Below are 56,600 nucleotides of genomic sequence, written 5' to 3'. Positions count from 1 at the left end.
CCACCTGGAGGCGCTCCACGGGGCGGGCGTGCCCGCTGTGGTCATGGCCCCCATCGGCTTCGTCTCGGACCACATGGAGGTCCTGTACGACCTCGACACCGAGGCCACCGCGAAGGCCGCCGAGCTCGGTCTGCCGGTGCGGCGGTCCGCGACGGTCGGTGCGGACCCGCGGTTCGCCGCGGCCGTGCGCGAGCTGGTCCTCGAGCGCGCCGCCACCGAGCGGGGACGCACGGTGGAGCGGTGCGCGCTCGGGGCGCTCGGTCCGAGCCATGATCTCTGCCCCGTCGGCTGCTGCCCGGCCCGTGCCCTCAAGCCCGCCGCGGCGGGCGCCGACAGTCCCTACGCCTAGGAGCGCTGTACCTCTGTGACCCCTGTGAGCCCTGTGCCCTCTGTGGCCGATCCCGTCCTGTCCGAACTGCTCGGCCTCGCCCTGGAGGCCGCCCGGCGCGCCGGTGCGCTGCTCCGCGACAGCCGCCCCGCCGATCTCGGGGTGGCCGCGACCAAGTCCAGCCCCATCGACGTCGTCACCGAGATGGATATCGCCGCCGAGAAGCTGATCACCGGCTTCCTCGCCGAGCGCCGCCCCCAGGACGGCTTCCTCGGCGAGGAGGGTGCCAGCTCCGCGGGCAGCAGCGGCATCCGCTGGGTCATCGATCCGCTCGACGGCACGGTGAACTACCTCTACGGTCAGCCGACCTGGGCCGTCTCCATCGCAGCGGAACGGGACGGCGAGCGTGTCGTGGGCGTGGTGGAGGCCCCGATGCGCCGTGAGACGTACCACGCGGTCCTCGGCGGCGGCGCGTACGCCAAGGGCGGCGCGTACGGCGACGGCACCGCGCTGCGCACCCGGCCCGCACCGCCGCTCGACCAGGCGCTGGTCTCGACCGGCTTCAACTACGTCACCGACGTCCGTGCGCACCAGGCTGACGTCGCCCAGCAGCTGATCCCGAAACTCCGCGACATCCGGCGCAGCGGCTCGGCCGCCGTCGATCTCTGCGATGTCGCCGCGGGCCGGCTGGACGGCTACTACGAGCGCGGGCTCCACCCCTGGGACCTCGCCGCCGGTGACCTGATCGCCCGGGAGGCCGGCGCCCGCACCGGCGGCCGGCCCGGACTGCCCGCCGACGGCGACCTGACCGTGGCGGCGTCACCGGGCGTCTTCGAGCCCCTGCAGATCCTGCTGGAGGATCTGGGCGCTTGGCACGACTGACGCACCCGGCCGCAAAGCGCCTGGGGCGCGCTGTCGCGGGCGTTCACGACAGCACAGGGCCCCCGGCGTCATGGAGGATGCCGGGGGCCCTGTGCCGACTGCTCAGACGGCCGTGGCGCCGACTTCGACACCGTGCTCGGCGGCGAGGCGGTGCAGGTCGTCCAGCTCTCCCTGCTCGACATCCGCGAGGAAGTCGTCGCCCGTCTCGCGGGCCCTGGTGAGGTCGGACTCGGTGGTCTTGATCCGCTGCAGCAGACCTGCGGTGAAAGCGTCCATGGTGCGCCCCCTCATCGTGGGTCGGTGGCACGGGGGTGTGCCCGGGTTTCCCTCCGCCAGGGGCGGTAGGGCGGTGATCACGCACTCTCCGGGGACGGAGCGGCCGTGGTGCGCCACATGCATGGCGTGATCGCGGGTGTGAACTCGTCTTCCCCAGGCCCTGGCTCAGAGAAACCTCAACTGGCCCGGAAATCCGTTGAATTCCCCGAAGTCGCAGGTCGTGCCGCGCCGCCTTACCGCCGGTTTATGCGCGTTGCAGGCAGGATGGTGCCGGACAGACAGTGCTGCTGAGCCGGGCCGATCACGGTCCGTGGGCTCATTCGAACGTTCTGAAGTTTCTAAGGAAGGAAAGCGCCGTGCGTGTACTCGTCGTGGAGGACGAGCAACTGCTCGCCGATGCGGTGGCCACCGGATTGCGCCGGGAGGCCATGGCGGTCGACGTCGTGTACGACGGTGCGGCGGCCCTGGAGCGCATCGAGGTCAACGACTACGACGTCGTGGTGCTGGACCGGGACCTCCCCCTGGTGCACGGCGACGACGTCTGCCGCCGGATCGTCGAGCTGGGCATGCCGACCCGAGTGCTCATGCTTACGGCCTCCGGGGACGTAAGCGACCGGGTGGAGGGCCTGGAGCTCGGCGCCGACGACTACCTGCCGAAGCCGTTCGCCTTCAGCGAGCTGACCGCGCGGGTACGGGCCCTGGGGCGCCGTACGACGGTCGCGCTGCCGCCCATCCTGGAGCGCGCCGGCATCAAGCTGGACCCCAACCGCCGCGAGGTCTTCCGCGACGCGCAGGAGATCCAGCTCGCGCCGAAGGAGTTCGCGGTGCTGGAGGTGCTGATGCGCAGCGAGGGCGCGGTCGTCTCCGCGGAGCAGCTGTTGGAGAAGGCCTGGGACGAGAACACCGACCCGTTCACCAATGTGGTCCGGGTGACGGTCATGACCCTGCGCCGCAAACTCGGGGAGCCACCGGTCATCGTCACCGTGCCCGGCTCCGGTTACCGGATCTGAGGCCTGGTGTCCACCATCCCGGCGCCCCCGACAGCGCCCCCGAAACCCACCTGGGACCCCAAACAGCTGGAGCCCCCGTACCCCTGGCTGCGCCCGACCATCCGGATACGGCTCACGCTTCTGTACGGCGGGATGTTCCTGATCGCCGGCATCCTGCTGCTTTCGATCATCTACATGCTGGCCGCACAGGCCCTGCACGTGGGCAGTGAGCTGCCGTTCAAGGTCGTCAGCGGCCAGGTCTCCAGCGATCTGTGCAACCTCTCCGGAGAGGGGTCGTCACCGGCTGCCGTCAACGCGGCCATGAACTCGTGTGTCAACCATCAGCGCCAGCAGGCGCTCGACACCCTCCTGAACCGTTCGCTGCTGGCCCTCGTCGGTCTGAGCGTCATCGCCTTCGCCTTCGGCTATGCCATGGCGGGCCGGGTGCTCTCCCCGCTGGGCCGCATCACCCGCACCGCCCGCCGGGTGGCCGGGACGGACCTGTCCCGGCGGATCGAGCTGGACGGTCCCGACGACGAGCTCAAGGAGCTCGCCGACACCTTCGACGACATGCTCGACCGGCTGGAGCGGGCCTTCACCGCGCAGCAGCGGTTCGTCGGGAACGCGTCGCACGAGCTGCGTACCCCGCTCGCGATCAACCGCACCCTGCTGGAGGTGCACCTCTCCGACCCGCAGGCTCCGCCGGAGCTCCAACAGCTCGGCAAGACCCTGCTGGCCACCAACGAGCGCAGCGAGCAGCTGGTCGAGGGGCTGCTGCTGCTCGCCCGCAGCGACAACCAGATCATCGAGCGCAAGCCGGTCGACCTCGCGGAGGTCGCCACGCGCGCGCTCGACCAGACCCGGGCCGAGGCCGAGCAGAAGGGCGTGGAGATCCGTGAGGAGATCGTGCCCGCCGTCGTCCAGGGCAACGGTGTCCTGCTGGAGCGGATCGCGCTGAACCTCGTGCAGAACGCCGTGCGCTACAACATCCGGGAGGAGGGCTGGGTGGAGGTCACCACCCAGCTGCAGCCCGGCCAGGCGCTGCTGGTGGTCTCGAACACCGGCCCCGTGGTGCCGGCCTACGAGATCGACAATCTCTTCGAGCCCTTCAGACGGCTCCGTACGGAGCGAACGGGCAGCGACAAGGGGGTCGGGCTCGGCCTGTCCATCGCGCGGTCCGTGGCGCGTGCTCACGGCGGCCGTATCATTGCGGAACCCCGTGAGGGTGGTGGTCTCATGATGCGCGTCACCCTGCCGGTCTGAGAGGCTGGTTCGAGCGATACGCACAGGGATCGCTTCGTTCGCTTTGAGCGGAATTTTCGGGACCCGCGCCCGAGGGATCCGTGTGTGATCGATCACAGGAGCGAATCTCGGGTGTTCCACGCTCCGTGACCAGGCCTCCCACCCAAAATCCGGCAAAAGTCGGGGTTTTCGGGGGTCGATATCACGGGAAGTACACGGGGTGGCGCCCGTGAAGCGCGGCATTCGGACCGTGTACGGTCCCCTTCGCCACCCAAGCCGACCGCTCCAGAGAGGTCCGCTCGGGTGTCGATTGAGTAACAGACCTTGATGTGAGGCAAAATCTCCGCCTCGGGTCGGGCACAAGTCCGGCCTCTCACGCGTTACGTGCGCTGAGACACCGCAGACACCCAGAGGGGGAGAGCGACACATGGCAACGGATTACGACACCCCACGCAAGACCGATGACGACGTCGACCAGGACAGCCTTGAGGAACTCAAGGCCCGTCGGAGCGACAAGACGGCGTCCGCCGTCGACGTCGACGAGTTCGACGCGGCAGAAGGACTGGAGCTCCCCGGAGCGGACCTGTCCAATGAGGAACTCGCCGTCAGGGTCCTGCCCAAGCAGGCCGACGAGTTCACCTGCATGAGCTGCTTCCTCGTGCACCACCGCAGCCAGCTGGCCCGCGAGAAGAACGGCCAGCCGATCTGCCGCGACTGCGACTAGGTCCGGTCGGACGTGGCAGGCGACACACCGTTCCGGAAGCGGCGCTTGCGACGCAAGGAGCCGTCGGAGGCGAATCAGGGCGGTACAGGCCCGGCAGAGGGCGAAGCAGCCCTTGCCGAGCGGTCCGCCCTGCTACCCTCCGCGGGCGTTTCTGACGACGAGCGAGGCCGTTCGGCCTCGCTCGAAGCAGTGGAAGCCGCCATTGCCGCAGAGACGGGCCGAGCAATACCAGCAGCCGGCGCGGCCGATGGGGCCGAGCGGACCGGCAGGACGGAGCCCGTGACCGGGGCAGGCCGTCTGCAATCAGTCAAACGGGGCGTACGCAAGGGCGGGGAGGGCGCCAGGGCAGCGATCGGTCATATCGCCGACCGGATCATTGAGACCGCTCCCCGCGTCCCTGTGCGCGACCTCGCAACCCTGCGCAGGCAGTTCCCGGGCCTCGGCCCCGAGGAACTCGCCGACAAGCTCGTCGCAGGGGCGAGCAAGGGCACTGCCACCGTGGGCGCCGGTATCGGCGCGGCGGCCATGCTGCCCGTACCGCCCGCCATGTTCGCCGAGCTGGCCGCGGAGATCACCGGCGTGGCCGCGATCGAGATGAAGCTCGTGGCCGAACTGCACGAGGTCTACGGCCTGCGCCCGCCGGGCGGCCTCACCCAGCGCAGCACCGCGTACCTCACGTCGTGGACGGAGGAGCGAGGCATCGATGTCACCCATCCGGCGACGATCGATGCGGCGCTCGGCGGCCGGATGAAGCGGGAGCTGCGCCAGCAGATCGTGAAGCGGATGATGCGCGATCTGCCGAACCTGATCCCGTTCCTGGCCGGCGCCGCCATCGGCGCGATGATGAACCGGCGCGACACGAAGAAGCTTGCCGATCGGGTCAGGAAAGACCTGCGCAAGGCCCAGATCCCCTGGGACCGGCTCCCGGAGCTGCCGCCCCTGGGGCGGCCGCGGAAGCCGCACAAGGGCCTCCCGAAGGAGATCGAGGGCTGACGGCCTCCCCCGCGACAGGGAGTGGACTCCCGACGCCCTGCGACTCCGCTGGCCGCGTTGTCGTCGGTCACCGACTCCCCCACAGCCTTAAGGGCGTGGGAGGTGCCCCCTCCGCGTCGACCCCGTCCTCCGCCTTGCCACCGAAGCCGCACGACGCCGCTCGCCGATCCACTCCCTGTCGTGAGGGAGGCCGTAAGAACCGCCCGGCGGCCCCCAGAGGCGCGAAACGGCTATGCGGCCCGTACCGCCGCGAGCGCTGCCACCAGGGCCTGCGGCTCGCGGGTCGACAGATAGACGTACGGAGTCGGGTCCTCCGGGTCGGTGACCTCCACCCGCACCGCCGTCTGGATATAGCTGCGCTGCAGCATGAAGGCCCGGGTGTCCGCCTTGTACGTGCGCCAGGCGCGCGCCTCCTCTCCCTCCAGCACTTCCGCCTCGCCGAGTGCCGTCACCGGGATCCGGGCGTCACCCGCGACCAGGGCGCCCGCCACCACCCGGATCCGGGCGGAGCCGTACGAGCTGACCGTGAGCGAGGCCAGCGCGGTGCCGCCGACCAGGCCGGCCAGCAGCGGCAGGGTGCCCAGCGGCAGCAGCATCAGGGCGCAGGCGATGCCCATCAGGAAGGCAATGAACCACCACGAACGGGGTGCGGTCAGGCGTTCGTCGAAAGGCGGGGTGGAAGGCTGCATGAGCCCTAGCTTGGCACGGCGCGACCTGCGGCTACCCGCGCGGGTAAGGTCTGCGCCTGTGAGTGGAACATCTGCGGCTCTTCAGCCACCGGCCGACGCGGTGAAACCGGTCCGGCATCCCGACGCCCCGGTCCCCGGTGAGCTCCTCGGTGCGCACTACGAACACTGTTTCGGCTGCGGCGAAGGACAGCCGCACGGACTGCACCTCCAGGCGCGGGCCGGCGAGGGTGTCAGCGTCACCGCCGACTTCACGGTGAAGGCCGCCCACCAGGGCGCCCCGGGCCTGGCGCACGGCGGCATCCTGACCACGGCGCTGGACGAGACGCTGGGCTCGCTGAACTGGCTGCTGCGGGTGATCGCGGTGACCGGGCGGCTGGAGACCGACTTCGTCCGCCCCGTGCCGGTCGACACCGTGCTGCACCTGGACGCCGAGGTCACCGCCGTCCACGGCCGGAAGATCTACTCCCGGGCGACCGGCCGGATCGGCGGCCCGGACGGGCCCGTCGCGGTCCGCGCCGAGGCACTCTTCATCGAGGTCAAGGTCGACCACTTCATCGAGAACGGCCGCCCCGCCGAGATCCAGGCGGCGATGGCCGACCCGGACCAGGTCAGGCGCGCCCGTGCCTTTGAGGTGAATCCCTGATGCGCCGTCCCGTCGACGTACTGCTCCGCCGGGTCGATCCGGAAGTGCCGATTCCGGCATACGGACACCCGGGCGACGCCGGGGTCGATCTGGTGACCACCGAGGCCGCCGAGCTCGCCCCGGGCGAACGCGCGATGCTGCCCACCGGCGTGTCGATCGCGCTGCCCGACGGGTATGCCGCGTTCGTGCATCCGCGGTCCGGCCTCGCGGCCCGCTGCGGAGTCGCCCTCGTCAATGCCCCGGGGACGGTTGATGCCGGGTACCGTGGAGAGATCAAGGTCATCGTCATCAATCTCGACCCGCGCGAGACCGTGCGGTTCGAGAGGTTCGACCGGATTGCCCAACTGGTCGTCCAGCAGGTCGAGAAGGTGCGCTTCCACGAAGTGTCGGAACTGCCCGGCTCGGCGAGGGGCGAGGGCGGCTTCGGTTCCACCGGAGGGCATGCCACGGGTGATGTTGACGGCGTCAGGGGCGGGATCACCCAGGGCGGGAACAGCTACGCTTCGGTCGTACCCGACCGGGAAGGACAGTGACGTGTTCGGACGTCGCAAGAAGAGTGGTTCCGCCGAGGACGTGGCGGACGAAGCGCGCGAGGCCGAGCAGGTCGTCGACGAGCTCGACGACACCGACGCCGCCGAGGGCGGAGCGCGCCGGGTGAATCTCCCGCCGGCGCCGCGGCCGGACGGGCCGTGGGACATCGACGAGGTCTCCCAGCCCGGCGAGGGCCGGGTCGACCTGGGCGGCATCTTCGTGCCCGGGGTCGACGGAATGGAGCTGCGCGTCGAGGTCGCCGGTGACGCGATCGTCGCCGCCACCGTCGTGCTGCGCGACAGCGCGATCCAGCTGCAGGCCTTCGCCGCCCCCAAGAAGGAGGGCATCTGGGGCGAGGTCCGCGAGGAGATCGCCACCGGCATCACCCAGCAGGGCGGGATCATCGACGAGGTCGAGGGCCCGCTGGGCTGGGAGCTGCGGGCACAGGTCCCCGTGCAGCTTCCGGACGGGACGAACGGCGTGCAGCTGGTGCGCTTCGTCGGCGTCGACGGGCCGCGCTGGTTCCTGCGCGGAGTGATCTCCGGCCAGGGCGCCGTGCAGCCGCAGGCCGCCGGGCTGCTGGAGACGATCTTCCGGGACACCGTGGTCGTCCGTGGCGAGGGTCCGATGGCCCCGCGTGACCCGATCGTCCTCAAGCTCCCCAGCGATGCCCAGATGGTGCCCGAGGGTGTGCAGCAGGAGGACCAGGAGAGCTCGAAGTTCTCCGGTGGCATGGGCCAGCTCCAGCGCGGGCCCGAGATCACCGAGGTGCGCTGAACCGCCTCCCGGGGCGTGTGACAGCTTCGGCCGGTGGGCCGTACTTCCCTTCGAGGGAGGTGCGGCCCACCGGCTTTTGCATGCCTGCGGAGCGCGCTCAGCGGCGCGTGTATGGGGCGCGTATGGGGCACGTATGGGCGCCGTCAAGGGCGGGCCCTTCCTCGTAAGGAAGCCATCAACGCAGGCCGCGGGGGCTTCGGACCGGGGTTTGCTCAGGAGGTCCGAGAATTCGAACCTCATCTAGGAGCACACGGTGGCCGATCTGGCCTTCGTCGTCACCACGATCGCGGTCTTCGCGCTGGTGGCTCTCGTCGCCAAGGGGGTGGCGAAGCTGTGACTGCCGAGAACATCGTCGGTCTGATCGTGGCCGCCGCCCTGCTGGGTTATCTCGTCCTCGCCCTTCTGTACCCGGAGAGGTTCTGAGCCCGATATGAGCCCCGTCCTCGCTGGTGTGCTCCAGCTGCTCGCGCTCGTCGTGGCGCTGGGCCTGGCCTACCGTCCGCTCGGCGACTACATGGCCGGCGTCTACTCCTCGAAGAAGCACCTCCGGGTCGAGAAGTGGATCTACAAGGTCATCGGCGCCAACCCCGACACGGAGATGCGCTGGCCCGCCTATCTCCGTGGCGTCCTCGCGTTCTCCGCGGTGAGCGTCCTCTTCCTGTACCTGCTGCAGCGGCTCCAGGGCAACCTGCCCGGCTCGCTCGGCTTCTCCTCGATCGACCCCGATCAGGCGTTCAACACGGCGGCCTCCTTCGTTGCGAACACCAACTGGCAGTCGTACTACGGCGAGCAGGCCATGGGCCATGTCGTCCAGACCGGCGGCCTCGCGGTGCAGAACTTCGTCTCGGCCTCCGTCGGCATCGCCGTCGCGGTGGCGCTCGTACGGGGCTTCGCCCGCTCCCGCACCGGTGAGCTCGGCAACTTCTGGTCCGACCTGGTGCGCGGCACGATACGGATCCTGCTGCCGATCGCCGTGATTGCCGCGCTCGTGCTCGTGGCGTGCGGCGCCATCCAGAACTTCGCCGGCATTCACGGGGTCGGCCAGTTCATGGGCGGTTCGCAACAGTGGAACGGCGGTGCGGTCGCCTCGCAGGAGGCCATCAAGGAGCTGGGCACCAACGGCGGCGGTTACTTCAACGCCAATGCGGCGCACCCCTTCGAGAACCCCAACGGGCTCTCCAACCTCCTTGAGATCTTCCTGATCCTGGTCATCCCGTTCTCGCTGACCCGCACCTTCGGGCGGATGGTCGGCTCGCTGAAGCAGGGCTACGCGATCCTCGCGGCGATGGGCATCATCTGGCTCGGCTTCACCGCGCTGATGATGTGGACCGAGTTTGCCCACCACGGACCCGCGTTCGACATCGCGGGCGGGGCGATGGAGGGCAAGGAGACCCGCTTCGGGGTCGGCGGATCGTCGATCTTCGCCGTGGCCACGACGCTCACCTCGACCGGAGCGGTGAACTCCTTCCACTCCTCGTTCACCGGCCTCGGCGGCGGCATCACCATGCTCGGCATGCAGCTCGGCGAGATCGCCCCCGGTGGTACCGGCTCCGGCCTCTACGGCATGCTGATCATGGCGATCATCGCGGTGTTCATCGCGGGCCTGATGGTCGGCCGCACGCCCGAGTACCTCGGCAAGAAGATCGGCACCCGCGAGATCAAGCTCGCGGCCTGCTACATCCTCATCACCCCGGCACTGGTGCTCTGCTTCACCGCGGCGGCGATGGCCCTGCCCACTCCGGTCCACTCGATGACCAACTCCGGTGCGCACGGCTTCTCCGAGATCCTGTACGCCTACACCTCCGGCGCCAACAACAACGGTTCGGCATTCGCCGGGCTCAACGCGGACACCCAGTGGTTCAACACCACGATCGGGCTCGCGATGCTGCTGGGCCGGTTCCTGCCCATGGTCTTCGTCCTGGCCCTGGCCGGCTCGCTCGCCGAGCAGCGGCCCGTACCGGCGACCGTCGGCACGCTCGGCACCCACAAGCCGCTCTTCAGCGGGCTGCTGGTCGGCACGATCATGATCGTCGCCGGTCTGACCTACTTCCCGGCCCTGGCGCTGGGGCCGCTGGCCGAAGGGCTGGCGTCATGACCACCACACCGACGCAACACGACGAATCGATGCATGAGGACGCGATGTCCACTGTCACCAAGGACCTGGCACCGCACCAGGACGCCCCCACCGGTCACCGGACCGAGGGACGCGTCGGCGCGGGGCTGTTCGACCCCAAGCAGCTGCTCAAGTCCTTCCCCGACGCGGTCCGCAAGCTCGATCCGCGGGTGATGGTCAAGTCGCCGGTGATGTTCGTGGTCCTGGTCGGTTCGGTGCTCACCACCGTCCTCGCCGCCCTGGACCCGACCGACTGGTTCGGCTGGACGATCGCCGCGTGGCTCTGGCTCACGACGATCTTCGCCAACCTGGCGGAGGCGGTCGCCGAGGGCCGCGGCAAGGCGCAGGCTGACACGCTGCGCAAGGCCAAGACCGACACGGTCGCGCGCCGGCTCGTCGGGAAGAACGAGGAGCGCGTACCCGGCACCGATCTGCGTGTCGGTGACCTGGTGGTCTGCGAGGCCGGTGACATCGTCCCCGGCGACGGTGATGTCGTCGAGGGCGTCGCCAGCGTCGACGAGTCCGCCATCACGGGGGAGTCGGCACCGGTCATCCGGGAGTCGGGCGGCGACCGCTCGGCCGTCACCGGTGGTACGAAGGTGCTCTCCGACCGCATCGTCATCAAGATCACCACCAAGCCCGGTGAGACCTTCATCGACCGGATGATCAACCTGGTCGAGGGCGCGGCCCGGCAGAAGACGCCCAACGAGATCGCGCTGAACATCCTGCTCGCGTCCCTCACCATCGTCTTCCTGCTGGCCGTCGTCAACCTGCAGCCGTTCGCCGTCTACGCGGGCCGGCGCCAGTCGTTGATCGTGCTGGCCGCGCTGCTGGTCTGCCTCATCCCGACCACCATCGGCGCGCTGCTCTCCGCGATCGGCATCGCCGGCATGGACCGCCTCGTCCAGCGCAATGTCCTCGCCATGTCCGGACGCGCCGTCGAAGCCGCCGGCGATGTGTCGACCCTGCTGCTCGACAAGACCGGCACCATCACGCTCGGCAACCGGCAGGCCGCCGAGTTCGTCCCGGTCACGGGGGTGACGGAGGCCGAACTGGCGGACACCGCCCAGCTCTCCTCGCTGGCCGACGAGACGCCGGAGGGCCGCTCCGTCGTCGTCCTGGCGAAGGAGACGTACGGGCTTCGCGAGCGCCACCAGGGTGAGCTCGTCGGGGCCGAGTGGGTCGGTTTCACCGCACAGACCCGGATGTCCGGTGTGGACGTCGAGGGACGCAGGATCCGCAAGGGTGCGACCGGCTCGGTCGTCGCCTGGGTCGAGGAGCAGGGCGGCACCGTCTCGCCGGACGCCCGCACGCTCACCGACCGGATCTCCCAGGCGGGCGGTACACCGCTGCTGGTCGCCGTCGACGACGAGCGGGGTGCCCGGATCCTCGGGGTGATCCACCTCAAGGACGTCGTCAAGGAAGGGATGCGGGAGCGGTTCGACGAGCTGCGCCGGATGGGTATCCGTACGGTGATGATCACCGGCGACAACCCGCTGACCGCGAAGGCGATCGCCGAGGAGGCGGGCGTCGACGACTTCCTCGCCGAGGCCACGCCCGAGGACAAGATGGCCCTCATCAAGCGTGAGCAGGCCGGCGGCAAGCTCGTCGCGATGACCGGTGACGGCACGAACGACGCGCCGGCGCTCGCCCAGGCCGATGTCGGCGTGGCCATGAACACCGGTACCTCGGCCGCCAAGGAGGCCGGGAACATGGTGGACCTGGACTCCAACCCGACGAAACTTATCGAGATCGTCGAGATCGGCAAGCAGTTGCTGATCACCCGCGGCGCGCTGACCACCTTCTCGATCGCCAACGACGTCGCGAAGTACTTCGCGATCATCCCGGCGATGTTCGCGGTGGTCTACCCGGGCCTGGACAGGCTGAACATCATGCAGCTGTCCTCGCCGGAGTCCGCGATCCTGTCCGCCGTCGTCTTCAACGCACTGATCATCATCGCGCTGGTGCCGCTCGCCCTGAAGGGCGTGCGCTACCGGCCGAGCAGCGCCGACTCGATGCTCCGGCGGAACCTCGGGATCTACGGACTCGGCGGCCTGATCGCCCCGTTCATCGGCATCAAGATCATCGACCTGATCCTCTCCCTCATTCCCGGAATCGGCTGATCGCGCCATGACCTCCATGAACAACTCCGCGGGAAACACCGTTCGACTGCTCTGGGCCGGGCTGCGCGCCCTGCTCGTCCTCACGATCGTCTGCGGCGTGATCTACCCGCTCGCCGTCACCGGCGTCGCCCAGGGCCTCTTCCCGGGGAGGGCGAACGGCTCCGAGATCACGGCGAACGGCAAGGTCGTCGGCTCCGAACTGATCGGTCAGCGCTACGACCTGCCGCTGAAGAAGGGCCAGGAGACCCCGGCCCCGGACCTCAAGTGGTTCCAGCCGCGCCCGTCCAACGGCCTCGGCACCAACAGCGTCAACACGCAGTACAAGCTGATCCTGTCCGGCGCGACCAACCGGTCCGGCGACAACAAGGATCTGATCGACTGGGTCACGGACGCCAAGGCCGCCGTCGTCAAGGACAACTCCGTACCCGGGCATCCTGTCAAGCCCTCGGACGTGCCGGCCGACGCCGTCACCTCCTCCGGGTCCGGTCTCGACCCGGACATCTCCCCGGCGTACGCGCAACTCCAGGTGCGCCGCGTCGCCGAGCGGAACCACCTCGGCGTCGACCAGGTCGAGAAGCTCGTGAAGCAGCACACCGACGGCCGGATTCTCGGCTTCGTGGGCGAGCCGCGAGTCAACGTCCTTCAGCTCAACATCGCGCTCAAGGAGCTGGTGAACGGGGGCTGATCCCTTCGTCGGCGGATGTGCCGGGTCGCCGTGGTCGTACTGGAGGGACCACTGCGGCCCGGCGCCTTACCCGCCCGGGCCCAGGCCATTGCCCAGCCGTGTTCCTCATGCACATACTGGCGGCCGACGAGGACCGACCACGCATGGGGGAGCGCATGACCGACAGCATCGGCGGAAAGAGCACCGGCGGACAGGGCGGCACGGCCCTCGCCGAGGACCCGGCCCGCGGGCCGATGGTCCGCGTCGAGGACCTGCACCGCTCGTACGGAACCGGCGCCGGCGCCGTCCACGCGCTGCGCGGGGTCTCCTTCGACGTGCCGCGTGGCGAGCTCGTCGCACTCAAGGGGCGCTCGGGCTCCGGCAAGACCACCCTGCTGAACCTGGTCGGCGGCCTCGACAGCCCCGACCGCGGCCGGATCACCGTCGACGGCACGGACCTCTCCGAGCTCGGCGAGAACGGCCTGCTGGAGCTGCGCCGGGACCGGGTCGGCTTCATCTTCCAGTCGTTCGGTCTGATCCCGATCCTGACCGCCGCGGAGAACGTCGGCGTACCGATGCGGCTGCGCAAGGCGGATCCGCGCGAGCGGGAGGACCGGGTGGCCCTGCTGCTCTCCCTGGTCGGGCTCGGCGACCACGGTGCGCAGCGGCCCGGAGAACTCTCGGGCGGCCAGCAGCAGCGAGTCGCCATCGCCCGCGCACTCGCCAACCGGCCCGCACTGCTGATCGCGGACGAACCGACGGGCCAGCTCGACGCGGAGACGGGGCTCGCCGTGATGGAGCTGTTGCGCGCGGTGGTACGGAGCGAGGGGGTGACCGCGCTGGTGGCGACACACGATGCGCAGTTGCTGGGACTGGCGGACCGGGTGCTGGAGCTGAGCGACGGGCACATCGCCGAGTACGCGTAGGGGCCGGGGAGACGGGTGCCCGGGTTCGTCCCGGGCACCTTTGTTGCTCGCTTTCGCAATATGCGCAATCTGCCTGGTTCGACGCATCAGAATTCTGTCAATTCGGCCTTCTGTCCGACCCTATGTCTCCTTTGCCGTAAATCTTCGGGGTAACTTCGAGTTCGGCTGCCGCACCGGCCGCAGCCGTTCTGAAAGACAATGGGGCCATGGCACGCGGCAAGCTTCGGATCTACCTGGGTGCGGCACCAGGCGTCGGCAAGACGTACGCGATGCTCTCCGAGGCCCATCGCAGGGTGGAGCGGGGCACCGACTGCGTCGTGGCGTTCGTGGAGCACCACGACCGGCCGCGCACCGAGGTCATGCTGCACGGCCTGGAACAGATCCGGCGCCGCGAGATCGAGTACCGGTCCGCCGTCTTCACCGAGATGGACGTCGACGCGGTCCTGGAACGCGCCCCGGCCGTCGCCCTGGTGGACGAGCTGGCCCACACCAATGTGCCGGGCTCCCGCAACGCCAAGCGCTGGCAGGATGTCGAGGAACTCCTCCAGGCCGGCATCGACGTCATCTCCACCGTCAACATCCAGCACCTGGAGTCGCTCGGCGACGTCGTCGAGTCGATAACGGGCGTACGGCAGCGCGAGACCGTCCCCGACGAGGTCGTCCGCCGCGCCGACCAGCTCGAACTGGTCGACATGTCGCCCCAGGCGCTGCGCCGCCGGATGGCCCACGGCAACATCTACAAGCCGGACCGGATCGACGCGTCCCTGTCCAACTACTTCCGCCCGGGCAACCTCACCGCCCTGCGCGAGCTCGCCCTCCTCTGGGTCGCCGACCGGGTCGACGAGTACCTCCAGGCGTACCGCGGCGAACACAACATCCGCTCCACCTGGCAGGCCCGCGAACGCATCGTCGTCGGACTCACCGGCGGCCCCGAGGGTCGTACGCTCATCCGCCGCGCAGCCCGTATGGCCGCCAAGGGCTCCGGCAGCGAGATCCTCGCCGTCTACATCGCCCGCAGCGACGGACTGACCTCCGCGTCGCCCAAGGAACTCACCGTCCAGCGCACCCTCGTCGAGGACCTCGGCGGTACGTTCCACCACGTCATCGGCGACGACATACCCTCGGCGCTCCTCGAATTCGCCCGTGGTGTCAACGCCACCCAGATCGTGCTCGGCTCCAGCCGCCGCAAGGCCTGGCAGTACATCTACGGACCCGGCGTCGGAGCCACCGTCGCCCGCGAGTCCGGCCCCGACCTCGATGTCCACATCGTCACGCACGAAGAGGTCGCCAAGGGCCGCGGACTGCCGATCGCGCGCGGCGCCCGGCTGGGCCGGGCCCGCATCGTCTGGGGCTGGCTGGTCGGGGTCGGCGGCCCGGCCCTCCTCACGGTGCTGCTGACCGGCATGAAGAACGGCCCGGGGCTCGCCAACGACGTCCTGCTCTTCCTCTTCCTGACCGTCGCAGCAGCCCTGATCGGCGGGCTGCTGCCCGCCCTCGCCTCGGCGGCCGTCGGCTCTCTGCTGCTGAACTACTGGTTCACCCCACCGACCCACACCCTGACGGTCCAGGATCCGAGGAACTTCGTCGCCATCGTGATCTTCTTCGCGGTCGCGGTGGCGGTGGCCTCCGTCGTCGATCTGGCGGCGCGCCGTACCCATCAGGCGGCCCGGCTGCGCGCCGAGTCCGAGATTCTCTCGTTCCTCGCGGGCAGCGTCCTGCGCGGCGAGACGACGCTGGACGCCCTGCTGGAGCGGGTCCGCGAGACTTTCGCGATGGAGTCCGTCGCGCTGCTGGAGCGGAAGAGCGACGTCGACCCATGGACCTGCGCGGGCAGCGTCGGCCCCGGGCCGGTCGCCCGCCCCGAGGACGCCGATGCGGACATGCCTGTCGGCGACCACATGGCGCTCGCGCTGTCCGGCCGGGTGCTGCCCGCCGAGGACCGTCGCGTGCTCGGCGCGTTCGCCGCCCAGGCCGCCGTCGTACTCGACCGGCAGCGACTGATCGGGGAGGCGGAGGAGGCCCGCCGGCTCGCCGAGGGCAACCGGATACGGACCGCGCTGCTGGCAGCCGTCAGCCATGACCTGCGGACCCCGCTGGCCGCCATCAAGGCCGCCGTCAGCTCACTGCGCTCCGACGACGTCTCCTGGTCCGACGAGGACCAGGCGGAGCTCCTGGAAGGCATCGAGGCCGGCGCCGACCGCCTCGACCACCTGGTCGGCAACCTCCTCGACATGTCCCGGCTGCAGACCGGCACCGTCACCCCGCTGATCCGCGAGATCGACCTCGACGAGGTGGTCCCGATGGCGCTCGGAGGCGTACCGGAGGACAGCGTCGACCTGGACATCCCGGAGTCGCTGCCGATGGTCGCCGTCGACCCGGGGCTGCTGGAGCGGGCCGTCGCCAACATCGTCGAGAACGCCGTCAAGTACAGCCCCGACGGGGAACGCGTCACGGTGGCCGCCAGCGCGCTGGGCTCCCGGGTCGAGCTACGGGTGGCCGACCGCGGGCCCGGCGTCCCCGACGAGGGCAAGGAGCGGATCTTCGAGCCGTTCCAGCGTTACGGCGACGCCCCGCGCGGCTCCGGGGTCGGCCTCGGACTCGCCGTCGCCCGCGGCTTCGTGGAGTCCATGGGCGGCACCCTCGGAGCCGAGGACACCCCCGGCGGTGGCATGACCATGGTCCTGACGCTCAAAGCGGTGTCGGGATACGTTCCGGTCGGCCCCGACCTGCAGGCGCAGGTCGCCTCATGAATCTTCGTAACGCCTCAGTCAGCAGTTCCGTACAGCAGAAAGGCAGGTCCCCGATGACCCGGGTGCTTGTGGTCGACGACGAGCCGCAGATCGTACGCGCCCTCGTGATCAACCTGAAGGCGCGCAAGTACGAAGTGGACGCCGCGCCCGACGGTGCGACCGCCCTGCAGCTCGCCGCCGCGCGCCAGCCCGACGTCGTCGTCCTCGACCTCGGGCTGCCGGACATGGACGGCGTCGAGGTGATCAAGGGGCTGCGCGGCTGGACCCGGGTGCCGATCCTGGTGCTCTCCGCCCGCCACACCTCCGACGAGAAGGTCGAGGCGCTGGACGCCGGGGCCGACGACTACGTCACCAAGCCGTTCGGCATGGACGAGCTGCTGGCCCGGCTGCGTGCCTCGGTACGGCGGGCCGAGCCGGTCGGCCAGGACGGTGCCGACGACGTCGTGATGGTCGAGACCGAGGGGTTCACCGTGGATCTGGCGGCGAAGAAGGTCCACCGCGAGGGGCGCGACGTGCGGCTCACCCCGACCGAGTGGCATCTGCTGGAGGTCCTGGTCCGCAACAGCGGCCGGCTGGTCAGCCAGAAGCAGCTGCTGCAGGAGGTGTGGGGGCCCTCGTACGGCACCGAGACCAACTATCTCCGGGTCTACATGGCACAGCTCCGGCGCAAGCTGGAGGCGGATCCCTCGCACCCCCGGCACTTCGTCACCGAGCCGGGCATGGGCTACCGCTTCGAACGCGGCTGACGTCCGAGCGCACCGGATCGACGGGGGCCGACGCGCCGCGCGTACGGGACGGGCATCAAGAACGAGCCTTGCTGGATACCCCGTTCGAGTGAAAGAACGGATATCCGCCCGGACCGCCGTGGCCCGGTACCCTTCGGGTATGAGTGCTGTTCCACGTCCCGAGAAGGCGGAGAGGCCGTCCGGCCGCTTCCGCCGGATGCTCGACCGGCTGTCCAGCTCCCAGCAGGACCTGGAGTCGGAGGAGCTGCAGGAGGACTCGCAGGCATCGGGTTGCACGCGGATCTCCGACTGCACCGACCGCCAGATCGTCAAGGTGACTGGTACGTTGCGGACCGTCACCCTGCGGCCGCGCGCCGGAGTGCCCGCCCTGGAGGCGGAGCTCTTCGACGGCACCGCACCGCTCGACGTGGTCTGGCTGGGCCGGCGCTCCATCGTGGGCATTGAGCCGGGCCGCAAGCTCATCGCCTCGGGCCGGATCGCCATGAGTCACGGGCGCCGGGTGCTGTTCAACCCCAAATACGAACTCCGACCGCTCGGCAAGGAGTAGCCGGTGACGTCTCTCGACAAGCCGACGTCCGACACGGACCGCACCAACCCGACCGCCCAGCAGGAGGCCGACGCCAAGGCGGTCACCGAAGCCGCCCTCTTCGAGGCATTCGGCGGCATCCGAGGGATGGTGGAGACAGTCCTTCCCGGGCTGCTCTTCGTCACGGTCTTCACCATCAACAAGGACCTGCACACCTCGGCCATCGCGGCACTGGCCGTGTCCCTGCTCCTCGTCGCCGTACGGCTGATCCGCAGGGACACCGTCAAGCACGCCTTCAGCGGGGTCTTCGGCGTCGCCTTCGGTGTGGTCTTCGCGATGATGACGGGCAATGCCAAGGACTTCTACCTGCCGGGGATGCTCTACACGCTGGGTCTGGCCCTCGCGTACCTCGTCACGACCCTCGCAGGGGTGCCGCTGATCGGCCTGATGCTGGGCCCGGTCTTCAAGGAGAACCTCTCCTGGCGTACCAGGAACCCCGGCCGCAAGAAGGCGTACGCCAAGGCCAGCTGGGCCTGGGGGCTGATCCTGCTCGCCAAGTGCGCGATCCTCTTCCCGCTCTACTGGTGGGCCGACACCGCGCAGCTCGGCTGGGTCCTGGTCGCCCTGAAGATCCCGCCGTTCCTGCTTGCGGTGTATCTGACCTGGGTCTTCCTCGCGAAGGCGCCGCCGCCGATCGACGTCTTCGCCGAGATGGAGGCGGAGGAGCAGGCCGAGAACGCCCGCAAGGCGGAAGCCGCCGCGGCCGTCCGGCACCACGAGATCTGACCGGTCCGCAACAGCAGAAGGGGCCCGGAACCGTTGCGTACGGTTCCGGGCCCCTTCGGCGTCAAGGAATACGGGACGGCGCCGTCAGTCGCCGCTGACCTCTCGACGCACCGAGAGGAGGTCCTCCAACTGCTCCTCGCGCGCCTGGGCGGCCACGAACAGCAGCTCGTCACCGGCCTCCAGCGTCTCCTCGGAGCTCGGCGTCAGCACCCGCGTACCGCGGATGATGGTGACCAGCGAGGTGTCCTCCGGCCACGCCACATCGCCGACCTGGGTACCGGCCAGCGCCGACTCCGGGGGCAGCGTCAGTTCGACCAGGTTGGCGTCGCCGTGGCTGAAGCGCAGCAACCGGACCAGATCGCCGACGCTCACCGCTTCCTCGACCAGCGCGGACATCAGACGCGGCGTGGAGACCGCGACATCGACGCCCCACGACTCGTTGAACAGCCACTCGTTCTTCGGGTTGTTGACCCGGGCGACGACCCGCGGCACGCCGTACTCCGTTTTGGCGAGCAGCGAGACGACCAGGTTCACCTTGTCGTCGCCGGTCGCGGCGATCACGACATTGCACCGTTGGAGCGCCGCCTCGTCCAGCGAGGTGATCTCGCAGGCGTCCGCGAGCAGCCACTCGGCCATCGGCACCCGCTCCACCGAGATGGCGGTCGGCGCCTTGTCCACGAGCAGCACCTCGTGGCCGTTCTCCAGCAGCTCGCCCGCGATGGAACGGCCCACCGCGCCGGCCCCGGCAATCGCGACACGCATCAGTGACCGCCCTCCTCAGGACCCTCGGCGAAGGCCGCCTCGACCTTCGCGACCTCGTCCGTTCGCATCATCACGTGGACCAGGTCGCCCTCCTGCAGCACCGTCTGCGACGAAGGCAGTATGGCTTCGCCCAGTCGGGTGAGGAACGCCACGCGGACGCCCGTCTCCTCCTGCAATGTGCTGATCTTGTGCCCGATCCACGACGGCGTGGTGTGCACCTCGGCGAGCTGGACACCACCGCTCGGGTCCCGCCACAGCGGCTCGGCGCCCGACGGCAGCAGCCGCCGCAGCATCTGGTCCGCGGTCCAGCGCACGGTGGCGACCGTGGGGATGCCGAGGCGCTGGTAGACCTCAGCGCGCCGCGGGTCGTAGATCCGCGCCGCGACGTTCTCGATGCCGAACATCTCGCGGGCCACCCGGGCGGCGATGATGTTCGAGTTGTCGCCGCTGCTCACCGCGGCGAACGCACCGGCTTCCTCGATCCCCGCCTCACGGAGGGTGTCCTGGTCGAAACCGACGCCGGTGACCCGCCGTCCGCCGAATCCGGACCCGAGGCGTCGGAACGCCGTGGGGTCCTGGTCGATCACGGCGACTGTGTGCCCCTGCTGCTCCAGGGTCTGCGCGAGAGCGGCTCCTACTCGCCCGCAGCCCATGATGACGATGTGCACCTTGCGCCTACCTCGCAGTCCTGGTCGTCCGGCTGACCTGCGAAAACACCCTGCTCACACTCTTTCCTCAGCTTGCCGGGCAAACAACGGGGCAACGTTTTTCGGCGTTGCCCGGGATGAGCTTATGCGGCCGTGGACGCGTTGCCTCATTCGAGTGTGCTTTCACCGTGGCGGTGCCCGCAAAGGAGTGGTAAAGCGGAACGCCGGGGCAGGCGCCCGCCGCAGGCCGCCGGCGTTGTGCACAGCACAGGACTTCGGGCCCCGGGGTTGAACTCTTGAGTCTCGCAGCCGCAGACATCTAACATGTCAATTCATGGAGACTCTCCGACCCGTCCAACGGACTCTGCTGCGGGACACCGCGTACGGGGCCATCCGCGACGCCATCGTCCGTGGCGAGATCCCACCCGGCGCGTCCGTGCGCGACGCCGACCTCGCCGAACGGCTCGGACTCTCCCGCGCCCCGGTCCGCGACGCCCTGTCCCGGCTCACCGGCGAAGGCCTCGTCGAGAGCAAGCCGCAGAGCTATACACGGGTGACACGGCTCGTCCCGCGTGACGTACGCGACGCTGCCGCCGTCGTACGCGCCATGCAGGAACTCGCCGCCCGCACCGCCGTACCCCTGCTCACCGACGCGGACATCACCGCGATGCGCGCGGCGAACGACCGCTTCCGGGCAGCGACGCGGGGCGGTGACGTCGCGGGCGCGCTGCGCGCCGACGACGAGCTGCACGACGTCCTCGTCACCGCCTGCGGCAATCGCGCCGTCGCCGCCACCGTCGAGCGTTACACGCCGCTGATCCGACGCCTGGAATGGCGGCAGTTCGGCACGGAGAGCGCTGCGCACGGCTCGGCCGGACTGCACGACCGGCTGATCGAGGCGTGCGCGGCACGTGATGCGGAGGCCGCCGCCCGGATCACCGCGGAGATCTGGCGCGTCCTCGAAGAACTGGCTGACGAACCCGCTGACGACGAACCCGCCGACGGGACATCGGCCGACGCGCCCTGACCGGCCGACCGCAGGAACAGCAGAAGCCCGCCGAACCCGCTACCCCATGACGTCAGGAGCCCCATGACGACCTCCGCCGCCTCCTCCGCCTCCCTCTCCTCGTACGCCCGCTATCCGCTCCTCTTCGGTCCCTCGCCCGTCCACCGCCTCGACCGACTCACTGCTCACCTCGGCGGCGCCGCGGTCTGGGCCAAACGCGAGGACTGCAACTCCGGCATCGCGTACGGCGGCAACAAGACCCGCAAGCTCGAATACCTCGTCGCCGACGCCCTGACGAAGGGCTGCGACACGCTCGTCTCGATCGGCGGCGTGCAGTCCAACCACACCCGTCAGGTGGCGGCGGTCGCGGCCCGGGCGGGCCTGAAGTGCGTACTCATCCAGGAGAGCTGGGTGGAGTGGCCCGACGCCGTCTACGACAAGGTCGGCAACATCCTGATCAGCCGTCTCGCGGGCGCCGATGTCCGCCTGGTGCGCGCCGGGTTCGGCATCGGCGTCAAGGAGAGCTGGGAGCAGGCGCTGCGCCAGGTCGAGGAGGGCGGGGGACGTCCGTACGCCATCCCGGCCGGTGCCTCCGACCATCCGCTCGGCGGACTCGGCTTCGCGGGCTGGGCGTACGAGGTGGCCGAGCAGGAACGCGAGCTCGGCGTCTTCTTCGACACCGTTGTCGTCTGCTCGGTGACCGGTTCCACCCAGGCCGGCATGGTCGCGGGCTTCGCCGCCATCGAGGAGGCGGGCGGCCGCCCCCGCCGCGTCCTGGGCGTCGACGCCTCCGCCGAGCCCGTTCGTACCCGCGACCAGATCGCCAGGATCGCCGCCGCCACCGCGCAGCTCATCGGCGTACGGCGGGAACTCACCGTCGACGACATCGAACTGGACGAGCGGTACCACGCGGGGACGTACGGCATCCCCGACGACACCACCCTCGAGGCCATGCGGCTGGCCGCCCGTACCGAGGGCATGATCACCGACCCCGTCTACGAGGGAAAGTCGATGGCCGCCACCGTCGACCTCGTGGCGCGCGGCGAGATCGACCGGAACGCCACCGTCCTCTACGCCCATCTCGGTGGCCAACCGGCACTGAACGGTTACAGCGCGCTGTTCTCGTAGGCGTCGAGCGCAAGGATTCCGTTAAGGATTCCGTGGCGCTCTCGGCTATGTGCAGGAGATTGCAAGGCCACGGGGGTGGTGCGTCAGCGGCCTCCATACGGAACGCTTACGATCCTCTGCGTGTCCAAACTGACCGACCTGCCCAAACGGATCCTGATCGGCCGGGCGCTGCGCAGCGACAAGCTGGGGGAAACGCTCCTCCCCAAGCGCATCGCCCTCCCCGTCTTCGCATCCGACCCGCTGTCCTCGGTGGCGTACGCACCAGGAGAAGTTCTCCTGGTGCTGTCCGTCGCGGGCGTGTCGGCGTACCACTTCAGCCCATGGATCGCGGCCGCCGTCGTGGTCCTGATGTTCACGGTCGTCGCCTCGTACCGGCAGAACGTGCACGCCTACCCGAGCGGTGGCGGCGACTACGAGGTCGCCACCACCAACCTCGGCCCCAAGGCCGGTCTGACCGTCGCCAGCGCCCTGCTGGTCGACTACGTCCTGACCGTCGCCGTGTCGATCGCCTCCGGTGTGGAGAACCTCGGCTCCGCGGTCCCGTTCGTCGTCGAGCACAAGACGCTCTGCGCGATCGGGGCCATCGTGCTGCTGACGCTGATGAACCTGCGGGGCGTCAAGGAGTCCGGCAAGCTCTTCGCCATCCCCACCTACCTCTTCGTGGCGGGCGTCTTCATCATGATCGCCTGGGGTGCGTACCGCGGTCTTGTCCTCGGCGACACCATGCACGCCCCGACCTCGGACTACGAGATCAAGCCCGAGCGCGAGGGCCTGGCCGGCTTCGCCCTCGTCTTCCTGCTGCTGCGAGCGTTCTCCTCCGGCTGTGCGGCGTTGACCGGCGTCGAGGCGATCAGCAACGGTGTCCCCGCCTTCCGCAAGCCGAAGAGCAAGAACGCCGGGACCACCCTCGCGATGATGGGGCTGCTGGCCGTCACCATGTTCTGCGGCATCATCGCCCTGGCCATGACCACCGGTGTGAAGATGGCGGAGAACCCGGCGAAGCAGCTGATCCACAACGGCGTGCCCGTCGGTTCGAGCTTCGTCCAGGACCCGGTGATCTCCCAGGTCGCGGCCGCCGTCTTCGGCGACGGATCGTTCTTCTTCATCCTCCTCGCCGCGGCCACCGCCCTCGTGCTCTTCCTGGCCGCCAACACCGCGTACAACGGCTTCCCGCTGCTCGGCTCGATCCTTGCCCAGGACCGGTACCTGCCGCGCCAGCTCCACACCCGCGGTGACCGGCTCGCCTTCTCCAACGGCATCGTGCTGCTGGCCGGCGCGGCCATCCTGCTCACCTGGATCTACGGAGCCGACTCCACCCGGCTGATCCAGCTCTACATCGTCGGTGTGTTCGTCTCCTTCACCCTCAGCCAGACCGGCATGGTGCGGCACTGGAACCGCCATCTGAGTACCGAGAAGGACCCGGCCAAGCGCCGCCACATGATCCGCTCCCGGGCGATCAACACCTTCGGCGCCTTCTTCACGGGCCTGGTGCTCGTCGTCGTCCTCGCCACGAAGTTCACCCACGGCGCCTGGGTGGCGCTGCTCGGCATGGTGATCTTCTACGGGACGATGACCGCGATCCGCAGGCACTACGACCGCGTCGCCGAGGAGATCTCCGCCGAGGAGGTCCCGTCCGACGACACCATGAAGCCGTCCCGGGTCCACTCCATCGTCCTGGTCTCCAAGCTGCACCGGCCCACGCTGCGCGCGCTCGCGTACGCCAAGCTGATCCGCTCCCACCAGCTGGAGGCGCTCTCCATCAGCGTCGACCCGGCCGAGACGAAGGCGCTCAGGGAGGACTGGGAGCGGCGCGGCATCGACATCCCGCTGAAGATCCTCGACTCCCCGTACCGCGAGGTGACCCGCCCGGTCATCGACTACGTGAAGAGCCTCCGCCGGGAGAGCCCGCGTGATGTGGTCAGTGTCTACATCCCGGAGTACGTGGTCGGCCACTGGTACGAGCATCTGCTGCACAACCAGAGCGCCCTGCGCCTCAAGGGGCGGCTGCTGTTCACCCCCGGTGTCATGGTGACGTCCGTCCCGTACCAGCTGGAATCCTCCGAGGCCGCGAAGAAGCGCGCCAGGCGGCGCGCGGACTGGAGCGCTCCGGGTTCGGTGCGCCGGGGCCCCGTGGAACGAAGGACCAAGGAGACCAGCAAGAGCTGACTCTCCGTGCCCGCCGTTTGGTAAGCGGCCGGACACCACCCACGTAGACTTGTGGGTTGTTGTCCGGCCGTTTTTCCTTTGATCTCTGGAGCCACCCCCTCATGCAGAACGAAACCACCTCGTCGCCGGCCGAGGACTCGCAGACCGGGGACTCACTGATCGGCACGGAGTACGAGGTCGAGGTGGGCCCCGTCGCCCACGGCGGCCACTGCATCGCCCGTACCTCGGAGGGCCAGGTCCTCTTCGTGCGGCACACCCTCCCCGGCGAGAAGGTCGTCGCACGGGTTACCGACGGCGCGAAGGACTCCCGCTTCCTGCGGGCCGACGCCGTCACGGTCATCGAACCGTCCAAGGACCGCGTCGAGGCCCCTTGCCCCTACGCCGGCCCCGGCAAGTGCGGCGGCTGCGACTGGCAGCACGCCAAGCCGGGCGCCCAGCGGCGGCTCAAGGGCGAGGTCATCGCCGAACAGCTCCAGCGCCTCGCGGGCCTCACCCCCGAAGAGGCGGGCTGGGACGGCACCGTCATGCCGGCCGAGGGCGACAAGCTCCCCAAGGGCGAGGTGCCCGCGTGGCGCACCCGCGTCCAGTACGCCATCGACGAGAACGGCCGGGCCGGCCTGCGCAAGCACCGCTCGCACGACGTCGAGCCGATCGAGCACTGCATGATCGCGGCGCCCGGAGTCTCCGAACTCGGCATCGAGAAGCGCGATTGGACCGGCATGGCCTCGGTGGAGGCCATCACCGCCACCGGCTCCAACGACCGCCAGGTCATCCTCACCCCGAAGCCCGGCGCCCGGCTGCCGCTCGTCGAGCTCGACAAGCCGGTCTCGGTCCTGCGCGTCGACGAACGCGACGGCGGCGTCCACCGGGTCCACGGCCGCGGCTTCGTCCGCGAACGCGCCGACGACCGCACGTACCGCGTCGGCTCCGGCGGCTTCTGGCAGGTCCACCCGCAGGCCGCCAACACCCTGGTCCGAGCCGTCATGCAGGGCCTGCTGCCGCGCAAGGGCGACACCGCCCTCGACCTGTACTGCGGCGTCGGCCTGTTCGCCGGTGCCCTCGGCCAGCGCATCGGCGAGAAGGGCGCGGTGCTCGGCATCGAGTCCGGCAAGCGCGCTGTGGAGGATGCCCGCCACAACCTCCAGGACCTCGACCGGGTCCGTATCGAGCACGGCAAGGTCGAGCAGATCCTGCCCCGCACCGGCATCACCGAGTGCGACCTGATCGTCCTCGACCCGCCGCGTGCGGGCGCGGGCAAGCAGACGGTGAAGCACCTGACCGGCCTCGGCGCCCGCCGCATCGCCTACGTCGCCTGCGACCCGGCGGCACTCGCCCGCGACCTGGCGTACTTCCGGGAGGGCGGCTACAAGGTGCGGACGCTGCGGGCGTTCGATCTGTTCCCGATGACGCACCATGTGGAGTGCGTGGCGATCCTGGAGCCGGCGGCTAAGGGTGCCTGACCTGCGGTTTTCTGTTTCAGGGTCGTTTCTCGACCTCTTTTACCGTGTGAAACAGGTCGAGCGATCCGGGGCGCTGTGACCTGCGGTTTGGGAGTGAGGGCGCTAGTCGAAGGGCGTCGGGGTGACCGTCTTGCGAACGTTCTTGACGCTCACATGACGCTGGCTTCGATGGCCCGTCGGGCTTACGGACATCAGTGAGACCGGGTGAGACCGGGGCCCCGTGATTCACATGATCCTTGACGTTGCCCGGCGGGCGGACACGGCCTCGTGCCCCGCCCGCCGGACGCGTGTCAGACACCCCATGTCGTTGGGGTGTCAAGCGGGCTGGGGGTAGGCGTGGTGTGACCACGCAGTGGCTTCGTCGTAGGTGGTGCGGGTCTTGAGGCAGCCGTGGAGGATGCCGACGAGGCGGTTGCCGAGCTGGCGGAGGGCGGGGTTGTAGCCGGCCTCGCGGGCTCGTTGCTTGTCGTAGTAGCGACGGGCTCCTGGCGAGGCCCGCAGTGCGCAGAAGGCTTGGGTCTGGAGCGCGTCGGCCAGGCGGTTGTTGCGGACGTAGCGGGCCTGAACGGTGCGGGTCTTGCCGGAGGCCCGGGTGACGGGGCTGGTGCCGGCGTAGTTCTTGCGGGCCTTCGCGCTGGCATAGCGGCTGGGGTCGTCCCCGAACTCGGCGAGCACCCGGGCGCCGGTGATCTCACCGATGCCGGGCATCGAGAGGTAGATCTCAGCGTCCGGGTGCGCCAGAAAATGCGCCTTCACCTGTACTTCCATCGCGTCGATCTGCTCGTTCAGCGCGATGATCAGACGGGCGTGGGCGGTGGCTGCGGCCGCGTAGGCGGCGGTGACCGGCTCGGGCAGGCCGAGCTGCGGCTCGCGCAGGGCGGTCTGGATGGTGGCCGCTTTCGCGTCCCGGTTGCGGCGGCGGTGCCGGGCCAGGACGGCGGTGATCTGGGTGCGGGTCAGCTTCGTCGCTGTTGCCGATGTGGGCGCCTTGATCAGCAGCTCCAGTGCGTCTGTGCTGGTCAAGGTCAGGTCAGCGTAGGCGGTCAGCGCGGCGGGGAAGTACTCCCGCAGCGTGGAGCGCAGCCGCTGGAAGGTGCGGGTGCGTTCCCAGATCAGGGTCTGGTGGGCACGGGCGACAACCTTGACGGCCTGGGCTGCCTCGCTGTCGCCGGCCACCGGCCGCAGCTGGGCCCGGTCGATCCGGACCATGTCCGCCAGCGCGTGAGCATCGCCCTTGTCGCTCTTGGCGCCGGAGGTGCCATAGCGTTCCTTGAACCGGGCGACCTGGCGGGGGTTGATCGCGTAGACCTGGTAGCCGGAGGCGATCAGGGCCTGCACCCACGAGCCGCGGTCGGTCTCGATCCCGACCACGACCTCGGCCGGATCCAGGTCCGCACCTCCGTGGCGGGCGACGAGTTCGTGGAGTCTCGCGATCCCCGCCACCCCCTCGGGCAGGTTCGCGGCGGCCAGCTTCCGGCCGCTCTCGTCCTGGACCTCGACATCGTGGTGATCCTCGGCCCAGTCATCACCGATCAGCAGCAACAGACCCTCCCCAGTCACGTACTTCACCCAACAGCGGTGCAGCCAGCGGAAGGCGCGGCACGCGGCCTAATGGATCCAGTGCTCACGCCCCGCGGGACGGGCACGCCACCCCATCAGCGGTCTGGCCTCCCGGCCGACCAGCAGGGGCACGGTCTGACACCAGAACTCGAACGGTTCCGGCGGCGAAAGTGCTCACCTGCTGGCGGCTACGGAACCGAGCATTCCCCGGTTCCGTAGCTCCCATTAGGCGGCGCGGCCCGACCAGATTTCCCAGTTCTGCGTCTTGACCCACTCGACCGTGGACGTCAGCTGTACGCCGAAGACGCGCTCCGTCGTCGCGGGTTCGGCAGCCAGCAGTTCCTGGTCGCCGGCCGCGACGTGGTGGTAGATACCGGCCACCCCCGCCGCCGACTCTGCGCCGAGCAACTGCCCGAGACCGGCCTCGAAGTCCTCGACACCGAGCGGGAGGTAGCGGACCTCGCGTCCCAGCGCGTTGGCGAACGCCGCCGCCAGCTCGGTGCCGGTCAGTACATCGGCGCCGCCGACGTCCACCGCCCGGCCCACGAGCCCTTCGGCCTCCGTCGCCGCGGCGAGCACCTGCGCCAGGTCCGCGTGCGACATCCAGGCCGCCCGCTGTCCGGCGGGCAGCGGGTAGGCCAGTACGCCGTCGTTGACGAGCGCCGGGCCGTTCCACGGGCTGAAGAGGTTGTCGAGGTAGACGGGCGGCCGGACCGACCCGCCCTTGCCGGTGAAGCCGAACTCAGCTGCGTTTGCTGGGGTGTCGGGGACGTCCAGCGCGGTGCCGTCCCAGGCGACCAGCCGCAGCCCGAAGGCGAACGCGCACGGCGTGAGGGTTGTGGCCAGTGTGCCGCACCGTCGCTCGAACAGCACCTGCAGCGGTTTGTCGCCCAACCGCTGCCGGGCCCGTGTCAGGGCCGAACTGGTAGGCAAGTGCTGCACACACAAGCCCGGCAGATGCCGCAGCTTCTCCGTCAACGTGCGCAGGACCGACCGGTATCCCGGCGGCCCGGCACTGTCGGAGCTACTGAACAGGGACAACGCCAGGACGAAGTAGACCACCGCCCGGGCCGGCAACAACCGGCGGCGACGCTCGCCGCAGCCGGTCAACTCCACGACCTCGTCCACTAGTTCAGGACGGATCTCCTCGGTCAACATGCCGAGACGGACGTGCTCGCCAAAGCGCCGGCCCGAGGGCGCCACCAGCCTGTTCGACGGGGCCTGGCTGCCCTCGGTGATGGCAGACGGCATGCGGACGATGGCACACTGAGCACCCAACGGAGTTCCCTCGCGGACAGTCGGATCTTGGTCGATCTTCTGTCCTGCCGGGAACTCCGTTGCGGTGTCTCGGCCTCCGCCGACACATCACCAGAAGTGACGGATTTCGCAACGTCACCAGGGGTGATTCCCGCCCAAACCCCGCACCATCAAGTGCCTGACCTGCACTGACCCGCTAACTCACCGGCATTGCACTGACCTGCGGTTTTCTAGAGATCGACGGTCCGCTCCGACCTGATTCCGGATAGGCATCACGTGGACGTCGCCGGATGCTCCCGGAGGAGCCGTCTGACCTGTTGTTTCGCTCAGTGTGCGTGATGAACGGTGGGTGCGGTGTCGCAACATCGAGAGGACGTTGCGTAGTAGTCCTTGACGCTCATGTGACGGTGATGCTGATGGGGTATCAGTTGCACGCTTCGCGGATCTTGGGGGTGGCGCCTGGCGCTCGGACAGCCCCGGAGTCGGACGCGGGTGGGCCCTGCCGCTCCTGGTGGATCGAGATGCCCAGATGCCTCGCGATCGCCCTGATCGGCATCTGCTCGGCCCGGTTCAGTCTGCGGATCTCTGCCCAGTCTTCCACGTGAATCACCCTTCCCTCCGACCTTGATCAACACGGTCAGGTTCAAGCGAAGGGAACAAAGTGGATCAGATTTGATGCGCCGTCAGTGAGCCCGTTTTGGGCCATCGCTGAGAGGCCCGATGCGGAGACGCTGCACCGGTATGCCGAGTGATTACGCTGCGGTGTGGAGCCGGGGAAGCAGGTCATTCGCGATCTTCATTCGCCGGCCTGGGCAGGAGGTCCATGGCAGTGTCGGCAATTGCGCCAGGGGTGGGCCCCGCGTCCAGCGAGGCTCCCGGCTCATCTGGTGTGAGGGGTTCGAGCGCAGCGAGCTGCGAGTCGAGGAGCGACTCTGGCATGAAGTGGCCGGTGCGCCGGCTGATCCGTTGTGCCAAGAGGTCGTGGCTGGCGGTCAGGTGCAGGAAGTAGACGTTCGGGCAGGCCGCCCGCAGTGTGTCCCGGTACCTTCGCTTTAGCGCGGAGCAGGCAATCACGCCGCCGCTGCCGGTCGCATTGCATTCGTACAGCCAGCGGCCGATGGACTCCAGCCAGGGGCGACGGTCTGTGTCGTCGAGTGGGACGCCGGCACACCACCACCGCCTACGACTACGAGTACACCACGGGTCTTCCGATGCGGGAGACGGTCCGCAGTGCGGCAGGCGAGCTCCTGCAACAGCGGACGTACGCGTACGACCGCCAGTACCGCCTCACCGAGGACACCACGACCGACAAGGCCGGCAAGGCAGACATCACCCAGAAGAACACCTGGGATCCGGCCGAAAACCTCGCCTCGACCACCACGTCGGGTGACGTCGCGAACCCGCATACGGAGACATACTCCTACGACGAGGCCGACCGGCTGATCACGGCCACGGACACCACGCACGGGACCGGCAGCGACTTCTACCGGGACAAGACCGGAAACCGGACCCGCACCGTCGACTGGACCAAGGACGCCGAGGGCACGCGGACTGACACGGGCACGGCCACAGCGAGGTACGACGCCCGCGACCGTGTCGTCGCCACCACCGCGGGTGGGGCGTCGAGTACCTACACCTACAGCCCGCGCGGCACGCTGGCCTCGACGACCCGTACCGACCAGGACGGCACGAGCGTCACGACGCAGAGCTCGTTCGACGCCTTCAACCAGCTGATCGCCGACGGCGACGCCCGGTACCAGTACGACGCGCTGGGGCGGCTGGAGAGCGCCGCTGGCGAGAACGGTGCGACGCACGCCCGGTTCAGCTACGCGGGAGCCTCCCGTGAGGCCGCAAGCGACGGTACCTTCGCCTACGCGCGTGACCCGGGGGGCACGGCCTTCGCCACCGCGCGCGAGCAGGGCACAGTCCCCGCGCTGCTGACCGCGAACCTGCACCAAGATGTGATCGCGCAGCGCGACACCGGCACCGGCGCCGTCAACGGGGCGCAGGACTACGACCCGTTCGGAAAGACCACTGCCCGGACAGGCGCGGCCTCCGCGTTGGGCTTCCAGGGCTCCTGGACGGACCAAGCGACCGGCCGTGTCAACGCACAGGCCCGCTGGTACACACCCGACACCGGCACCTTCGCCTCGCCAGACACGGCGGATGTCCCGCTGACCGGCGCCGCGTCCGCCAACACGTACGGTTACGGATCGGCCAACCCCACGTCGAATTGGGACCCCACGGGCCACCTGGACTTCGGCATCGACGTCGATATCGACATCGGCAAATGGTTCGGCGCGGTGGCCGACACGGCGGACGACGCGGCACGCGCGGTGGGCGGCTGGGGCAGGGTCGGCCGCACCGCCCGCGGAGTCCTGGGCCGGGTCGGGTCGAAGGCGATCCCGGTCGCCGGGTGGATCCTCCTCGGGTGCGACGCGTACGGCGTCGTGGAGTGGCTGGTCAACCAGGATGGCTCGATGACGCGGGTGAGTGGACCGCAGTACGACCCGGACACCGGCGAGTGCCTGGCCTCCTGCGTCTCACCCACCGGGGCAAGCCCCGAGAAGACACCGCGGCCGAAGGTGAAGAAGCCTGCGCCGAAGCCGGCTCCGGTGCGGGTCACGGGCACCCGCACCACCAGTGCCACCCAGGCGTGGAGCACACACAACACCTGGTACGGCGGCACCTACTTGTACAACCGTACCGACAACTACACATACACGACGGACTACTTGTGGACGTACTACTCCAACGGCGCCTGGACCAAGAAGGTATCCGGCACCTCCTGGACCCACTACTGGAAGATCACCAGCAAGCTCCTGATCGACTGGTCCGACACCGTCGACCCCATCGCCCAACCGGCCCCGCACCGGGCCGTCGCACCGGAGTCCGCCGACCCGGCGACTCCGCACGGCAGCTGCGAGCCAGGCGGGAACCTAGTCGACTGCGCCGCTGCGCAACGCGATGCGCCACTGCCGCCAGGGGGGCTGGCCCCACAGACGCAGGGCGGCACGCCGCCGGGCAGGGGGCCGCCCGACAGTCCGGGCGGCGGAATGTGCATGCCCGAGTCCGGCGGCGAAGGCGAGTGGATCGATCCGAACGACATCAACTTTTCGCAGCGCTCGGTGTCGCCCAATGACTATGTGTCGGCGATGCGTGACGGCACCTGGGACTGGAACCGGCCGGGTACTCCGCTTCGCGTGATCGAACGCAACGGTCAGTTGGTCAGCTATGACAACCGGCGCCTAGATGCCGCACGTGAAGTGAGAGCGGGCGACCCCGACTACCGCGTCCGGGTGGAGCGTGTCGATCCGGATGCTGCCAATCCGGCGAAGTCCTCTGGCATGACCTGGGAGCAGAGCTTTGAACAGCGCATGAAGAAGAAGATCAATCGTGACGAGAACGGCTGCCGGGTACCGTATGAAGGGCTCGACGAGCGCCCCGAAGTCATCAACAAGAAGGGCGGCGGGAAATGAGCCGCATCATCGAACTCTGGGAGGCGGGCGAAGCGCCGGACCGGAGCGGTTTGTACCGGGCCGACGGTTCGGCCCGCGCCATTGAGATCGACGGGCCGGCGCTGTCGTGGTTCGACCTCGGACCATCGTTGGACCTGGATTCCCTGCTGGCCGAGGATCCATGGGCGGTGACGCCGATCGACGTCCATCCTCAGTGTTACCTCGAACTTCCTGACGGGTCCGGCTCCGTGTGCGGTGGTGACGGTGCCCTTGGCTCACAGGGCTTCTTCGCCAGGTTGGATCCTGATGGTCGCCTTGTATGGGTGGCATCCTTGTTTGATTCCAACCCATTCGAGAAGGCGGAGTTGAGCTGGCCAGTGGTCAGGTTCACCAACAACTTGGGCAATTCCATCGCCATTGATCTGCTCAGTGAACCTTTCTCGGTAACATCTCGTGACGATCCGTGAATTTTGTTCAGACCGTGTGGTCCTGTTCCGTCTGCGTGGGTATTCCAGGTAGAGGGGGTGAAGCCCCCGGTGGCGCCAAGTTCGTCGAGCACTGCGCGGTGGAGTTTGGCCCACCCCCGGGCCTTCGACCACTCGCTGAACCGACGGTGGGCCGTTGCCCCTGGCAGCCCGAAACGCTGTCGGCTCTGCTGCCACATACAGCCCGACGTGGCAGTGCCAGGGCGAGCGTGACGGCCCCTCACCCTTGTTGTCTTGTCCATCGAGATCGACGGTGAGGACCGTGGTGAACCTGCCATGAGCTGCTGTCCAGACGGAATCGCGTGACGCTCAACGAGGGGGGCGGGTGGGCGAGGGCGCCCGAAGATGCCGCCTGACCTGCGGGTTTGTAGTCGGTCGGGCGGCTCGACCCGTTTCCGGTCGGCGTCGTCGAGGCCGCAGGCGGCGAAGGCTTCGTCGTCGGTCCACTCGGTGCCCGTGAGACGCCATGGCTGAGGCCCCCAATGGCTCGTTCCAGGCCGAGCTCGTGCACCAAGGCCCCTGGCAGGACGCTGAACAGGTCGAACATGCCGTGGTGCAGTGGGTCGGCTGGTACAACACCGAGCGTCTGCATTCCGACCTCGACCACCTCCCACCCGAGGAATTCGAGGCCGAGTACTGCCGTTGCCTGGGCGCCTCGAGTGCCGCCTGAGAACACACACTGGCCGCTACGAAAGCCGGGGCAGCTCAGTGGGGCATGAGGGCCTTCTGCTGGTCGGTGGTGATGTCGCAATCCACGCCGAACCCAGAAGGCCCTCACTCGTTCAAGACCACCCGACCGTGATCGCTGTCACCAACCTCCGTGGACGGAGCAGCTGGATCGCTGACGGTCCCTGGACAAATTGGGTGTGCGCTGGCAGCGGGCCTCGCCAGGATGATTCCGCCGGGGCCCGCAACGCGTGCTCGGAATGACGTCTGCTCAGAGCAGGCCGCGTTCCATGAACTCGTCTGCCTCCGCCCAGTCGATGAAGCGGCAGGATCCGGTTGTCAGATCGACCGCGACCGGCAGGTTTCCGCCGAGTTGCATGTCCTCGCGTCCGTTGTCGAGGTAGTCGACATGGTCGTAGGGAGCGATGAACTGTTCCCCGTCGGTGAAGCAGTACTCGGGGATGATCCGGACAAGGGAGGACGGACCCCAGGACCTGCTTTCGTCAGCGAGGAACTCTGCAGCCCTGCGCTCGGCCTGTTCCCCGTCAAGCATGTCAGTTGGTCCTCATGAGGTAGTAGTTGCGGTACTTCTTGTCCAGGCCGACGCAGCCGAGATCGGCCAGAGCACCCGTACTCCTTGCTGGGATCACCACCCGCCATTCTGTACTCCGTCATCACACTCCGCGGGCCCGTACGACCGCGGGGTGCGGTCGTACGGGCCTGCCGGTGGTGGTGGGCGGGGAGTGGAGATCCGCCCGCCCGCTTGTTCAGTACTGGATGTGACGTGACGTCACAGCGTGCCGCACTGGCCTCCCTTGGGACCACTGACGGTGTTGGCGAGGCCGCCGTTGGCCGGTGCGGGCTCGTTGCCGGAGCAGTCGAGCCGGCCGAGTACGGTGTTGCCCGCGACCAGGGTGGTGCCCTTGTTGAGGGCGAGGTCCAGCGGTCCGGAGAGCGAGGACCGCAGGACGGCCACCGCTCCGGTGCTGCCGCTGACCGAGACCGGGCCGGACACCGTGGTGTCGCTGAGTACGAACGCGCTCGCGCCGCGGGCCGAGACGGGGCCGTTGACGGTGGAGTCGATCGCCACCAGCGTGGCCCCGCGCTGGACCAGGACCGGGCCGTTGACGTTCGCGCCCTCCAAGCAGGTGACGCCCGAGGTGACGGTGAGCGAGGAGTGCTTGCCGCGGATGGTGGTCGTGCACGCGGGGGCGTTGCCGACGGTGACGTCCCGCTCGGCGGTGGCCCCGCCGACGGTGACGGTCAAAGTCGCCTTGCCCGGGCGCAGGCCCGTCAGCGTGCGTGCGGCCGGGTCGTACGCGGCCACCGCGCCGCGCGGCGCGCTCGCGACCGTGCCGATGTGCACGCCGTTGCCGCCCCACTGGGCGGTGATCGGCCAGGCGACGGGCACGGTGCGCTCGTCGTCCTGGGTGAGGGTCGCGGTCACGGGGACGCTGTCGAGCAGGCCGAGCGCGGTGGGCGCCTTGAGGTCGACGGCGTCGGCACGGGCTCGGACCTCGGCGCGCAGCCAGGCCGAGGCGTCGTCCGGTACCGCGTAGGGGTCGGTGACCTTGCCGGCGGCCGGGTTGATGCCGAGCATCGTCCAGCCGGTGAAGCCGCCGCGGTCGGGCTCGGAGGCTGGGCCCTTGCCCGCGTTGCCGTTGATCAGGTACGGGACGCCGTCCACGCTGCTGGCGTGGAAGGCGCCGACGTGGCCGGTGACCATGGCAGCGGACTTGCCGCCGGCGCGGAAGTCGCTCAGCCAGTGCTCGACGAGCGCGGCCTCCTTGCGGTCGCCCAGCTGGCTGCCCTTGTCCGGCAGCGGGTCGCGGGTGGGGTGGTGCTCGAACAGCAGCAGGCCGGTGACGGACGGGTCCTTGGCCGCGCTGTCCAGGGCCGAGCGCAGCGTGGCGATCTGGTCGAAGCCGCTGCCGCGCAGAGTGCCCAGCGAGCTGTTCAGCGTGACGAAGCGGGTGCCCTTGACGTCGAACACCTTGGTGGTGTCGCCGAACGCTGCCTTGAAGTTGTCGATCGTGCCGGGGCCCATGACCTCGTGGTTGCCGGGCACGTAGTGCCACGGGATGCTGCCGCCGGTGAGCTGGTCGAACTCGTCGAGCAGCTTGCGGGCCAGCGCGAAGTCCTCCGGGGCCGCCTCGTCGACGAAGTCGCCGTCGATGATGAGCAGTTCCGGCTTGGCGGCGGCGATGTCGCGCAGCGTGCGGCGGGCCGCCTGGACGATGTCGCTTTCGGGGCGGCGCGCGACGAACTGGGCGTCGGACATGACGGCCACGCGCAGCGGGCTCTTGTCGACGGTGCCGTTGGTGAGGACGACCGGGTCGCTCACGTAGGGCTGGACGGGCAGCTCGACGTCGGGCGCGACCTTGACGCTCAGGTCGCCAAGGGTGAGCGCGCCAGTGTAGGAGCGTGCGGCGCTGGTCTCCATCAGGCGGAAGCGCTGGAAGGTCAGCGGGTACTGCACGCCCGCCGGTACCGGAAACTCGACCTTGCGCCAGCCCGTCCAGGTGACCATCGGGGCATCGAGGTTGGAGGTGACGCCCGCCGCGGTGCGGTACTGGATGCGCGGCCAGGCCCCGTTGCCGTCGCCCTCGATCCACATGGTGATCGAGCGCGGCTGGCCGGGCAGCACGATGTCCTTGGGGGCGATGGCGTACTGGCCGCGGGTGCCGGTGGACTGGGTGAAGTCGTAGGTCATCCGCAGGCCGGCGGCGCCGTTCGGGCCGGGGGCAGGGGCCACCGTGCCGCCGGGGGCGCGGTCGTTGCCGGACTTCCAGGCGGCGGCGTCGGAGAAGTCCGCGAACGACTTTTCGGTCATGCCGACGGTGACGGCGACGGCGCTCTCCATGGCGCCGACGGTCAGCTTGAGGGTGGCCGACTTCCCGTCGGCCAGCGCCTTGAGGCCGATCGTGCCGTCGGGCGCGGGGGAGGCCTCGACGACGCCCTCGCCGCCGGTGACCTTGATGTCGGCGGCCTCGACGGGCGCGGCGTGGCCCAGGGCGTCGAAGCCGGTCACCGCGAGGTGGGCGGTGGCGCCGGTCCCCTCCAGGGCGATCGGCTCCTCACCGGCGGTGATGCGTACCGCCGGGCCGAGCACGGTCAGCGGCAGCGTGGCCGCCTCGGCGCCCTGGGCGGTGACGGAGACCTGAGCGGTGCCGGGCTTGCGTCCGGTGACCACCGCGTCGAGCCCCCGGCCCGCGACCTCGACCTTGGCGCCGGTCGCGGTGCTCCACCGGGTGGCGGGCGCGGCGCCCTTGACGGGGCCGAAGGCCTCGTCGTGGGGCAGGGCCCGCACGGTGCGGTGCAGGCCGGGGAAGACCCGGGCGGCGCTCTCCACGCCCTCGGCGGCGCGCAGCCTGAAGCCCCGGGTCTCGCCGGAACCGGGCGCGGAGAACAGGCCGAGCCCGTTGGCCACCGCGCGCTCGCCGCCGTTGTCGGAAGGGCTGCTGACAGTGCCGGCCTGGGCGGTGCCCGGCAGGCGGGCGGCCATCGCGGCCGAGCCGCCGCCGTCCATGTTGAGCGCGTTGTACGCGCCCATGCCGCGCATCAGCTCGGCGAGGTCCGGCAGCGTGATGCCGGGGCTGTCGCCCTGGCGGCCGTCGATGGTCACCAGGTACATGCGCCGGTTATCGGCCGAGAAGCCCACGGCGGTGCGCGCGTTCAGCTCGTTGCCGTCGTTGTCGCCAGGCCGGCGGGCCACGCCGTCGGCCACCAGGACCTGGTAGCCGCCGACCGCGACGGCCACCTCGCCGAAGGAGGCGCGCGGGCGGTAGCCGACGCCGACCTGGTCGCCGGGCTTCAGGTCGCGCAGCGCCCGGGCGCCGGCCTCGCGGCCCACCAGGACGGTCGCGCCGTCCGGGACGGCGCCGCCGAGGTGCTCGCGTACGTCGGTGACCTTGCCGTCGCGGATCTCGACCTCGATCACCTCGCCGGAGCCGTTCGCGACGTTGGCCCGCGAGGCGCTGCCCCAGGCCGGGGTGAACACGCCGACGCCGTCGGCGGGCAGGCCGTAGGTGTTGACGCCGGACAGCGTCACCTCGCGGCCGCCGGGCAGGCTCGCGTGGCCTTCCAGGAACACCTCGGCCATCCGGGCGAGCCCGTCGGTGCCGACGGTGACGGCCTGGTTCCAGCCCTCAACGGGCGCCTGGACGAGGCCGTCCTTGCGCGAGACCCCCACGCCCAGCGGCGCCTCGGAGGCGTTCATGTCGAAGTAGTCGCCGTTGATCGCGGCGACCGCCCCCGCGCCCCGGGCCATCTCGGTGACGGTCTGGCGGGTCGTCACCTTGCCGGAGGACAGGTAGTCGACGCTCAGGCCCTTGGTGTCCAGGTCGGCGACGAGCACCTTGCCGCGGATCCAGCCCGCGCGGCCGAGCCGGTCGAAGGACGTCATGGTCAGGCCCGGCGCGACGGGCGTGACCTCGCGGCGGGTGACGACCGACTCACCCGGGCGGTCCAGGACCAGGGCGGAGCCGTCCGCCACGCGTGGTGCGTCCTGCTGCCCGGGCGGCGCTGCCCACGCGGCGGGGGTGAACGCGGGCAGGCCCGCGACCAGCGCGGTGCTCAGCGCGAGCACGCCGACGGCACGGCGCCGACGCGAGAGCGGCACGCCGATGACAGGTGGTGACAAGGGACTTCAGCTCCTCGAACAACGGGGATGTGAGCGTCCGGGTGTGCACGGCGCACCTGGCGTCCGCGCGTCCCCGGACGGCAGGGCCCGGGACCATGATCACCTCAGGCCGAGGGCAGCCAATCGCGCACGAAAGACCGCCATTCCACGCTCCGGTGAACCAACCCGCTCGCCGTCGCGAACAAACGCCTCGCCCGGCAAGGGCAGCACTACCGTCCGCGGCGGCCTGCCGTACGCGAAGGGCGCAACCCCGGCGACGCGGACGGCCGGATCCTGCTCGGCGAGTCCTGGAACGCGTACGGCTACGGCAACCCGGTTCTCACCGTCGGGGTCACCGGACGTCAGCTCGACGCCATTCTCGAGCAGTAGTGGCAGCAGCAGGCGGACGACAGCGTGAAATCGGCGCCCCTCGCGGTCTCCCGCAACGTCTCGTACGTCGACGCCGCAGCGGTGGGATTCGGGTTCGAGGTCCTGGTCTTCGCCACGCTCAGCCGCCCCGACGCGGTGACGGAGTTCGATGCGGCACTCGCCGACATTCCCGAGATCATCGAAGCCCAGCCGCTGTTCGGCGAACCCGACTACCTGATCCGCGTGGTCACGGCTGACCTGCCGTCCTACCAGCGCTTCTACGAGTCCGTGCTCATCCATCTGCCCGGGGTGCGCAGCCTCAACTCGACCATCGTGATGAAACAGGCCGTCCACCCACGGCCTTTGCCCGAGCGGCCCTCGCGTGACGGGACACCGCCTGCTTCTCGCGCCTGAACGCGATCAGCGCACCCGCGCCGAGCACACCCCCGACGCCGTCGAGAAGAGGCTCCGGACTTAGCCTGCGGCCCATGAGTGACGCCACCCCGGTAGCCCCGGCCACCCCACGCGAAGCTTTTGACCTGCTCAGCACCGGCAACCTGCGCTTCGCCGCCAGCACCCCCCGGCACCCCAACCAGGACGCCGTCCGCCGCGCCGACACGGCATCCGCCCAGCACCCGCACGCCGTGCTGCTCGGATGCTCCGACTCCCGGCTGGCCGCCGAGATCATCTTCGACCAGGGGCTGGGAGACCTGTTCGTCGTGCGCACCGCCGGCCACGCCGTGGGACCTGAGGTCCTCGGCAGCATCGAGTACGGGGTGAGTGTGCTGGGCTGTCCGCTCGTCGTCGTCCTCGGGCATGACGCGTGCGGAGCCGTCGCGGCGACCCGCGCCGCCGTGAAGGACGGTACGACCGCGCGCGGTTACCTGCGGGACGTCATAGAGCGGGTGACCCCCAGTGTGCTGGCTGCCCAGGCCGCCGGCGTGAGCGAAGACGACGGGTTCATCGCCACACACGTCCGCCACACCGTCGACCTCATCATGGACCGCTCCCAGGAACTGGCCGACCAGGTCGCCTCCGGACGCACGGCAGTCGTCGGCCTGACCTACCGCCTGGCCGAGGGCACCGTACGTACGGTCACCTCCCGCGGCCTGGACCTGCCGCCGGCTTCGGCCACAACGCCCGCGGTCGCCCCGACATCGAACAGCCGATGACGCGCTCGTCCCCGCCCGCCGAGCCTTCCCTGACCGTCGACGGCACCGGCCTGCTCTGCGTCACCCTCCTGCTCCGCCTGCGCCAACAGATCGACGGCGCGCCGCCGGGCACCGTCGTCCACGTCATCGCCACCGACCCAGCAGCGCCGCTCGATCTGCCCGCCTGGTGCCACATGACCGGCCACGCCTACCTCGGCCCCGTCCCTGGCGAACGGCCGGTGTACGCCCTGAAACTCACCGCCGGGGCACGCGCCACCCGCTCGGACGCGCCCTGGCACTTGTTCCGGCAGGAGCCGGAGGAAGCCTCAGGGCCAGTGACGCGATCTGCCCCCTAGGCGGCGGACCGATCAGGGCGGACCGCCGAGGCAGGCCGTCAGGGGGTGCGGAAGCCTCGGAAGGTCACCTGCCTGCGGGTCTTGAAGCCGAGGCGTTCGTACAGCGCGATCGCGCCGGTGTTCGTCTCGGCCACGTGCAGGAAGGGGCGTTCGCCTCGCGCCACGATCCGGGCGGCGAGCGCGACTACCAGGCGGGCGGCGTGGCCTCGCCCACGTGCGTCGGGAGCAGTGCAGACGGCGCTGATCTCGGTCCACCCCGGGGGTTGCAGGCGCTCTCCTGCCATCGCCACCAGGGCGCCGTCGACCCGGACACCGAGATAGGTGCCGAGTTCGTGGGTGCGCGGCCAGAAGGGCCCCGGCCCGGTCCGCGCGACGAGGTCGAGCATCTCGGGCACGCTGTCCCTGCCGAGTTCGACCACGCCGGTGCCGGGCTCGGCGCGAGGGTGGCCGGGGCGGCCACCGCCGGGCCAGATCATCTGACGGCCCTCAAGACTGAAGACCGGCTCCCAACTCGGCGGCGGGACGGCCGGACAGCTGAACATGTCGGCGAAGGCGCCTGGGCCGAGCAACCTGGCGAGATCGGCCCAGTCCTCTGGCTCCGGGCCGGTGGACACGGCGGAGAAGGTCGCCACTTCCGTGTGATAGCTGACGGCCCGGCCGAGTGCGTACGGCGCTTACCTACTCCGCGAGTCGGGTGGCGTGGCGCCATGCCGCTTCCTGCGCTTCGAAGCGTCTGAAGCGGTACGCCTCGGCGTACTGGACGATTCTCCCCAGCCGCTCCCCGGGGCGGCTTCATTCTCCCCGGCCGCGGCCCGTTCCTGGCCGTGTTTCCGCTGGTGAGGCGGCCCTTCGTTGGGTTGGGGTGTGGTTACGCACCGTTTCGCGGGTGTCTCGGGGCGAGTGTGCCGGCCTCGCGGCCTTGCGCGTTCGCGCCGGTGACGCTGCACGGCTCTCGTCCTTGACCGGTTGTGCGCTGTCGTGCCAACCCCTGGGCGCAGGAAGTCAACTCGGTCGGTCGGGGCGCTCGTAGCTTGAAGAAGTGCCTCGCCGCGGACGCGGTGGGCATGCTACCGATGGCTTCGAAAGGACCCCTCATGTTCGACATCGACAAGGTGCAGGCCGCTCCGAGCAAGGACCTGCTCACGCCCGACAACTCGGTCATGCTCTTCGTGGACCACCAGCCGCAGATGTTCTTCGGCACCGGCAGCGGCGACCGTGCCGCGATCATCAACAGCACCGTTGGTCTTGCCAAGGCGGCCAAGGCGTTCGACGTTCCGGCCGTCCTGACCACGGTCGCCGCCGAGTCCTTCTCGGGCCCCCTGCTGCCGCAGCTCGCCGAGGTGTTCCCCAAGAACGAGATCATCGACCGCACCACCATGAACGCCTGGGAGGACGAGGCGCTCGTCGCGGCGGTCAAGGCGACCGGTCGCAAGAAGATCATCCTGTCGGGTCTGTGGACCGAGGTCTGCCTGGTGCTGCCCGCGCTCTCGGCGCTCGAGCAGGGCTACGAGGTGTACGTCGTGACGGACGCCTCCGGTGGTGTCAGCCCGGCCGCCCACGAGCACGCGCTGCAGCGGATGATCGCCGCCGGTGCCGTCCCGGTGACCTGGGTCCAGGTCCTTCTGGAGCTGCAGCGCGACTGGGCGCGCCAGGAGACGTACGGCGACGTCATGGAGATCGTCAAGGCCCACGCGGGCGCGTACGGCCTGGGTGTCGTGTACGCGCAGTCGGTCATCGGCGCGCACGCGGCCGGCTGACCCCTGTGGACACCGGCATTCTGATCCTGCGTCTGCTGGTGGGACTGCTCGTCGCCGGCCATGGTGTCCAGAAGGTCAGCTCGCACCTGGGCGGCAAGGGACTCGAGGGCGGCACCGAGGAGTTCCGCGCCGACGGCTTCCGAGGCGGTGTCCTCACCGCTGTGGCGGCGGGTGGTGGTCAGATCGGCTCCGGCCTGCTGCTCGCCGCCGGCCTCCTGACCCCGCTCGCCGCGACCGGCGCCATCGGGGTCATGACCGTCGCCCTCACCGTGAAGTGGCGCCACGGCCTCTGGGTGCAGAACGACGGGTACGAATACCCGCTCGTTCTCATCGGCACCGCCGCCGCCCTCGCCGCCACCGGCCCCGGCGCCTGGTCCCTCGACGCGGTCCTCGGCCTCACGCCGTACCCGCTGTGGTGGGCCGCCCTCGCGCTCGTGGCCGGTCTCGGCAGCGGACTCCTCACCCGGCTCGTCCTGCACCGGACTCCCGCCGCCCCGGCGATCGCCGAGCGCTGAGCGCGAGCACCACAGACCGGGTCCGGCCGGCTGTGCACCCCCGACCGGGCGGCCGGGCCCACTCACCCACTTCTCCCTGTACAGGAGTACTCGATGGACACCCTCACGAACCCGCACGGCGGCGGCCAGCCGCTGCTGCACCAGAAGGGCGCCGAGACCCAGGCGTTCGGCACGCTCAAGCAGTTGCCGATCGGCCTCGGCCACGACACTCGCATGTACGCCTGCCAGCGGCTGAATCGCGTCCTCGCCGACACGCAGATCCTCCACTCCCTCTACAAGAAGCACCACTGGCTCATGCGCGGGGCGACCTTCTACTCGCTCCACCTGATGCTCGACAAGCACGCGGAGGCCCAGCTGGCCATCGTGGACGCGCTGGCCGAGCGGGTCCAGAGCCTCGGCGGCGTCGCCGTCGGGGACCCGCGCCACGTCGCGGAGCTGACGGCGATCCCCCGTCCGCCGGACGGCGTCGAGCCCGTGCCCGTCATGCTGTCGCGGCTCCTCGACGCGCACGAGCGGATCCTGATCGACGCCCGCGACGCCGCCGCCCGGCTCTCCCAGGAGGGCGACGAGGGCAGCGCCGACCTGCTCGTCTCCGACGTCATCCGCACCGGCGAGGCGCAGGTGTGGTTCCTGGCCGAGCACCTCGTGGACACCCCTCTGGTGCACGGCTGATGGACACCTACGACGTCGTCGTGGTCGGCGGCGGCCCGGCCGGCGAGGTCGTCGCCGGCCGCGCCGTCGGGGCGGGGCTGACCACTGTCGTCGTCGAGGACGAGGCGGTCGGCGGTGAGTGCTCCTACCGTGCGTGCGTGCCGAGCAAGGTCCTGCTGCGTCCCGGTGCCGCTCGGGCGGAGGCCCGCTCGTAGGGCCTCTGAGGCCTGGTCCCCTTCTCCTGAGCCGGGTCCCGTCCGCCCGGCCGGCGCACACCCTCCACCCGAGCGGCGCACCCCTCCCGCTCGACCGAGCACACTCCCAAGCTTCCCCCCCGACAAGGAAACACCCACCCATGCAGCTCACGAGGCGCACCCTCGCCCTCGCCATGCCCGCGACGCTGGCCGCTCTGCTCGGCGCCGCACCCGCCGCACCGGCGAGCCGCCCGGCCGCACCCGCCGCACCCGCGAGCCGCCCGGCCGCGGCCGACACCGACCGGCACGACCCCAAGCCGACGATCGTCCTGGTCCACGGAGCGTTCGCGGACGCCTCCAGCTGGAGCGGCACGATCCGGCGGCTGCAGCACGCCGGCTACCCCGTCCTGGCGCCCGCCAACCCGCTGCGCGGTCTCGCCGCGGACACCGCCTACCTGCGCAGCGTGCTGGCCGCCGTCGACGGGCCCGTCGTCCTGGTCGGCCACTCCTACGGCGGCGCCGTCATCAGTGGCGCCGCAGTGGGCAACAGCCGTGTGAAGGCCCTCGTCTACATCGCCGCGTTCACCCCGGACAAGGGGGAGAGCGCGGCAGAGCTCGCCGCCAAGTTCCCGGGCTCAACCCTCGGCGACACCGTGAACCCGCGGTCGTACCCGCTGCCCGGCGGTGGCACCGGCACCGAACTCGTCATCGAACGAGCCAAGTTCCACGGGCAGTTCGCCGCCGACGTACCCGCCGCCGAAGCGGCGGTCATGGCCGCGACCCAGCGCCCGGTCGCCACCGCCGCGCTGGAGGAGAAGGCCGGGGAGGCGGCCTGGAAGACGATCCCGTCCTGGGCGCTGATCGCCACCGCCGACAAGAACATCCCGGCCGTCGCCGAACGGTGGATGGCCCGGCGTGCCGGTTCGCACATCACCGAAGTGGACGCGTCCCATGCAGTGGCGGTCTCCCGCCCTGCCGTGGTCACCCACGTGATCCTCGCCGCCGTGCGGGCGACCCGCTGACGCTCCGACCCGCTGACGTTCTGACCCGCTGACGCTCCGACCCGCCCCGTACATCCCCTGAAGGAGAGCCCCTCATGAAGAACCGTCCGGTCCTCGAACCCGCCGCCCAGGCCTTCGCCGACGCCACCGCCCAGCCGCCGTACCTTTACCAGATCCCCGTCGCCGAAGGCCGTAAGGCCGTGGACGACGTCCAGAACGGTGAGGGCGTCCCCCTGCCGGACGTCGACGAGGAGTGGATCACCGTCCACGGCGGCCCGACCGGCGACGTCCGCGCCCGGATCGTCCGCCCCCGCGGCGCCACCGGCCCGCTCCCCGTCATCCTCTACATCCACGGCGCGGGCTGGGTCTTCGGCAACGCCCACACCCACGACCGGCTCGTCCGCGAACTCGCCGTCGGCACCGGGGCGGCCGTGGTCTTCCCCGAGTACGACCTGTCGCCCGAGGCGCGCTACCCCGTCGCGATCGAGCAGAACTACAGCGTCGTCCAGTGGGTCGCCCGCGAGGGGCACCACAAGGACCTCGACGGCACCCGGATCGCGGTGGCCGGCGACTCCGTCGGCGGCAACATGAGCGCCGCCCTCACCCTCATGGCCAAGCAGCGCGGCGACGTCACGCTCGTCCAGCAGGTCCTCTTCTACCCGGTCACGGACGCGAGCTTCGACACCGACTCCTACCACCGGTTCGCCGAGGGCTACTTCCTGCGCCGCGACGCCATGAAGTGGTTCTGGGACCAGTACACGACCGACGAGACCGAGCGCGCCCAGATCACCGCCTCGCCGCTGCGCGGCTCCACCGAGCAGCTCACCGGCCTGCCGCCCGCCCTGGTCATCACGGCCGAGGCCGACGTCCTGCGCGACGAGGGCGAGGCGTACGCGAACAAGCTGCGGGCCGCGGGCGTCCCCGTCACCGCCCTGCGCGTCCAGGGCGTCATCCACGACTTCGTGATGCTGAACGCGCTGCGCGAGACGCACGGCGCCGAGCTCGCCATCGGCGTCGCCACCGACATCCTGCGCAAGGCCCTCGCATGACCGGGCCCTCCATGAGCATGCCGGTCGCGGGCCTCGTTCCCGCGCCGCGGCGGGAACACGAGCACGCCGACCTCCTCGTCCGCAACGCCAAGGTGTTCACGGGTGACTCCGACCGCCCCGAGGCCCGCGCCGTCGCCCTCCGCGACGGCCGGGTCGCGGCCCTCGGCGACGACCACGATCTCGCCCACCTCGTCGGGCCGGGGACCAGGGTCGTCGACGCGCTGGGCCGACGGGTGATCCCCGGCCTGAACGACTCGCACCTGCACGTCATCCGGGGCGGCCTCAACTACGTCCTGGAGCTGCGCTGGGACGGCGTACGCAGCCTCCGCCAGGCCCTGGCCATGCTGCGCGAGCAGGCCGGCCGCACGCCCAGGGGGCAGTGGATCCGGGTGGTGGGCGGCTGGACCGCCGAGCAGTTCGCCGAACGCCGGATGCCGACCGTCGCCGAGCTGAACGCCGCCGCCCCCGACACTCCGGTGTTCGTTCTGCACCTGTACCAGTCGGCCCTGATGAACCGGGCCGCGGTCAAGGCGGCCGGGTTCACCCGGGAGACCCCCGACCCCCGGGGTGGGCAGATCGTCCGGGGCCGGGACGGCGAACCCAACGGCGTCCTCCTCGCGGCGCCGAGCGCTCTCGTCCTGTACTCGACGCTGGCCAAGGCACCTGCCCTCGACGAGGCCGACAAGCGGACGTCGACGCGTCACTTCCTGCGCGAGCTGAACCGCTTCGGACTGACGTCCGCTGTCGACGCCGCCGGCGGCTTCCAGAACTTCCCCGACAACTACGCGACGGTCACCGACCTCGCCAGGTCGGGGGAGCTGACCCTCCGGATCGCCTACCACCTCTTCCCGCAGACGGCCGGGCAGGAACTCGCCGACCTGAAGCGCTGGACCGAGATGGTCAAGCCCGGGGACGGGGACGAGTGGCTCCGGCTGAACGGCGCGGGTGAGAACCTGACCTGGGCCGCCGCCGACTTCGAGAACTTCTCCGAGCCCCGGCCCGAGCTCGCCGCGGGCTACGAGACCGAGTTCGAGAGCGCCGTACGGCTCCTGCTCGAGAACGGCTGGGGCTTCCGGCTCCACGCCACCTACGACGAGACCATCCGCCGCGACCTGGCCGTCTTCGAGAAGCTCGCCGCGGAGGGACTCTTCCCCGGCGGCAACCGCTGGCTCTTCGACCACGCGGAGACCGTCTCGGCAGGCAGCCTCGACCGGATCACCGCCCTCGGCGGCGCCGTCTCGGTGCAGAACCGGATGTCCTTCCAGGGTGCCGCGTTCCTCGATCGCTACGGCGCCGAGGCCGCCGCCCACACCCCGCCGGTCCGGGCCATGCTCGACCGCGGCCTGACGGTCGCCGCCGGAACCGACGCCACCCGCGTCTCCTCGTACAACCCGTGGGTCGCGCTGCACTGGCTGGTGACCGGGCGCACCGTCGGCGGCACCGTGCTCTATCCGGCAGGGAACCTGCTCGACCGGGAGACCGCCCTCGGCCTCTACACCCGGGGCGGAGCGCAGCTCACCGGCGAGCAGGACGTCAAGGGAACCCTGCGGGAAGGCTCGTACGGCGACCTCGCGATCCTGTCCGACGACTACCTCACCGTGCCCGAGGACGTCATCCCCGACATCGAGTCCCTCCTCACCGTCGTCGGCGGCCGCATCGTCTACGCGACCGCGGAGTACGAGGGTCACGATGAGGCCGTCCCGCCGGTGAGCCCCGAGTGGAGCCCCGTGGCCCACTTCGGCGGCTACCAGAGCGGTGCCCGTCAGGCCTCGCTCGTGGCCGAGGCCGTCGCCGAGTCCGAGCAGCACCGCCGGTGGCGCGTCGCGCGCGGCTCCATCCCCGACACACAGCCGTCGTTCGTCGACCCCTGCTTCGAGCACTGAGAGAGATCCATACGATGAGTACCGCCTCACCCACCGCCGACAGCGGCGACGACGCCCGGGCCGTCCCGCCGGACGTCCCCCCGGGACGCCGTTTCGAGCCGGACCTCCGGTCGATGACACGGATCAACCTGCGCCCCATCGCCTCACCCATGCCGCTCGGCTTCTTCACGATCGCCATCGCGTCCGTGATGACGGGATGCCTCCAGCTCGGGATCCTCGGGGAGGAGGCCCGTGCCGCCGTCGCCTTCACCGTGCTGCCCGCCTTCGTCCTCCAACTCCTGGTCAGCTTCCTGGCCTTCGGCGCCCGTGACGTGATCGCGGCGACCCTGATGGCGGTGTTCGCCGGCAGCTGGTTGCCCTACTCGCTCATCATGCTCAGCGGCGCGGCCGGCGGCCTGAAGGTCCTCGGCGTCTTCAATCTGGCACTCCTTTGCTTCGGCGCGCTGATGACCGCCGTGACCGGGCCCAAGCGGGCGCTGTGGCTCGTCCTCGCGGTCTCCCTGCCCCGCTGGGCGGCCACCGGCCTCGCGGGCGTCACCGGGGCCGAATGGCTGACGCGCACGTCCGGGGCGCTCGGCCTGCTGGTGGCGGTCGTCGCGATGTACACGGCGTTCGCCCTGATGCTCGAGGACATGCGCAGCGAGCAGGTCCTGCCCATCGGCCGCAGCGGCCCCGCCCAGCTTGCCGTCGAAGGCGACCTTGCCGTCCAGCTCCGCAACCTGGAACGCCAGGCGGGCGTGCGCCGCACCCTCTGAACGCAGCCACCGCCCCCGTCACACCACGACCGCACAGGAGCACCCATGGAACCCCGAGTGACCGACCAGCCCGATAAGTCCCGGTACGAGATCCTCGCCGGCGACGACGGCACCGAGACCGCGGGCTTCGCCGAGTACCACCTCTCGGACGGCGAGATCGCCTTCATCCACACCGAGATCGATCCCCGCTTCGGCGGCCGGGGTCTGGGCGGGCTGCTCGCCCGCGGCGCCCTCGACGACGCCCGGGTCCGCGGGCTGCGCGTCCTGCCGTACTGCCCCTTCATCCGGGGCTGGATCGGCAAGCATCCCGAGTACGCCGACCTGGTGCCCGAGGCGCGCCGCGCCCGCTTCGGCCTGTGAAGCATTCCACCCCCAACTTCCCCATCCACTCTCCGAGGAGTTCCACCATGGCCCGGCATGCCCGCCCCACCGTCGTCCTGGTCCACGGCGCCTTCGCCGACGCCTCCAGCTTCGCCCGTGTCATCCCCGAGCTGACCGCTGTCGGCCTGGAGGTGATAGCCCCGGCGGTGCCCAACCGCAGCCTCGTCGACGACGCCGCGTACATCGCCTCCGTGGTCCGTGCCGTCGAAGGCCCCGTGATCCTGGTGGGGCACTCCTACGGCGGCGCCGTCATCACCCTCGCCGGTACGGAGGACAACGTCCGCGCCCTGGTGTACCTCGCGGGATACGCGCTCGAGGAGGGCGAGAGCCTGGGCGAACTGCAGGGCGGCTTCCCCGACTCCGGTCTCGCCGACGCGCTCGTCCACACCCCGTTCCCCGTGGCCGGCTCCAGCGAGACCGGCACCGACGTCTCGGTGGCGATCGACCGGTTCCCCGACCTGTTCGCGGCGGACGTCGATCCCGACCTCGCCGCGGTGCTCGCCGTCTCCCAGCGCCCCCTGGCCGCGCGGGCCTTCTCGGAGGCGGCGCCGGTCGCGGCGTGGAAGACCAAGCCCTCGTGGGGCCTGGTGGCCTCCGCCGACCGCACGATCAACCCCGACGTGGAGCGGTTCGGCTACCGGCGGGCCGGCATGACCACCGTCGAGGTCGACTCCTCGCACCTGGTCATGCTTGCCCAGCCCAAGGCCGTGGCGGAGCTGATCATGGACGCGGCCCGGTCCACGGGGCACTGATCCCACCCCGATCCGACGCTTGAACATCGAACGATTGGTCTCTGTCGTTCGAACGCTGTAGCTTTCCGAAACGCCCGCCGAGAACATGCGGCGGGCGATCGGAGGAAGCACACCCATGAGGTTCGGCGCGAGGCTCGCGCTCGCCGTCATCACCCTCGCCGTCACCGCCACCGCCTGCGGCGCCCCGCAGGAGAGCGGTTCGCGCTCGCACACCACCGCGGACTGCGCACCGTACGCCCGGTACGGCAAGCACCCCGGCACCAAGGTCACCGTCTACGCGGAGAACCGGGACCGGGAGGCCGATCTGTTCGAAGAGACCTGGGCGGACTTCGCGGACTGCACGGGAATCGACGTCCAGTACGAGGGGGACGGGGAGTTCGAGGCGCAGATCCAGGTCCGGGTCGACGGCGGGAACGCGCCCGACATGGCGTTCTTCCCCCAGCCCGGGCTCATGGAACGCTTTGCGCGGGCGGGGAAGCTGAAGCCCGTGAGCGCCGGGGTCGCTGCCCTCGCCAAGCAGGGCTGGTCGGCGGACTGGAACAGCTACGCGACCGTGGACGGCACCCTCTACGGCACGCCACTCGTCGCGAACGTGAAGTCGTTCGTCTGGTACTCCCCGAAGTTCTTCCGCGACCGGGGACTGAGCGTTCCCCGCACGTGGACCGAGCTGATGGCCGTGACCGAGAAGGTCGCGGCGTCGGGCGTCAAGCCGTGGTGCGCGGGCATCGAGTCCGCCGAGGCGACCGGCTGGCCCGTGACGGACTGGATCGAGGACGTCCTCCTTCGCCAGCAGGGCACGCACGTCTACGACCAATGGGTCGCCCACGAGATCCCGTTCGACGACCCCCGTGTGATCAAGGCCATGGACACCGTGGGGTCCATCCTCAAGAACGACCGGTACGCCAACGGCGGTTTCGGTCCGGCCCGGTCGATGGCGTCGATCTCCTTCCAGGAGGCCGGCACACCGGTCCTCTCCGGCGACTGCGCGATGCACCGCCAGGCCTCGTTCTACGCCGACATGTGGCCGAAGGGCACCGAGATCGGACCGGACAAGGACGTCTACGCCTTCCTCCTGCCAGGGGCCGACCCGGCCAGCCGACCCGTACTGGGCGGCGGGGTCTTCACCGCGGCGTTCGCCGACCGTCCCGAGGTGCGGGCGTTCCAGGAGTACCTGGCCTCCGCGGACTTCGCGAACGCGCGGATGAAGAAGGGCCCGTTCGTCTCGGCGAACAGGGGCGTGGATCCGGCGAACGCCGCGACCCCCGTCGACCGGCTCTCGATCGAGCTGCTCCAGGATCCCCGGACACAGTTCAGGTTCGACGGTTCGGACCTGATGCCGGCGTCGGTCGGCGCCGGGACGTTCTGGAAGGGAGCCGTCGACTGGATCAGCGGCGCGAGCACCCGGCAGGTCGCCGAGTCCGTCGAACGCTCCTGGCCGAGCCACTGATGTCGTTCGACGCCGTCGCCCAGCAGCCCAAGCTGCTGTACCTGCTCCAGGGTGTCGCCGCCTTCGGGGCGGTGGTCGCCCTGATCCTGCTCGCACTGCACCGGGGACCGGTGCGGAGGAGGGCCGCAGCCCTGATCCTGCTGGCCCCCGCGCTGCTGCTGCTCGCGGTCGGTCTCATCCTGCCCGGTCTGCGCACTCTGGCGCTGTCGTTCACCGACGGCGGGGGCGGCACATGGGCCGGCTTGGACAACTACGTGTGGATGTTCACCGACCACCGGGCGCTGGTGGCGCTGCGCAACACCCTGGCGTGGGTGGTCCTCGTGCCGCTGACATCGACCGCGGTCGGTCTGCTCTACGCGGCGGCCGTCGCACGGTCGCGGTTCAGAGCGTTCGCGCTGTCCCTCGTCCTGACGCCGATGGCGATCTCCTTCGTCGGCGCGGGTGTCGTCTGGAAGTTCGTCTACGCCTACCGTCCCGCGGAAGCCGGGCAGATCGGGCTGCTGAACCAGCTCGTCGTTGCGTTCGGCGGCGAACCGAGGCAGTGGCTCGTGGACTCTCCCTGGAACGTCCTGTTCCTCATCGTGGCGATGGTGTGGACGCAGGCGGGCTTCGCGGCCGTCCTGCTGGCCGGCGCAATCAGGGCCGTACCCACGGAGCTGACCGAGGCGGCCCTGCTCGACGGCGCGTCCCCCCGGCAGATCTTCCGGCGGATCACGCTGCCGTCGATCAGGCCCACGCTGCTCGTCGTGCTCCTCGCCCAGGGGATCGGCACCTTCAAGGCCTTCGACATCGTCAAGACCATGACCGGCGGACAGTTCGACACGGGCGTCCTCGCCCACGAGATGTACGACCAGGCCTTCCGCTACGGCGAGACGGGCCGCGGCGCGGCGCTCGCTGTGCTCCTCTTCCTCCTCGTCACCCCTTTCGTAGCCCACCAGGTCCGGGCGCAGCGGAGGACGGGGTGAACGGCGTCCGGGAGCGTCTGACCTCCCGCGCCTTCACAGGGGGCGCCGTGGTGATCGCGGTCCTCTGGACGACACCGACCCTCGGTCTCCTGCTCTCCTCGTTCCGCCCCGAGGAGGAGATCAAGACGACGGGCTGGTGGACCCTGTTCGGTACGCCGCACCTCACGCTCGACAACTACGGCGAGGTGCTCTCCGGCGGCGGGAACGGGGCGGGGCGGCTCGCGGAGTACTTCGTCAACTCCGTCGTCATCACCGTTCCCTCGGTGCTGTTCCCGCTCGTCCTGGCCTTCCTCGCGGCGTACGCCCTGGCCTGGATCGACTTCAGGGGGCGCGACGCGCTCGTCGTCGGCATCTTCGCGCTCCAGGCCGTGCCGCTCCAGATGGCACTCGTCCCGCTCCTGAAGCTCTTCTCCCAGGGCTGGCTGTTCCTGCCCGCGTGGCACCTCACCGGTCCCGCGCGGTTCAGCCAGGTCTGGTTCGCCCACACGGCCTTCGCGCTGCCCTTCGCGGTGTTCCTCCTGCACAACTTCCTGGCCGGGCTGCCCCGGGACCTGATCGAGGCCGCCCGCGTCGACGGCGCGTCGCACGGGACGCTGCTGCTCCGGATCGTGCTGCCGCTGGCCCGCCCGGCCCTGGTGAGCTTCGCCGTCATCCAGTTCATCTGGGTGTGGAACGACCTCCTCGTGGCCCTGACCCTGTCGGGCGGAACGGCCGAGACCGCGCCGATGACGGTCAGACTGGCGAGTATGGCCGGGACCTACGGCAACGAGTGGCAGCGGCTCACTGCGGGAGCCTTCGTGGCGGCGCTCGTCCCGCTGCTCGTCTTCTTCTCCCTCCGGCGGCACTTCGCACGGGGACTGCTCGCCGGATCGGTCAAGGGATGAGCCCCGACCGGCCCGAGGAACACGCCGTGGCGACGGCGCTGAGCCGACCCGGGCTGCGGGGCCGCGAAGCCGAGCTGGAGCGGCTGCGCGGCCTGGTCGAGGCGGTGTGCGACGGCGAGGGAGGAGCGATTGCGCTCCTTCTGGGCGAGCCCGGGATCGGGAAGACCGCGCTGCTCCAGGAGGCCGTCTCGCTCGCACGGGCCCACGGATTCCTCGTCAGCCACGGACGTGCCGAGGAACTGCACGAGCTGGCACCCCTCGCCTCACTGGCCTCGGGCCTCCTGCACGGCGACCCGCCGCTGCTGGCCGCCACGGACTTCGCGGACCTCGCCGGCCACCACGACCAGCGCATCTGGCTCGTGGAACGACTGGCCCAGCTGATCGAGGAACGCTCGGCGGGCACGCCCGTACTGATCGCGGTCGACGACGTCCAATGGGCCGACCCGCTCAGCCGTTTCGCGCTGAGCGTCATGCCGGCACGGCTGCTCAGCTCCCCGGTCCTCTGGCTGCTCACGGGCCGGGAGGACCCGGAACTGTACGGGCAGGGGCCGCGACCGACGACCCTCCCGCTGCGGCCGCTGTCCGACACGGCCCTGGCCGAGTTGGCACGCGACGTCCTCGGCGGGGACGTGCCGGCGCGGGTCGAGGAGCTCCTCGACGGGGCGGGCGGCAACCCCTTCCTCGCGGCCGAGATGCTCGCGGGCATCGCGGCGTCGGGCGCGGACGGGCCGGAACCGCCCGAGCGGCTGGTCCTCGGCGTACGCGGACGCCTGGCCGCCCTCCGGCCGGACACCCTGCACTTCCTGCGGATCGGCTCGGTCCTCGGCCGCGCGTTCTCGCTCGCCGACGCCGCCGCCCTGTGCGGCCGGCCCGCCTCCGCACTCAGCGCCGAAGTGGACGAGGCGATCGCCGCCGCCCTCCTTCACGACGACGGCGAACGCCTCCTGTTCCGCCACGACCTGCTCCGCCAGGCGGTGTACGCCGACCTCGCCCCCTCCGTACGCCGGGCGCTGCACCGGGAGGCCGCAAGCCGGCTCGTCGCGGCGGGCCGGAGCTCCGTCGACGCGGTCCCGCATCTGCTGAAGAGCGCCGAACCCGGAGACATGGAGGCGATCGGACTGCTCGGCGCGGCCGCCACGGACGTGATCCCCGTGATGCCCGACCTCGCCGCCGACCTGGCCGTACGCGCCCTGGAACTCGTACCGGCGCGTGCGCCCATGGCGTACGACGTGGGAGAACGGGCCATCGTCGCGCTGACCCGCGCGGGCCGGTACACGGAGGCACGGGACACCGGCGACGCGCTGCTCGCCCGGCAGCCGCCCCTGGACGTCTTCGCCCGTCTGCAGTGCGTACTCGGCGACACGCTGTGGCACCTCGACGACGTCCACGAGCTGACCCGCCGCACGACGACGGCGCTGGCAGCCGTCACCGACCCCGTGATCCGGGCCCGGCTGACCGCCCGGCAGGCCCTGTCCCGGTCCCGCGGGAGCGACCTCGGGGCCGCTCGCGAGACCGGCGAACGGGCGCTCGCGGAGGCGGAACGGGCCGGTGACCGGGAGGCCCGCGTCCTCGCTCTATGGGGTCTCGGCGAGATCGCGCTCAACGCGGGCGACTGCGCCGCCGCCGTCGAACACCACACGGCCCTGAGCGTGTTCGACACGGCCTTCCTCCCGGAGGAGGCCGTCGCGCTGATCCACATGGACGACTTCGACACCGTACGGCGACTGCTCAGGACGGCGGGCGACGCCCCCCTGCGCCCCGCCATGCTGATCTGGGTGCAAGGAACCCTGAACATGGGGCTCGGCCGGCTCGACGACGCGGACGCGGACTTCGTCACCGCCGAGCGGCTCGAAGCGGACCTCCACGTGCCCGGCAACCTGGTCAACATCCGCGTCAACCGCGGCCTCCTCGCGATGCTGCGCGGCGACCGCGAAGCCGCGCAGGAACACCTGGACGTCGTGCGGGCGACCGTGGCCGACCGGCCGAACACCGGCAACCACGCCACGCACCAGTACTTCGAGGCCGTCGTCGCCGACGCCGACGGCGACCACGCGGCAGCGGCCGAACTCGTCCGGTCCGTGCAGCGGGACCACCCCTTCCTCCGGTGGCGGCTCCTGCGCCCGCATGTCGTCCAGGCCGTGCACATCGCCCTGCGCGGCGGGGACCGGAAGCTGGCCGAGGACCTCGCGGCCCAGGCCGCCGAACATGCGATCCGCAACCCCACCGTGCCGACCGCCCGGGGGACGGCCGCCCACGCGTCGGCCCTCGTGAACACCGACCACGAACTCCTGGAGCGGGCGGTGGGCATCCTCCTCACCGGCCCCCGGCCGCTGCCGCTCGCCGCCGCGTCCGCCGACCTCGGGCGGGCGCTGCTGACCTCGGGCGCCGCCGCCGCGACACCTGCCCTGACCAGGGCGCACGACCTCTACGCCCAGGCCGGGGCCGATGCCGAGGCCGACCAGGTCCGGGTCGATCTGGAACGGGCCGCACGCCGCCCAGGCCGGCGCACCGGACGCCTCCGGCCGCGCACCGACCAGGGCTGGGACGCGCTCACGTCCTCGGAACGCAAGGTGGCCAGGCTGATCGCCGCGGGTCACACCAACCGGTCGGCCGCGGAGGCCCTCGTCGTCTCTCCGCACACGGTCAACACCCATCTGGCGTCGATCTTCCGCAAGCTCGCGGTGCGCTCACGGGTCCACCTGGCCCGGATCGTCCTCGCGGAGGACGACGCCGGAACGGCCACCGGCGACTGAGCGAACTCTGCGCCCCCGTGCAAGGTGCGGTGCGCGGTACGGCAACAGGAGGCATGGGATCGGTCCTAGCGTGACGGGCACACCGCGCCGCTCCGACGCGCGGACCAGTCCACCGGAAACGAGGGAACACCCATGCCGTACATCACCGTGGGCCAGGAGAACACCACCCCCATCGAGCTGTACTTCGAGGACCAGGGCGCCGGCCAGCCGGTCGTCCTCATCCACGGCTTCCCGCTCGACGGCCACTCTTGGGAGCGCCAGAGCGCCGCGCTGCTCGACGCCGGCTACCGCGTGATCACGTACGACCGCCGCGGCTTCGGGCAGTCCTCGCAGCCGACCACCGGCTACGACTACGACACCTTCGCCGCCGACCTGAACACGGTGATGGAGACCCTCGACCTGAGGGACGCCGTCCTCGTCGGCTTCTCCATGGGCACCGGTGAGGTCGCCCGCTATGTCTCGACGTACGGCTCCGGCCGCGTCGCCAAGGTCGCCTTCCTGGCCTCCCTGGAGCCCTGCCTGCTCAAGAGCGACGACAACCCGGACGGCGTCGCCCCGAAGGAGTTCTTCGACGGCGTCGTCGCCGCCGTCAAGGCCGACCGGTACGCCTACTACACCGCCTTCTTCAACGACTTCTACAACCTCGACGAGAACCTCGGCACCCGCATCAGCGAGGAGGCCGTCCGCAACAGCTGGGACACCGCGGCCCGCGGCGGCTCCTTCGCCGCCTCCGCCGCGCCGGCGACCTGGTACACCGACTTCCGCGCCGACATCCCGGCCGTCGACGTGCCGGCACTGATCCTGCACGGCACCGCCGACCGCATCCTTCCGGCCGAGGGCACGGCGCGCCCCTTCCACAAGGGGCTTCCGGCGGCCGACTACGTCGAGATCGAGGGCGCCCCGCACGGTCTGCTGTGGACCCACGCCGAAGAGGTCAACACCGCCCTCCTCGCCTTCCTGGCGAAGTGACACCGCACCGTTGACCCGCCGGTTGACGCCGGAGCCCCGGCGTCACCCCGGCCCCCGGTTCCCCCCGCGGGAACCGGACGAGCTCAGGAGAGCAGACACCCCCATGCAGTTCGGCATCTTCACCGTCGGGGACGTGACCCCCGACCCCACCACCGGCCGCACTCCGACCGAACGCGAGCGCATCAAGGCGATGGTCGCCATCGCGCTCAAGGCCGAGGAGGTCGGCCTGGACGTCTTCGCGACCGGCGAGCACCACAACCCGCCGTTCGTCCCGTCGTCGCCGACCACCATGCTCGGCTACATCGCCGCCCGCACCGAGAAGCTGATCCTGTCCACCGCCACGACTCTGATCACCACCAACGACCCGGTGAAGATCGCGGAGGACTACGCGATGCTCCAGCACCTGGCCGACGGCCGGGTCGACCTCATGCTGGGCCGCGGCAACACCGGTCCCGTCTACCCGTGGTTCGGGCAGGACATCCGCCAGGGCATCAACCTCGCCAAGGAGAACTACGCGCTGCTGCGCCGGCTGTGGCGCGAGGACGTCGTGGACTGGGAGGGCACGTTCCGTACGCCGCTCCAGGCCTTCACCTCGACACCGCGACCCCTGGACGGCGTCCCGCCGTTCGTCTGGCACGGGTCCATCCGGTCTCCTGAGATCGCGGAGCAGGCCGCCTTCTACGGCGACGGCTTCTTCCACAACAACATCTTCTGGCCGGCCGACCACACACGGCGCATGGTGCAGCTGTACCGGCGCCGGTTCGCGCACCACGGTCACGGCCGGCCGGAGGACGCGATCGTCGGCCTGGGCGGACAGGTCTTCATGCGCAAGAACTCCCAGGAC

54 protein-coding genes and 2 pseudogenes (2 of these 56 running past the window's edge) are annotated in these 56,600 nt (G+C 70.2%); 44 read left to right on the top strand and 12 right to left on the bottom strand.

Features of this window, described 5'->3' with window-relative positions:
• Both ACIBB8_RS06540 and ACIBB8_RS06535 read left to right on the top strand, forming a co-directional pair.
• Nucleotides 1–349 carry the 3' portion of a ferrochelatase gene (locus tag ACIBB8_RS06540; protein WP_398949307.1) on the top strand. Its footprint begins 779 nt before the window's first position, so 349 of the gene's 1,128 nt are visible here — the last part of the coding sequence; the start codon falls outside the window, past its left edge; the stop codon is at nt 347–349.
• A gap of 42 nt (nt 350–391) precedes the next feature.
• Nucleotides 392–1,210, top strand: coding sequence for an inositol monophosphatase family protein (locus tag ACIBB8_RS06535; RefSeq protein ID WP_398949306.1), 819 nt, complete (start codon nt 392–394; stop codon nt 1,208–1,210).
• A gap of 102 nt (nt 1,211–1,312) precedes the next feature.
• Here ACIBB8_RS06535 and ACIBB8_RS06530 read toward each other — a convergent pair whose 3' ends face one another.
• Nucleotides 1,313–1,486 carry a hypothetical protein gene (locus tag ACIBB8_RS06530; RefSeq protein ID WP_398949305.1) on the bottom strand — a complete coding sequence of 58 codons (174 nt, stop codon included), beginning with the start codon at nt 1,484–1,486 and terminating at the stop codon, nt 1,313–1,315.
• Nucleotides 1,487–1,842: 356 nt separating this feature from the next.
• On the opposite strand from ACIBB8_RS06530, the gene ACIBB8_RS06525 reads away from it, so the two are divergent.
• The 4 genes from ACIBB8_RS06525 (at nt 1,843) to ACIBB8_RS06510 (ending at nt 5,434) form a co-directional block, all read left to right on the top strand.
• Entirely contained in the window at nt 1,843–2,496 is a 654-nt protein-coding gene (locus tag ACIBB8_RS06525; protein ID WP_358860390.1) for a response regulator transcription factor, read from the top strand.
• A gap of 6 nt (nt 2,497–2,502) precedes the next feature.
• On the top strand, nt 2,503–3,738 hold the full coding sequence (locus ACIBB8_RS06520) for a sensor histidine kinase (protein ID WP_398949304.1): 1,236 nt from the start codon (nt 2,503–2,505) through the stop codon (nt 3,736–3,738).
• A gap of 406 nt (nt 3,739–4,144) precedes the next feature.
• Nucleotides 4,145–4,441, top strand: a complete 297-nt coding sequence (locus tag ACIBB8_RS06515) for a DUF4193 domain-containing protein (protein ID WP_003965732.1) — start codon at nt 4,145–4,147, stop codon at nt 4,439–4,441.
• A gap of 12 nt (nt 4,442–4,453) precedes the next feature.
• Nucleotides 4,454–5,434, top strand: coding sequence for a hypothetical protein (locus ACIBB8_RS06510; protein WP_398949303.1), 981 nt, complete (start codon nt 4,454–4,456; stop codon nt 5,432–5,434).
• 230 nt (nt 5,435–5,664) lie between these two features.
• Here the strand turns inward: ACIBB8_RS06510 and ACIBB8_RS06505 are convergent, their stop codons facing one another.
• Nucleotides 5,665–6,123, bottom strand: coding sequence for a DUF3093 domain-containing protein (locus tag ACIBB8_RS06505; protein WP_398949302.1), 459 nt, complete (start codon nt 6,121–6,123; stop codon nt 5,665–5,667).
• A gap of 58 nt (nt 6,124–6,181) precedes the next feature.
• Here ACIBB8_RS06505 and ACIBB8_RS06500 point away from each other — a divergent pair, with 58 nt between their 5' ends.
• The 12 genes from ACIBB8_RS06500 (at nt 6,182) to ACIBB8_RS06445 (ending at nt 18,708) form a co-directional block, all read left to right on the top strand.
• Nucleotides 6,182–6,766 carry a PaaI family thioesterase gene (locus tag ACIBB8_RS06500; RefSeq protein ID WP_358860386.1) on the top strand — a complete coding sequence of 195 codons (585 nt, stop codon included), beginning with the start codon at nt 6,182–6,184 and terminating at the stop codon, nt 6,764–6,766.
• Nucleotides 6,766–7,299 (top strand): dUTP diphosphatase, encoded by a 534-nt coding sequence (dut, locus tag ACIBB8_RS06495; protein WP_358860385.1) that lies wholly within the window; start codon nt 6,766–6,768, stop codon nt 7,297–7,299. Before ACIBB8_RS06500 ends, dut begins: the two co-directional genes overlap by 1 nt.
• 1 nt (nt 7,300) lies before the next feature.
• A complete protein-coding gene (locus ACIBB8_RS06490) occupies nt 7,301–8,074 on the top strand; it encodes a DUF3710 domain-containing protein (protein ID WP_398949301.1) in 774 nt (257 codons plus the stop codon).
• Between the two features lie 333 nt (nt 8,075–8,407).
• The gene (kdpF, locus tag ACIBB8_RS06485; protein ID WP_358860383.1) at nt 8,408–8,497 is read left to right on the top strand and encodes a K(+)-transporting ATPase subunit F; all 90 of its coding nucleotides are present in this window, start codon (nt 8,408–8,410) and stop codon (nt 8,495–8,497) included.
• A gap of 7 nt (nt 8,498–8,504) precedes the next feature.
• Nucleotides 8,505–10,169 carry a potassium-transporting ATPase subunit KdpA gene (kdpA, locus tag ACIBB8_RS06480; RefSeq protein WP_398949300.1) on the top strand — a complete coding sequence of 555 codons (1,665 nt, stop codon included), beginning with the start codon at nt 8,505–8,507 and terminating at the stop codon, nt 10,167–10,169.
• Nucleotides 10,166–12,310 carry a potassium-transporting ATPase subunit KdpB gene (gene kdpB, locus ACIBB8_RS06475; protein ID WP_398949298.1) on the top strand — a complete coding sequence of 715 codons (2,145 nt, stop codon included), beginning with the start codon at nt 10,166–10,168 and terminating at the stop codon, nt 12,308–12,310. Before kdpA ends, kdpB begins: the two co-directional genes overlap by 4 nt.
• A gap of 16 nt (nt 12,311–12,326) precedes the next feature.
• A complete protein-coding gene (locus tag ACIBB8_RS06470; RefSeq protein ID WP_358860405.1) occupies nt 12,327–12,995 on the top strand; it encodes a potassium-transporting ATPase subunit C in 669 nt (222 codons plus the stop codon).
• A 155-nt stretch (nt 12,996–13,150) separates the two neighbouring features.
• Entirely contained in the window at nt 13,151–13,900 is a 750-nt protein-coding gene (locus ACIBB8_RS06465; RefSeq protein ID WP_398949296.1) for an ABC transporter ATP-binding protein, read from the top strand.
• Nucleotides 13,901–14,106: 206 nt separating this feature from the next.
• Nucleotides 14,107–16,650: an ATP-binding protein gene (locus ACIBB8_RS06460; RefSeq protein WP_398949295.1), complete on the top strand. Its 2,544-nt coding sequence runs from the start codon at nt 14,107–14,109 to the stop codon at nt 16,648–16,650.
• 53 nt (nt 16,651–16,703) lie between these two features.
• Nucleotides 16,704–17,396, top strand: a complete 693-nt coding sequence (locus tag ACIBB8_RS06455; protein WP_398949294.1) for a response regulator — start codon at nt 16,704–16,706, stop codon at nt 17,394–17,396.
• A gap of 139 nt (nt 17,397–17,535) precedes the next feature.
• Nucleotides 17,536–17,943, top strand: a complete 408-nt coding sequence (locus tag ACIBB8_RS06450; RefSeq protein ID WP_345514291.1) for an OB-fold nucleic acid binding domain-containing protein — start codon at nt 17,536–17,538, stop codon at nt 17,941–17,943.
• Between the two features lie 3 nt (nt 17,944–17,946).
• The gene (locus ACIBB8_RS06445; RefSeq protein WP_398949293.1) at nt 17,947–18,708 is read left to right on the top strand and encodes a DUF3159 domain-containing protein; all 762 of its coding nucleotides are present in this window, start codon (nt 17,947–17,949) and stop codon (nt 18,706–18,708) included.
• Nucleotides 18,709–18,792: 84 nt separating this feature from the next.
• Here the strand turns inward: ACIBB8_RS06445 and ACIBB8_RS06440 are convergent, their stop codons facing one another.
• Nucleotides 18,793–19,470: a potassium channel family protein gene (locus tag ACIBB8_RS06440; protein WP_398949292.1), complete on the bottom strand. Its 678-nt coding sequence runs from the start codon at nt 19,468–19,470 to the stop codon at nt 18,793–18,795.
• Complete coding sequence (locus ACIBB8_RS06435; RefSeq protein WP_398949291.1) at nt 19,470–20,138, bottom strand: potassium channel family protein; 669 nt, start codon at nt 20,136–20,138, stop codon at nt 19,470–19,472. The genes ACIBB8_RS06440 and ACIBB8_RS06435 overlap by 1 nt, the downstream gene beginning before the upstream one ends.
• A gap of 313 nt (nt 20,139–20,451) precedes the next feature.
• Between ACIBB8_RS06435 and ACIBB8_RS06430 the strand changes: the two genes are divergently transcribed.
• The 4 genes from ACIBB8_RS06430 to ACIBB8_RS06415 all read left to right on the top strand — a co-directional run bounded on the left by ACIBB8_RS06430 (nt 20,452) and on the right by ACIBB8_RS06415 (nt 25,877).
• Nucleotides 20,452–21,144 (top strand): GntR family transcriptional regulator, encoded by a 693-nt coding sequence (locus ACIBB8_RS06430; RefSeq protein ID WP_398949290.1) that lies wholly within the window; start codon nt 20,452–20,454, stop codon nt 21,142–21,144.
• A 63-nt stretch (nt 21,145–21,207) separates the two neighbouring features.
• Nucleotides 21,208–22,251, top strand: coding sequence for a 1-aminocyclopropane-1-carboxylate deaminase (locus ACIBB8_RS06425; protein ID WP_398949289.1), 1,044 nt, complete (start codon nt 21,208–21,210; stop codon nt 22,249–22,251).
• Nucleotides 22,252–22,371: 120 nt separating this feature from the next.
• Nucleotides 22,372–24,417 carry an APC family permease gene (locus ACIBB8_RS06420; RefSeq protein WP_398949288.1) on the top strand — a complete coding sequence of 682 codons (2,046 nt, stop codon included), beginning with the start codon at nt 22,372–22,374 and terminating at the stop codon, nt 24,415–24,417.
• 101 nt (nt 24,418–24,518) lie between these two features.
• Nucleotides 24,519–25,877 carry a class I SAM-dependent RNA methyltransferase gene (locus ACIBB8_RS06415; RefSeq protein WP_398949287.1) on the top strand — a complete coding sequence of 453 codons (1,359 nt, stop codon included), beginning with the start codon at nt 24,519–24,521 and terminating at the stop codon, nt 25,875–25,877.
• 315 nt (nt 25,878–26,192) lie between these two features.
• Here ACIBB8_RS06415 and ACIBB8_RS06410 read toward each other — a convergent pair whose 3' ends face one another.
• From ACIBB8_RS06410 to ACIBB8_RS06395, 4 genes are all read right to left on the bottom strand, one after another.
• Nucleotides 26,193–27,419 (bottom strand): IS110 family transposase, encoded by a 1,227-nt coding sequence (locus ACIBB8_RS06410; RefSeq protein ID WP_398949414.1) that lies wholly within the window; start codon nt 27,417–27,419, stop codon nt 26,193–26,195.
• 243 nt (nt 27,420–27,662) lie between these two features.
• Nucleotides 27,663–28,688, bottom strand: coding sequence for a transposase domain-containing protein (locus ACIBB8_RS06405; protein WP_398949286.1), 1,026 nt, complete (start codon nt 28,686–28,688; stop codon nt 27,663–27,665).
• Between the two features lie 430 nt (nt 28,689–29,118).
• Nucleotides 29,119–29,295 carry a hypothetical protein gene (locus tag ACIBB8_RS06400; protein ID WP_398949424.1) on the bottom strand — a complete coding sequence of 59 codons (177 nt, stop codon included), beginning with the start codon at nt 29,293–29,295 and terminating at the stop codon, nt 29,119–29,121.
• A 182-nt stretch (nt 29,296–29,477) separates the two neighbouring features.
• On the bottom strand, nt 29,478–29,933 hold the full coding sequence (locus ACIBB8_RS06395; RefSeq protein ID WP_398949413.1) for a gluconokinase: 456 nt from the start codon (nt 29,931–29,933) through the stop codon (nt 29,478–29,480).
• Here ACIBB8_RS06395 and ACIBB8_RS06390 point away from each other — a divergent pair.
• Nucleotides 29,849–32,173 (top strand): RHS repeat-associated core domain-containing protein, encoded by a 2,325-nt coding sequence (locus ACIBB8_RS06390; protein ID WP_398949285.1) that lies wholly within the window; start codon nt 29,849–29,851, stop codon nt 32,171–32,173. The two genes, ACIBB8_RS06395 and ACIBB8_RS06390, sit on opposite strands and share 85 nt — an antisense overlap.
• A complete protein-coding gene (locus tag ACIBB8_RS06385) occupies nt 32,170–32,619 on the top strand; it encodes a hypothetical protein (protein WP_398949423.1) in 450 nt (149 codons plus the stop codon). Before ACIBB8_RS06390 ends, ACIBB8_RS06385 begins: the two co-directional genes overlap by 4 nt.
• Before the next feature lie 65 nt (nt 32,620–32,684).
• Here ACIBB8_RS06385 and ACIBB8_RS06380 read toward each other — a convergent pair.
• Nucleotides 32,685–32,831, bottom strand: a pseudogene (locus tag ACIBB8_RS06380) (IS5/IS1182 family transposase); the annotation flags it as partial.
• Nucleotides 32,832–33,103: 272 nt separating this feature from the next.
• Between ACIBB8_RS06380 and ACIBB8_RS06375 the strand changes: the two are divergent.
• Complete coding sequence (locus tag ACIBB8_RS06375) at nt 33,104–33,307, top strand: integrase core domain-containing protein (RefSeq protein WP_398949284.1); 204 nt, start codon at nt 33,104–33,106, stop codon at nt 33,305–33,307.
• Nucleotides 33,308–33,574: 267 nt separating this feature from the next.
• On the opposite strand, the gene ACIBB8_RS06370 is transcribed toward ACIBB8_RS06375, so the two are convergent.
• Together ACIBB8_RS06370 and ACIBB8_RS06365 are read right to left on the bottom strand one after the other, a co-directional pair.
• Entirely contained in the window at nt 33,575–33,856 is a 282-nt protein-coding gene (locus tag ACIBB8_RS06370) for a hypothetical protein (RefSeq protein ID WP_398949283.1), read from the bottom strand.
• Nucleotides 33,857–34,093: 237 nt separating this feature from the next.
• On the bottom strand, nt 34,094–37,945 hold the full coding sequence (locus ACIBB8_RS06365) for a phosphodiester glycosidase family protein (protein ID WP_398949282.1): 3,852 nt from the start codon (nt 37,943–37,945) through the stop codon (nt 34,094–34,096).
• A gap of 393 nt (nt 37,946–38,338) precedes the next feature.
• On the opposite strand from ACIBB8_RS06365, the gene ACIBB8_RS06360 reads away from it, so the two are divergent.
• The 3 genes from ACIBB8_RS06360 (at nt 38,339) to ACIBB8_RS06350 (ending at nt 39,800) form a co-directional block, all read left to right on the top strand.
• Nucleotides 38,339–38,707, top strand: coding sequence for an Lrp/AsnC ligand binding domain-containing protein (locus ACIBB8_RS06360; protein WP_398949281.1), 369 nt, complete (start codon nt 38,339–38,341; stop codon nt 38,705–38,707).
• A 74-nt stretch (nt 38,708–38,781) separates the two neighbouring features.
• Nucleotides 38,782–39,465: a carbonic anhydrase gene (locus ACIBB8_RS06355; RefSeq protein WP_398949280.1), complete on the top strand. Its 684-nt coding sequence runs from the start codon at nt 38,782–38,784 to the stop codon at nt 39,463–39,465.
• A complete protein-coding gene (locus ACIBB8_RS06350; protein WP_398949279.1) occupies nt 39,462–39,800 on the top strand; it encodes a sulfurtransferase TusA family protein in 339 nt (112 codons plus the stop codon). The genes ACIBB8_RS06355 and ACIBB8_RS06350 overlap by 4 nt, the downstream gene beginning before the upstream one ends.
• 38 nt (nt 39,801–39,838) lie before the next feature.
• On the opposite strand, the pseudogene ACIBB8_RS06345 reads toward ACIBB8_RS06350, so the two are convergent.
• Nucleotides 39,839–40,459: pseudogene (locus ACIBB8_RS06345) on the bottom strand (GNAT family N-acetyltransferase); the annotation flags it as partial.
• Nucleotides 40,460–40,894: 435 nt separating this feature from the next.
• On the opposite strand from ACIBB8_RS06345, the gene ACIBB8_RS06340 reads away from it, so the two are divergent.
• The 16 genes from ACIBB8_RS06340 to ACIBB8_RS06265 all read left to right on the top strand — a co-directional run.
• Nucleotides 40,895–41,557, top strand: a complete 663-nt coding sequence (locus ACIBB8_RS06340; protein ID WP_116157574.1) for a hydrolase — start codon at nt 40,895–40,897, stop codon at nt 41,555–41,557.
• A gap of 5 nt (nt 41,558–41,562) precedes the next feature.
• Complete coding sequence (locus ACIBB8_RS06335; RefSeq protein ID WP_398949278.1) at nt 41,563–42,072, top strand: DoxX family membrane protein; 510 nt, start codon at nt 41,563–41,565, stop codon at nt 42,070–42,072.
• 93 nt (nt 42,073–42,165) lie between these two features.
• Nucleotides 42,166–42,744, top strand: coding sequence for a Dps family protein (locus tag ACIBB8_RS06330; protein ID WP_116157572.1), 579 nt, complete (start codon nt 42,166–42,168; stop codon nt 42,742–42,744).
• Nucleotides 42,744–42,938: an FAD-dependent oxidoreductase gene (locus ACIBB8_RS06325; protein ID WP_398949277.1), complete on the top strand. Its 195-nt coding sequence runs from the start codon at nt 42,744–42,746 to the stop codon at nt 42,936–42,938. The genes ACIBB8_RS06330 and ACIBB8_RS06325 overlap by 1 nt, the downstream gene beginning before the upstream one ends.
• Nucleotides 42,939–43,078: 140 nt before the next feature.
• Nucleotides 43,079–43,939, top strand: a complete 861-nt coding sequence (locus tag ACIBB8_RS06320) for an alpha/beta fold hydrolase (RefSeq protein ID WP_398949276.1) — start codon at nt 43,079–43,081, stop codon at nt 43,937–43,939.
• A gap of 74 nt (nt 43,940–44,013) precedes the next feature.
• A complete protein-coding gene (locus tag ACIBB8_RS06315) occupies nt 44,014–44,967 on the top strand; it encodes an alpha/beta hydrolase (RefSeq protein ID WP_398949275.1) in 954 nt (317 codons plus the stop codon).
• The gene (locus tag ACIBB8_RS06310) at nt 44,964–46,850 is read left to right on the top strand and encodes an amidohydrolase (RefSeq protein ID WP_398949273.1); all 1,887 of its coding nucleotides are present in this window, start codon (nt 44,964–44,966) and stop codon (nt 46,848–46,850) included. Before ACIBB8_RS06315 ends, ACIBB8_RS06310 begins: the two co-directional genes overlap by 4 nt.
• A 14-nt stretch (nt 46,851–46,864) precedes the next feature.
• Nucleotides 46,865–47,605: a GPR1/FUN34/YaaH family transporter gene (locus ACIBB8_RS06305; protein WP_398949272.1), complete on the top strand. Its 741-nt coding sequence runs from the start codon at nt 46,865–46,867 to the stop codon at nt 47,603–47,605.
• Between the two features lie 45 nt (nt 47,606–47,650).
• A complete protein-coding gene (locus ACIBB8_RS06300) occupies nt 47,651–47,965 on the top strand; it encodes a GNAT family N-acetyltransferase (protein WP_398949271.1) in 315 nt (104 codons plus the stop codon).
• A gap of 47 nt (nt 47,966–48,012) precedes the next feature.
• Nucleotides 48,013–48,738, top strand: coding sequence for an alpha/beta fold hydrolase (locus ACIBB8_RS06295; RefSeq protein ID WP_398949270.1), 726 nt, complete (start codon nt 48,013–48,015; stop codon nt 48,736–48,738).
• A gap of 115 nt (nt 48,739–48,853) precedes the next feature.
• Entirely contained in the window at nt 48,854–50,185 is a 1,332-nt protein-coding gene (locus tag ACIBB8_RS06290; RefSeq protein WP_398949269.1) for an ABC transporter substrate-binding protein, read from the top strand.
• The gene (locus ACIBB8_RS06285) at nt 50,185–51,150 is read left to right on the top strand and encodes a carbohydrate ABC transporter permease (RefSeq protein ID WP_398949268.1); all 966 of its coding nucleotides are present in this window, start codon (nt 50,185–50,187) and stop codon (nt 51,148–51,150) included. Before ACIBB8_RS06290 ends, ACIBB8_RS06285 begins: the two co-directional genes overlap by 1 nt.
• The gene (locus ACIBB8_RS06280) at nt 51,147–52,034 is read left to right on the top strand and encodes a carbohydrate ABC transporter permease (protein ID WP_398949267.1); all 888 of its coding nucleotides are present in this window, start codon (nt 51,147–51,149) and stop codon (nt 52,032–52,034) included. The genes ACIBB8_RS06285 and ACIBB8_RS06280 overlap by 4 nt, the downstream gene beginning before the upstream one ends.
• Entirely contained in the window at nt 52,031–54,787 is a 2,757-nt protein-coding gene (locus ACIBB8_RS06275; RefSeq protein WP_398949266.1) for an ATP-binding protein, read from the top strand. Before ACIBB8_RS06280 ends, ACIBB8_RS06275 begins: the two co-directional genes overlap by 4 nt.
• Nucleotides 54,788–54,919: 132 nt before the next feature.
• Nucleotides 54,920–55,756, top strand: a complete 837-nt coding sequence (locus tag ACIBB8_RS06270) for an alpha/beta fold hydrolase (RefSeq protein WP_398949265.1) — start codon at nt 54,920–54,922, stop codon at nt 55,754–55,756.
• A gap of 103 nt (nt 55,757–55,859) precedes the next feature.
• Nucleotides 55,860–56,600: the 5' portion of an LLM class flavin-dependent oxidoreductase gene (locus ACIBB8_RS06265; protein WP_398949264.1), read on the top strand. Its footprint extends 345 nt past the window's final position; the window shows 741 of its 1,086 coding nt (coding positions 1–741); its start codon is at nt 55,860–55,862; its stop codon lies off the right edge, out of view.

Source organism: Streptomyces sp. NPDC051286, from assembly GCF_044455345.1.
In the GTDB taxonomy this organism is placed as follows: Bacteria; Actinomycetota; Actinomycetes; order Streptomycetales; family Streptomycetaceae; genus Streptomyces.
Note: the sequence above shows the minus strand (reverse complement) of the source record. Positions and strands in the feature narration are given on the sequence as shown.

Coding starts and splice junctions, on each gene's coding strand:
- ACIBB8_RS06530 (WP_398949305.1), bottom strand. CDS start 1,486: ATGGACGCTTTCACCGCAGGTCTGCTGCAGCGGATCAAGACCACCGAG.
- ACIBB8_RS06515 (WP_003965732.1), top strand. CDS start 4,145: ATGGCAACGGATTACGACACCCCACGCAAGACCGATGACGACGTCGAC.
- ACIBB8_RS06505 (WP_398949302.1), bottom strand. CDS start 6,123: ATGCAGCCTTCCACCCCGCCTTTCGACGAACGCCTGACCGCACCCCGT.
- dut (WP_358860385.1), top strand. CDS start 6,766: ATGCGCCGTCCCGTCGACGTACTGCTCCGCCGGGTCGATCCGGAAGTG.
- kdpA (WP_398949300.1), top strand. CDS start 8,505: ATGAGCCCCGTCCTCGCTGGTGTGCTCCAGCTGCTCGCGCTCGTCGTG.
- kdpB (WP_398949298.1), top strand. CDS start 10,166: ATGACCACCACACCGACGCAACACGACGAATCGATGCATGAGGACGCG.
- ACIBB8_RS06470 (WP_358860405.1), top strand. CDS start 12,327: ATGAACAACTCCGCGGGAAACACCGTTCGACTGCTCTGGGCCGGGCTG.
- ACIBB8_RS06465 (WP_398949296.1), top strand. CDS start 13,151: ATGACCGACAGCATCGGCGGAAAGAGCACCGGCGGACAGGGCGGCACG.
- ACIBB8_RS06460 (WP_398949295.1), top strand. CDS start 14,107: ATGGCACGCGGCAAGCTTCGGATCTACCTGGGTGCGGCACCAGGCGTC.
- ACIBB8_RS06455 (WP_398949294.1), top strand. CDS start 16,704: ATGACCCGGGTGCTTGTGGTCGACGACGAGCCGCAGATCGTACGCGCC.
- ACIBB8_RS06450 (WP_345514291.1), top strand. CDS start 17,536: ATGAGTGCTGTTCCACGTCCCGAGAAGGCGGAGAGGCCGTCCGGCCGC.
- ACIBB8_RS06440 (WP_398949292.1), bottom strand. CDS start 19,470: ATGCGTGTCGCGATTGCCGGGGCCGGCGCGGTGGGCCGTTCCATCGCG.
- ACIBB8_RS06430 (WP_398949290.1), top strand. CDS start 20,452: ATGGAGACTCTCCGACCCGTCCAACGGACTCTGCTGCGGGACACCGCG.
- ACIBB8_RS06425 (WP_398949289.1), top strand. CDS start 21,208: ATGACGACCTCCGCCGCCTCCTCCGCCTCCCTCTCCTCGTACGCCCGC.
- ACIBB8_RS06415 (WP_398949287.1), top strand. CDS start 24,519: ATGCAGAACGAAACCACCTCGTCGCCGGCCGAGGACTCGCAGACCGGG.
- ACIBB8_RS06405 (WP_398949286.1), bottom strand. CDS start 28,688: ATGCCGTCTGCCATCACCGAGGGCAGCCAGGCCCCGTCGAACAGGCTG.
- ACIBB8_RS06385 (WP_398949423.1), top strand. CDS start 32,170: ATGAGCCGCATCATCGAACTCTGGGAGGCGGGCGAAGCGCCGGACCGG.
- ACIBB8_RS06375 (WP_398949284.1), top strand. CDS start 33,104: ATGGCTGAGGCCCCCAATGGCTCGTTCCAGGCCGAGCTCGTGCACCAA.
- ACIBB8_RS06370 (WP_398949283.1), bottom strand. CDS start 33,856: ATGCTTGACGGGGAACAGGCCGAGCGCAGGGCTGCAGAGTTCCTCGCT.
- ACIBB8_RS06355 (WP_398949280.1), top strand. CDS start 38,782: ATGAGTGACGCCACCCCGGTAGCCCCGGCCACCCCACGCGAAGCTTTT.
- ACIBB8_RS06350 (WP_398949279.1), top strand. CDS start 39,462: ATGACGCGCTCGTCCCCGCCCGCCGAGCCTTCCCTGACCGTCGACGGC.
- ACIBB8_RS06340 (WP_116157574.1), top strand. CDS start 40,895: ATGTTCGACATCGACAAGGTGCAGGCCGCTCCGAGCAAGGACCTGCTC.
- ACIBB8_RS06330 (WP_116157572.1), top strand. CDS start 42,166: ATGGACACCCTCACGAACCCGCACGGCGGCGGCCAGCCGCTGCTGCAC.
- ACIBB8_RS06325 (WP_398949277.1), top strand. CDS start 42,744: ATGGACACCTACGACGTCGTCGTGGTCGGCGGCGGCCCGGCCGGCGAG.
- ACIBB8_RS06320 (WP_398949276.1), top strand. CDS start 43,079: ATGCAGCTCACGAGGCGCACCCTCGCCCTCGCCATGCCCGCGACGCTG.
- ACIBB8_RS06315 (WP_398949275.1), top strand. CDS start 44,014: ATGAAGAACCGTCCGGTCCTCGAACCCGCCGCCCAGGCCTTCGCCGAC.
- ACIBB8_RS06310 (WP_398949273.1), top strand. CDS start 44,964: ATGACCGGGCCCTCCATGAGCATGCCGGTCGCGGGCCTCGTTCCCGCG.
- ACIBB8_RS06305 (WP_398949272.1), top strand. CDS start 46,865: ATGAGTACCGCCTCACCCACCGCCGACAGCGGCGACGACGCCCGGGCC.
- ACIBB8_RS06300 (WP_398949271.1), top strand. CDS start 47,651: ATGGAACCCCGAGTGACCGACCAGCCCGATAAGTCCCGGTACGAGATC.
- ACIBB8_RS06295 (WP_398949270.1), top strand. CDS start 48,013: ATGGCCCGGCATGCCCGCCCCACCGTCGTCCTGGTCCACGGCGCCTTC.
- ACIBB8_RS06290 (WP_398949269.1), top strand. CDS start 48,854: ATGAGGTTCGGCGCGAGGCTCGCGCTCGCCGTCATCACCCTCGCCGTC.
- ACIBB8_RS06285 (WP_398949268.1), top strand. CDS start 50,185: ATGTCGTTCGACGCCGTCGCCCAGCAGCCCAAGCTGCTGTACCTGCTC.
- ACIBB8_RS06275 (WP_398949266.1), top strand. CDS start 52,031: ATGAGCCCCGACCGGCCCGAGGAACACGCCGTGGCGACGGCGCTGAGC.
- ACIBB8_RS06270 (WP_398949265.1), top strand. CDS start 54,920: ATGCCGTACATCACCGTGGGCCAGGAGAACACCACCCCCATCGAGCTG.